At 60.1% G+C, this 42,058-nt stretch carries 40 protein-coding genes and 2 pseudogenes; 22 read left to right on the top strand and 20 right to left on the bottom strand.

The features are described 5' to 3' along the window. Positions 1-377 precede the first annotated feature (377 nt). Positions 378-647, top strand: a pseudogene (locus EH240_RS31470) (transposase); the annotation flags it as partial. A 47-nt stretch (positions 648-694) separates the two neighbouring features. Here EH240_RS31470 and EH240_RS31465 read toward each other — a convergent pair. From EH240_RS31465 to EH240_RS31430, 8 genes are all read right to left on the bottom strand, one after another. Next, positions 695-1,033 (bottom strand): slr1659 superfamily regulator, encoded by a 339-nt coding sequence (locus EH240_RS31465; protein ID WP_125005859.1) that lies wholly within the window; start codon positions 1,031-1,033, stop codon positions 695-697. A gap of 18 nt (positions 1,034-1,051) precedes the next feature. Continuing rightward, positions 1,052-1,612 (bottom strand): slr1658 superfamily regulator, encoded by a 561-nt coding sequence (locus EH240_RS31460; RefSeq protein ID WP_167484243.1) that lies wholly within the window; start codon positions 1,610-1,612, stop codon positions 1,052-1,054. A 2-nt stretch (positions 1,613-1,614) separates the two neighbouring features. Beyond that, the gene (locus EH240_RS31455; RefSeq protein ID WP_125005857.1) at positions 1,615-3,981 is read right to left on the bottom strand and encodes a SpoIIE family protein phosphatase; all 2,367 of its coding nucleotides are present in this window, start codon (positions 3,979-3,981) and stop codon (positions 1,615-1,617) included. Then, positions 3,978-5,156 carry a class I SAM-dependent methyltransferase gene (locus tag EH240_RS31450; RefSeq protein ID WP_125005855.1) on the bottom strand — a complete coding sequence of 393 codons (1,179 nt, stop codon included), beginning with the start codon at positions 5,154-5,156 and terminating at the stop codon, positions 3,978-3,980. The genes EH240_RS31455 and EH240_RS31450 overlap by 4 nt, the downstream gene beginning before the upstream one ends. Beyond that, positions 5,153-5,674: a ubiquinone biosynthesis methyltransferase UbiE gene (locus tag EH240_RS31445; protein WP_125005853.1), complete on the bottom strand. Its 522-nt coding sequence runs from the start codon at positions 5,672-5,674 to the stop codon at positions 5,153-5,155. Before EH240_RS31445 ends, EH240_RS31450 begins: the two co-directional genes overlap by 4 nt. Before the next feature lie 161 nt (positions 5,675-5,835). Continuing rightward, complete coding sequence (locus EH240_RS31440) at positions 5,836-7,485, bottom strand: putative bifunctional diguanylate cyclase/phosphodiesterase (RefSeq protein ID WP_125005865.1); 1,650 nt, start codon at positions 7,483-7,485, stop codon at positions 5,836-5,838. A gap of 369 nt (positions 7,486-7,854) precedes the next feature. Continuing rightward, a complete protein-coding gene (locus tag EH240_RS31435) occupies positions 7,855-8,469 on the bottom strand; it encodes an ATP-dependent DNA ligase (protein ID WP_125005851.1) in 615 nt (204 codons plus the stop codon). 511 nt (positions 8,470-8,980) lie between these two features. Continuing rightward, positions 8,981-10,138, bottom strand: coding sequence for a helix-turn-helix domain-containing protein (locus EH240_RS31430; protein WP_245436555.1), 1,158 nt, complete (start codon positions 10,136-10,138; stop codon positions 8,981-8,983). A gap of 205 nt (positions 10,139-10,343) precedes the next feature. Here EH240_RS31430 and EH240_RS31425 point away from each other — a divergent pair, with 205 nt between their 5' ends. Both EH240_RS31425 and EH240_RS31420 read left to right on the top strand, forming a co-directional pair. Next, positions 10,344-10,634 carry a hypothetical protein gene (locus EH240_RS31425; protein ID WP_125005850.1) on the top strand — a complete coding sequence of 97 codons (291 nt, stop codon included), beginning with the start codon at positions 10,344-10,346 and terminating at the stop codon, positions 10,632-10,634. Between the two features lie 588 nt (positions 10,635-11,222). After that, positions 11,223-11,528: an Hpt domain-containing protein gene (locus tag EH240_RS31420; protein ID WP_125005848.1), complete on the top strand. Its 306-nt coding sequence runs from the start codon at positions 11,223-11,225 to the stop codon at positions 11,526-11,528. A gap of 16 nt (positions 11,529-11,544) precedes the next feature. Here the strand turns inward: EH240_RS31420 and EH240_RS39770 are convergent, their stop codons facing one another. The 10 genes and pseudogenes from EH240_RS39770 to EH240_RS31380 form a co-directional block, all read right to left on the bottom strand. Beyond that, a complete protein-coding gene (locus EH240_RS39770) occupies positions 11,545-11,670 on the bottom strand; it encodes a hypothetical protein (RefSeq protein WP_281035187.1) in 126 nt (41 codons plus the stop codon). A gap of 11 nt (positions 11,671-11,681) precedes the next feature. Further along, positions 11,682-12,818, bottom strand: coding sequence for a HEAT repeat domain-containing protein (locus EH240_RS31415; RefSeq protein WP_245436553.1), 1,137 nt, complete (start codon positions 12,816-12,818; stop codon positions 11,682-11,684). Continuing rightward, a complete protein-coding gene (locus tag EH240_RS31410; protein ID WP_245436551.1) occupies positions 12,819-13,823 on the bottom strand; it encodes a YaiO family outer membrane beta-barrel protein in 1,005 nt (334 codons plus the stop codon). Positions 13,824-13,926: 103 nt separating this feature from the next. Next, positions 13,927-14,115 (bottom strand): annotated as a pseudogene (locus tag EH240_RS39395) (PAS domain-containing protein); the annotation flags it as partial. A 278-nt stretch (positions 14,116-14,393) separates the two neighbouring features. After that, complete coding sequence (locus EH240_RS39390) at positions 14,394-14,714, bottom strand: LytS/YhcK type 5TM receptor domain-containing protein (protein WP_245436549.1); 321 nt, start codon at positions 14,712-14,714, stop codon at positions 14,394-14,396. Positions 14,715-15,231: 517 nt separating this feature from the next. Next, positions 15,232-15,648, bottom strand: coding sequence for a DoxX family protein (locus EH240_RS31400; RefSeq protein ID WP_425374853.1), 417 nt, complete (start codon positions 15,646-15,648; stop codon positions 15,232-15,234). Positions 15,649-15,722: 74 nt separating this feature from the next. Beyond that, positions 15,723-16,478 carry an HvfC/BufC N-terminal domain-containing protein gene (locus tag EH240_RS31395; RefSeq protein ID WP_245436547.1) on the bottom strand — a complete coding sequence of 252 codons (756 nt, stop codon included), beginning with the start codon at positions 16,476-16,478 and terminating at the stop codon, positions 15,723-15,725. Between the two features lie 16 nt (positions 16,479-16,494). Continuing rightward, positions 16,495-17,523 (bottom strand): MNIO family bufferin maturase, encoded by a 1,029-nt coding sequence (gene bufB, locus EH240_RS31390; protein ID WP_125005840.1) that lies wholly within the window; start codon positions 17,521-17,523, stop codon positions 16,495-16,497. Positions 17,524-17,566: 43 nt separating this feature from the next. Further along, positions 17,567-17,836, bottom strand: a complete 270-nt coding sequence (locus EH240_RS31385; protein WP_125005838.1) for a BufA1 family periplasmic bufferin-type metallophore — start codon at positions 17,834-17,836, stop codon at positions 17,567-17,569. A 233-nt stretch (positions 17,837-18,069) separates the two neighbouring features. Continuing rightward, positions 18,070-18,927: a patatin-like phospholipase family protein gene (locus EH240_RS31380; protein ID WP_125005836.1), complete on the bottom strand. Its 858-nt coding sequence runs from the start codon at positions 18,925-18,927 to the stop codon at positions 18,070-18,072. Between the two features lie 220 nt (positions 18,928-19,147). Here EH240_RS31380 and EH240_RS31375 point away from each other — a divergent pair, with 220 nt between their 5' ends. The 6 genes from EH240_RS31375 to EH240_RS31350 all read left to right on the top strand — a co-directional run bounded on the left by EH240_RS31375 (position 19,148) and on the right by EH240_RS31350 (position 23,540). Further along, positions 19,148-19,423 carry a hypothetical protein gene (locus tag EH240_RS31375; protein WP_125005834.1) on the top strand — a complete coding sequence of 92 codons (276 nt, stop codon included), beginning with the start codon at positions 19,148-19,150 and terminating at the stop codon, positions 19,421-19,423. A gap of 192 nt (positions 19,424-19,615) precedes the next feature. Next, positions 19,616-19,891, top strand: a complete 276-nt coding sequence (locus tag EH240_RS31370; protein WP_125005832.1) for a hypothetical protein — start codon at positions 19,616-19,618, stop codon at positions 19,889-19,891. Positions 19,892-20,126: 235 nt separating this feature from the next. Then, positions 20,127-21,041: a LysR family transcriptional regulator gene (locus tag EH240_RS31365; RefSeq protein WP_125005830.1), complete on the top strand. Its 915-nt coding sequence runs from the start codon at positions 20,127-20,129 to the stop codon at positions 21,039-21,041. A gap of 192 nt (positions 21,042-21,233) precedes the next feature. After that, the gene (locus EH240_RS31360; RefSeq protein ID WP_125005828.1) at positions 21,234-21,734 is read left to right on the top strand and encodes a cupin; all 501 of its coding nucleotides are present in this window, start codon (positions 21,234-21,236) and stop codon (positions 21,732-21,734) included. 94 nt (positions 21,735-21,828) lie between these two features. After that, positions 21,829-23,031, top strand: a complete 1,203-nt coding sequence (locus EH240_RS31355; RefSeq protein WP_125005826.1) for an MFS transporter — start codon at positions 21,829-21,831, stop codon at positions 23,029-23,031. 44 nt (positions 23,032-23,075) lie between these two features. Further along, positions 23,076-23,540: a DUF302 domain-containing protein gene (locus EH240_RS31350; protein ID WP_125005824.1), complete on the top strand. Its 465-nt coding sequence runs from the start codon at positions 23,076-23,078 to the stop codon at positions 23,538-23,540. A gap of 62 nt (positions 23,541-23,602) precedes the next feature. On the opposite strand, the gene EH240_RS31345 is transcribed toward EH240_RS31350, so the two are convergent. Next, on the bottom strand, positions 23,603-24,514 hold the full coding sequence (locus tag EH240_RS31345; protein WP_125005822.1) for a LysR family transcriptional regulator: 912 nt from the start codon (positions 24,512-24,514) through the stop codon (positions 23,603-23,605). Between the two features lie 270 nt (positions 24,515-24,784). Between EH240_RS31345 and EH240_RS31340 the strand changes: the two genes are divergently transcribed. The 5 genes from EH240_RS31340 (at position 24,785) to EH240_RS31320 (ending at position 30,395) form a co-directional block, all read left to right on the top strand. After that, positions 24,785-25,567, top strand: coding sequence for a 3-hydroxybutyrate dehydrogenase (locus EH240_RS31340; protein ID WP_125005820.1), 783 nt, complete (start codon positions 24,785-24,787; stop codon positions 25,565-25,567). 27 nt (positions 25,568-25,594) lie between these two features. Further along, positions 25,595-26,752 (top strand): patatin-like phospholipase family protein, encoded by a 1,158-nt coding sequence (locus EH240_RS31335; protein ID WP_125005818.1) that lies wholly within the window; start codon positions 25,595-25,597, stop codon positions 26,750-26,752. A 37-nt stretch (positions 26,753-26,789) separates the two neighbouring features. Beyond that, positions 26,790-28,184, top strand: a complete 1,395-nt coding sequence (locus EH240_RS31330) for an NAD(P)/FAD-dependent oxidoreductase (protein ID WP_245436545.1) — start codon at positions 26,790-26,792, stop codon at positions 28,182-28,184. Positions 28,185-28,202: 18 nt separating this feature from the next. Continuing rightward, complete coding sequence (locus EH240_RS31325) at positions 28,203-29,549, top strand: dihydrolipoyl dehydrogenase family protein (RefSeq protein ID WP_125005816.1); 1,347 nt, start codon at positions 28,203-28,205, stop codon at positions 29,547-29,549. A gap of 141 nt (positions 29,550-29,690) precedes the next feature. Next, positions 29,691-30,395: a peroxiredoxin-like family protein gene (locus EH240_RS31320; RefSeq protein WP_125005814.1), complete on the top strand. Its 705-nt coding sequence runs from the start codon at positions 29,691-29,693 to the stop codon at positions 30,393-30,395. On the opposite strand, the gene EH240_RS31315 is transcribed toward EH240_RS31320, so the two are convergent. Beyond that, positions 30,379-31,284 carry a LysR family transcriptional regulator gene (locus EH240_RS31315; RefSeq protein ID WP_125005812.1) on the bottom strand — a complete coding sequence of 302 codons (906 nt, stop codon included), beginning with the start codon at positions 31,282-31,284 and terminating at the stop codon, positions 30,379-30,381. The genes EH240_RS31320 and EH240_RS31315 overlap by 17 nt on opposite strands. A gap of 680 nt (positions 31,285-31,964) precedes the next feature. Here EH240_RS31315 and EH240_RS31310 point away from each other — a divergent pair. From EH240_RS31310 to EH240_RS31275, 8 genes are all read left to right on the top strand, one after another. After that, positions 31,965-33,836, top strand: coding sequence for an adenylate/guanylate cyclase domain-containing protein (locus EH240_RS31310; RefSeq protein ID WP_125005810.1), 1,872 nt, complete (start codon positions 31,965-31,967; stop codon positions 33,834-33,836). A 1,232-nt stretch (positions 33,837-35,068) separates the two neighbouring features. Continuing rightward, on the top strand, positions 35,069-35,851 hold the full coding sequence (locus EH240_RS31305; RefSeq protein ID WP_125005808.1) for a hypothetical protein: 783 nt from the start codon (positions 35,069-35,071) through the stop codon (positions 35,849-35,851). A 97-nt stretch (positions 35,852-35,948) separates the two neighbouring features. Next, positions 35,949-36,341 carry a hypothetical protein gene (locus tag EH240_RS31300; protein WP_125005806.1) on the top strand — a complete coding sequence of 131 codons (393 nt, stop codon included), beginning with the start codon at positions 35,949-35,951 and terminating at the stop codon, positions 36,339-36,341. 601 nt (positions 36,342-36,942) lie between these two features. Further along, positions 36,943-38,316, top strand: coding sequence for a site-specific DNA-methyltransferase (locus EH240_RS31295; RefSeq protein ID WP_125005804.1), 1,374 nt, complete (start codon positions 36,943-36,945; stop codon positions 38,314-38,316). Beyond that, positions 38,313-38,765: a DUF5681 domain-containing protein gene (locus tag EH240_RS31290; protein WP_125005802.1), complete on the top strand. Its 453-nt coding sequence runs from the start codon at positions 38,313-38,315 to the stop codon at positions 38,763-38,765. Before EH240_RS31295 ends, EH240_RS31290 begins: the two co-directional genes overlap by 4 nt. Before the next feature lie 2 nt (positions 38,766-38,767). After that, positions 38,768-40,222 (top strand): phage terminase large subunit, encoded by a 1,455-nt coding sequence (gene terL / locus EH240_RS31285; RefSeq protein WP_167484242.1) that lies wholly within the window; start codon positions 38,768-38,770, stop codon positions 40,220-40,222. A gap of 510 nt (positions 40,223-40,732) precedes the next feature. Then, positions 40,733-41,455 (top strand): haloacid dehalogenase type II, encoded by a 723-nt coding sequence (locus tag EH240_RS31280; protein WP_125005799.1) that lies wholly within the window; start codon positions 40,733-40,735, stop codon positions 41,453-41,455. Positions 41,456-41,475: 20 nt separating this feature from the next. Beyond that, positions 41,476-41,967, top strand: coding sequence for an Lrp/AsnC family transcriptional regulator (locus EH240_RS31275; protein WP_125005797.1), 492 nt, complete (start codon positions 41,476-41,478; stop codon positions 41,965-41,967). Positions 41,968-42,058: the final 91 nt, after the last annotated feature.

The raw sequence follows: 42,058 nt of genomic DNA, 5'->3' as shown, positions 1-42,058 counted from the left end.
AAAACCTGCAGATCAGGATTTCCAGGCATCCAGGCATAAAGAAGCCATCGGCGCAACCGCGACCGATCATATCTCGGATCTCAGCCTCGGATCGAACTTCTGTTCACTAACGCTTCAGATTGGGCCTGATTGTCTCGACCTCTTCTCGCGTGCTCGTATCGGGTAATTCGCTGGGGCCATCTGGGTTCGGCGCCGGGTTTTCACGCGTGTCCCTTGGCGGCTTGTCTTGTGGACTGGGATTATGCGGTGTTGGTTTGCGTGCTTTTTCCCGTTTCGGCGATTTCGGCATCGCACAGATTCCTTTTCCTGCACAACTTCGGAGAAAGTTTGCGGTTCCACGCCAAAGCCAGCAACTGGTTGGCCGTTCCCCTGCTTTGGAAGCCGGCGTCGTGATGAGCCAGGTGGTGCTGATCGCGGTCGGCGTCGACTGGGATGGCAGGCGCCAGATCCTGGCTGTCGAGATGGCCAATCGCGAGAGCCGCTCGGCCTGGAAGGACTTCCTCGTCGGCTTGAAGGCGCGCGGCCTCAGAGGAGTCGAACTGGTCGTGTCCGACGACCATGCCGGCCTTGTCGCGGCGATCGGCGAGGTCATCCCCGAAGCCGCCTGGCAGCGCTGCTACCTGCACTTCCTCAGGAACGCGCTCGATCGATCAACTGACGATTGAAGGGGCACATTGACTTCCGGACAAACCTGTCAGTCCATCAATAGCACCAAGGCGGGATGCAGCTTCTTCAGATTCGGCAATGATTTCGATTGCCAGGGTATGTCGGGCGTTCCGCGCACGACGAGGCGAACATCGGGATGCTTGCGCACCTCGATGGTGAATTTCGCCAGCAGATTGATGCCGGAAGAGTTGAGAAAGTGTAGGTCCTTCAAATTGAGCGTAATGGAAGCCGGATTTGAGGCAAGAACGCTAGTCGCCAAAGCCGTGATCGGCGCACCGGCCTCGGAACTGGCAAGCCGCATTGCACCGTCGAAAAATATGTCGCTTCCTTCAGTCCACACGCGGTAGTCGTCGGTCTTGATTTCCATAGCCTGGCTTCGTTTCATCTAGTTTTGGGTCTGGGAAATCGGAATGGAGGCATATGTCTCCAGGCAGATCCGATCGTTTTCGTCGGCGGAACTGAATATCCAGGCCAGGCGCGCGCCATAGTCGCTCATCAACGTCAGCAATCCGAGCCCGGAGTGCCCCACGTCGGGGTTCGCGGCATTCGCCTCAATCCGCTGTATCAGCAGGTCCTTGGGGTCGCCAACCGTGATGTCCGCCAGGAGGCTTTGGAACTCGGACGCGTTTTCACCATCGACGTCATTCGACACCTTGAGCTTGAAGCACTCCGAATCCATCGACGCCTCGATCACGATCTCGCCCGGTGCGCGAAACTTGACGGCATTTTCGATGAGTTCGTTGGCCAGATATCCGATACTATGCCGCACTTCCATGTAGTCATTGCGGGACGACTGAAAGCGCAACGCGAAAAGATCGGCGATGAAGTCCGAGGTCGTAGCACAATGACGCCAACTCAAGTCGAGAGGTCCGTCGAACAGCCGCACGCGACTGACACTCTCCTTCATCCCGATTGCAATGTCAGGGGTACCGAACAGCGCTGTCATTTCTATGTGTGCCTTATGATCACGAGGGTGATGTCATCGTGGATCTTCTGGATTCCGATATGGGCCATCAGATCCTCGATGATCCCGGTCTTGATTTCCTCGGCGCTGCTGCCGTGACGCTTTTGCACGCTCCGGCAGAGGCGATCGAACCCGAACAGTCTTCTGTCCTCGTCCTCCGCCTCGGTCACACCGTCGGTGTGCAACACGATCACGTCGCCGCTCCCGAACACGATGTCACGCGTGTCAATGAACTGCGAGATGTCATTTTCCAGGCCAACCGGCAGACCCAGATCAAGCGTATCGATTCGTTCGACATCCCCATCCGCGCGCACGACGAGAACGTCCTCATGCTGGCCGGATAGCGTTACCCGCCCATCCTCAAAGTCAAGAAAGGCCAGCGAGAGATGCTTATTGGTGTTCGTCCGCTCGATGTTCTTGTAGATCGCCCTGTTCAGCCGAACCAGAAACTGGTGCGGATCACCTTCGTTGGCCTCCTGCAGCGCGCGTGCAACGGATTGGACCATCAGCATCAGCACGCCGCTCTCGAGACCATGACCGGTCACGTCGCCGATGCCGATCTTGACCCGTGATCCGTTCTGCAGGACGTCGTAGTAGTCCCCGCCGACCTCGTCGGCCGGCCGCATGTAGGCTGCGATCTCCAGCCCCGGAATCGCTTCGAGTTCGAATGGTTTCGGCAGGACCATCATCTGGATCTGCCGGGCAACCGCGAGCTCGGCGCCGAGGCGGACGTTCTCGTCCCGCAGCTTTTCGTTGAGTGCGGAAATCTCCTGATTTGCGTCCCCGAGCTCCCTGGTCCGTTCGTCCACGAGTTGCTCGAGGTTTTCCGTATGAAAGCTGATCTGCTCAGCCATGCGGTTGAAGGCGATCCCTGCCGCTCCAACCTCGTCGCGTGTTGGAATGCTCACACGCACTGAATAGTCTTTGGACTGGAGCCTCTGAGCGGCGCTGGCGAGCGCCCTGAGGCCCGCGGTGATCCGCTTCGAAATTCCGAGCACGGCCGCAAAGACAATCAGAAGCGAAACAACGATCGCACCGATCTGAAAGAGCAGGATACGGTTGGTTGCGCGCGAAATACTCTGCTGCGCGGCGAACAGGGACGCATAGATCTCCCGTTCGGGAACGACGATCCCGACCGACATCGTCTCGGACTTGATAGGCCCCGAACTCCACAGATTGGTCGGCTTCAACCTCTTGAGGACGACAATGTAGGGTACGTGTTCGCCCTTGCTGTCGAGCATGATGTGCTGGATGACGCCGTCATTGTTCCGGTCGAGAGGCAGCGATGCGATAGCCGGCTGCGTGCTTGCCCGCAGGGACCTCTCCAGGCCGGTAACCCCCTGCGTACTCGCATCGCTTGATGACGTCAGGCCGATGATCGCCTGGCCCGACGGATTGATCGCCACCACGTTGCCAGTCGACATCGTGAGGAAGCCGAACCCGGTTTCCGCGATCTTCACGCGTTCGACGACTTCCGCGAGCTGATCGAGGGTGATGTCTGCCCCCGCCGTACCGGCGATACCGGTGCGATCGCGAGTCCACAACGGGTGGAAAAAGCTGACGATCAGCTTTCCCGTGATTGCATCGGTGTATGGCGCCGTCTGCGTAATGTCGTCGGGGACCGGACGTGAGGCTGGATCGCTGGCCCATTGCTGCCATGACCCATAGATTCCCGGAAAGAAGAACTCCCAAAACTCCGCCTTGTTGTGGCCTGGATAGAGCCGGTCGAAGGTCTGTGCCTGATCCGTATATGGTACCGTCCTGAAGATCGGCCGTTCCTTTGGACCAATATAGTACATCTGCAGCTTGGACGACCCGCTGGCCATGAGAGTCGGCGCGACGAGATCGATCACGGTACTGTCTTCAATTTCCTGCTGAACGCTCGGCAGCGGATTGTGGTCGGCGCCCAGCAGGTAGCCCCAGACGCTTACCACGGAGGGCGCGCCCGGCAGGTTCTGCGCCCAATCGCCGTGCGCGTCGTAGACGACCTTCACGGAGTCGGGTGCCTCACGCGAAAGGGTCGCTCCGACCTGTTGCCGTCTCCTCGGATCGTCGATCTGGGCCTGCAGCACGCCGGCCAGCGCCTTGACGTCCCCATGGACTCGATCGAGCAACAGGTCGACACTTGACGCTGTCGACTCGGCATAGGAACGAATATATTCCTGGTTTGCGTTCGTCAGGCCCTCACCGACTTCCGATGTGGCGTCGCGCGACAGCTTTTGAACGTTCCAAAGCGCCAGGCCACCGCTCAGCAGGAGGTCGAACAGGACGGCGCCGCCGACGACCAATACGAATTTCGCTCGAAAGGAGCGCAGGCCGAAACGCGGTGTAGGCTCATTGTCGGCTTTCATTGCGGCCGTCGCCCCGATGCGACCCAGATCGGCCAACCCGCATAACCCTTGGGGTGGAGCGCGGCGAAAATGTGGTCCTGAAAGCCCTGCCGGAACCGTGCAACGAACTCCGGTCCGTCGCCGCGTCTGGCAGCCATTTCGCCCGCATAGACATTTGCCCAGGCTTCAATGACATCGGCGAAGTCCTGCGGATCGCCGTCCAGGTTAGTGACCATGAAGGTCTCGACACGGATGTCTTCGAATCCGGCCTCGATCAGATATCGCCGACTCTTCGGCCCAAGCTCGACGTCCATCTCGAAATACCCGAACAGCTTCGCCACCTCGTTGTAGGTCCATCCAATGCTTTCGGCGCGCGGCTCGCCGAGGCAATGCGAATTCTTCTCGTTGGTGATGTAGACCCGGCCGCCTGGCTTGCATATGCGGTAGAGTTCCTTGAGGATCAGTTCAGGTCGATTGAAGATTTGTAAGGAATGCCGGCAGGTGACCAGGTCAAACTGTGCTTCGTCAAGCAGCATTTCCGACGCATCGCCATAGGTATATTCGATGCCCCGGATATCGAACTCCCGCATCACTCGTCGAGCATAGTTCAGGCTTGATATCGAGTGGTCGAGGGCGACGATCCGCGATGGCTGGAACTCCTTTTGCACCAGCACGGCGAAATCACCGATCCCGCAACAGATGTCGGCCATGACGATCCCGGGCCTCATGCCGTGTCGCCGCAAGATTGCGCGCTCGTGGCGCCATGTCATCTTTGTCTGCGTGCGCAGGATTGGGACGAACCCGCCTTCCTCGAGAAAGCCCTGCCCCGGATAGAATTGGCTGTCATACTCCTCGACCGTGATGTTCGGTTCGATTCCGCTCAAGCGACCGAATTTTCGCGAGGTCCATCCGACGACGCTTGACGTGATGACGACAAATTTGAGCTCGGGTCGAGCGCGGCAGGCGTCGATGATGATCCTCGAAAAGACGTGAAATGCAGCGTTGTTCATCTGCGTCAGGCGTCTGACATTGACGTAGAGAACGCCGCGCACACGACCAATGGCATCGCGAAGCAACGTAAGGCTGGGCCCGAGCTCATCGATCGCCTGGGGCCGGACCACCCCGGATATGGAGAACTCCTGGTTGTTCGCGTCGTATTGCGCCTTGAAGCGTGGAAGGAGGTTGTAAGGGCTCAATGTTCAAGGCCCTCAAGCGGTAGATCCACGACAAGCTTGACCGCATCGCCGTCGGCTTCCTCGACCCTGAGTGTTGCGTTGTAGTCGACAGCCAGTTCCAGGAGCACGACCTCCCGGCTGGGGGCGAGATCCCCGGACACGGAGTTAAGGTATCGTTCCCTGGCTTCAAATCCGGCGACTTGCGACACGGCTTCTTGATAGAATTGTCGCTCCTCCGGCAGGCAAGGAAATGTCAGCTCGATCCTATCAGTCGCGCCATGGCGAGAGACCCTGCATGCCAATTCGCCATCGGCATGGCGCGTACGAAACGCGACTTCCAGCAATTCGTTGAACGCAGAGGAGAAGAGATTTGAATGGCGGACCGAGTCTGATCGATTTTGACTGATCATCCGGGCCATATATGTCGAGACATAGTCGCAGTGTCTCCAGGCGGAGACAAAAGTTCTGACTTCCATGTCGATCTGTATCATCGGCTCAAAAGTCGGCTCGCCAGCCAGGTCATGATGAACGGGTCCCATCGGCATCCTCCCTTATTCCATCCGTATTGAGCTCTGGTGGCGCAATGACCTCCGAGACGGAAATTTGATCGCCTCGTGATGCGCCAGTCCCGCATAACCAGAACTGCGCGGTATCTGCTTCGATCGTCTCTACAACTCTCCGCTTTACAAGGGTGCAAGCGCTAGAGCGCCCGATTTGATTCCTCCATCGCTCGTCCCCCCTTCGGCGCGGACCGCCTGACGAAATCGCTCGTTGCGTCGGCATCGAGTGGCCGCCCCAGAAGATTGCCCTGCAGGCAATCGCAATTTTCCTTGATCAGCCACCGTGCTTGTGCCGACGTCTCGACGCCCTCGGCGGTGACGCTTATTCCCAAGCCGTGCGCCAGATTGATGATCGATCGCACGATCGTTTGGCCTTTGAGATCGGTCTCCAGGTCCGTGATGAAGTATTGATCGATCTTCAAAGTGTCGAATGGAAAATTCTTGAGATAGCTCAACGATGAATAGTATGTTCCAAAATCGTCTAGCGAAATGCGTATTCCCAAGACATTCAAAGTATTTAGCGTATCGATATTGTCGATCGTCTTCTCAAGAAGAACCGTTTCGGTTATCTCAAGTTCAAGTCGGTCGGCTCGGATTCCAACTGCGTCGATGACCTGAGCGACCGTGTCTGTCAGCGAACCACTCAGGAACTGAGCCGGCGACAGGTTGACTGCGACTGTCAGCGAGGAAGGCCATGTCAATGCCTGGCGACAAGCTTGCTCGAGCACCCATCGTCCGATCTGGTCCATAAGACCGTCGGCCTCGGCGATGGGTATGAACACGCTGGGCGGAATGATCCCGACATCGGGGTGCCGCCACCGCAGCAGCGCTTCGAAACCGATCACCGACGACGGTGGCCGAATGAGCGGCTGATACTCAAGATAGAGCTCGCCCCGCTCCAGCGCGGTTCGAAGGCTGCGCCTCAGATTCTCGCGTTGCTCGAGCAAGAGCAGCATCGAACGGTTGAACGTTCGAGCGCAACCGCGTCCATCCGTCTTGGCTGCGTAAAGAGCAATGTCGGCAGCTTTCATCAACTGCTCGCCGTCGGTCCCATGCTCCGGGCCGAATGCAATTCCGATACTCGAGCCAACGAAGACGGGAATGCCGTTGATGACGAACGGCTCCTTGAACGCGTCGACCAGCGATCCGGCAAGACGTTCGGCTTCCGCGGGCTGCTCCTTGCCCAATTGGATGACAGCGAACTCATCGCCGGCGTACCGGTAGGCAGATTCGCCGTCCTGCAGCGCGTCGCGGATTCGACCTGCCGCGAGCTGAAGAAGCGTGTCGCCTGCTCCATGGCCGAGCGTGTCGTTGACCGCTTTGAAATCGTCAAGGTCGATTTGCAGTAGGGCGGCTTTCGGCTTTGGTCCGCCGATGGCCGCCAGTGCTTGCTGCAGCCGCTCGCCGAATCGCCGCCGATTCTGCAGTCCGGTCAGCACGTCGTGCGTCGCCTGATGGAGCAGAATTACGTGCTCCTGCTCCTCCGCTGCGCTCCGCCCACCGTGCTCCCTCGTTTCTCTGATTCCAACACCATTAGCAGTGCCAAAGACGAAAACGGACCGAGGCGCTTCGCCTGATTGTCGCGGCAAGTCGATGCTTGTCGGAGAGCCGCCCTGGAACACCCGAAGAAATTCGTCGCGACAGCTCGAATCGAGGAAGCTCGGATAGATCTCCCAAATGGCGGCACCCTGCGCCACCGCGCCTCCATACATGCCTTTGAGCCTGGCTGCGTAGTGCGTCAGCCGGAAGTTGCGATTATAGAACGACAAAAGTTCGGTCGTGTTCGCCAAAAGGTCTGCGAGAAGCGCTTCGTCGGTATAGGCAGCGTTAGAAGGCCCCTCACTCTCCTTGCCGGCGCCTGATGCCTTTGGATGCAAGTGCCACCTCCATAGGCGGTGCCAATGTGCGTCCCCCAGTTCAAAAATAGCATACCCGCCAAGCTTGGCAAACTTTCGGCTCGCATTCTTAACAAGCCCCGTGTGCAGCATAGTTGCGATGCATGCTCCGCTGTGACCGGCGGTCGTTTATCCACACGATGAGCAGCCATTAATTGTTAATAAATTGATAATTTGCAGATAATTGCCGCAGGCGCCGGGGTGATTCGAAATATTACGGCAAACGGGGCCGAGCGGCGTTCGCCGCCCGCGCGGGATTATCACCTAGCAATTCGAAATCGGCTTTCTCGAATATCTGGCCTTCAGCCATGTTTTAGACGGTCCGCTCCTGTAGCGGCTGTCGGCGCGTTTCGAAATGACGCCATTAAGCCCGGTTTTCTCGATGGCGCGAAAGATCGCCAGCGCGTCGCCCTCAAAATGCTCACTGTATTGGATCTTGCCGAGGCCAGGCTCAATCAGTTGCCGCAGCGCTTGCTTGCGCTGCAGCAAAGGCAAGGGGACAAGATTGCGACCGTCGAGATGGAGGATGTCGAACGCGACGAACACCAGACGGCTCGGCTCATTCCAGATCGCGGCTTCCAGTTCAGGAGTATCGGGCGTACCCCGATCGCCTGACACAATCACCTCGCCGTCCAGAATGGCCGCCCGGCATGGCAGTTCGACTGCCAGGGCGATGGGCCAGTATTTTGTCGTCCAGTCCCTGCCGTTCTTGCTGTAGAGACGCACGCCGCCATTGTCGATGATGATCTGCGTCCGGTAGCCGTCGAGCTTGGCCTCATGAACCCACCCCTCATCTTCGGGCGGCTGCTCGACAAGAGTTGGCATCTGCGGCGGAATGAACTCCAGCCGGTCGCCGTCGACCTTGGCACGCTTACCCAACTACGCCACCATCTTTGACGGATAGCGGTGACGCGAGCGGCACAGGCGGTCCGATATCCCCAATTTGGATACCTGCCCCGCCTGTGCCGAGCCCCCACTAGGCCATCGAGCCCCCACTAAGCCATTCTGCGACGGAATGAACACCAGGCGGCCGCCCCCGGCCTTGGCACGCTAACTCAATTACGCCACCACCTTAGTGGCGCGATCGGCACAGGCGGTGCGATATTCCCCCCAACTTGGAAACCTGCCGCCTGTGCCGAGCCCCCGCTAAGTCATCGCGAACATCTACGAATAGGGTCGCATTGTCGTTAGCTGCGCATCCAAATACTTATCCGGGCGTACATATCTCGATATCGGCGCGGCATCTCTCTCCCAGGGATTGTGCTATTTGGGGCGGCGTCAGCCCACGCAGTCGCCTTGCTCAGTAGCGGGATTGCCGCCCGGCACCCGGCAGAACTCCGGACGGCAATCTAATGAGACGTCGCCGATCTCGATCGAGGCCGACGCCCACTCAGCTTCCAAGCGCTTTGAGCCAACCTTCAAAGGAAGAGGCCCTCTCGTGCTCGCCAGGGGAAACAGAGCGGGCGGGGCGCGGCAATATCATCGTCCTGCGGCCCTCGCGGGGGCTGTAACCGAATTCCTTGCTGAACGCTCGGCTGAAGTTTGCCGCTGAACTGAACCCGAAGGCTTCCGCAATTTCAACAATGCGTCGGCTGTCCGCCGGATCGCTAAGCGCAAGATGGGCTGCCAAAAGCCGGCGACTTTGAATGTAATGGAGAACACCACCGCTTGGTTCGAACAACTGATAGAGGCGAGATCGTGAAACGCCGAGCGCCCGGCACATTGAATCCGGTGTCAGACGAGCCGCGTCCAGATTGTTTTGGACGTATCGACGCGCTCGCTCCATTAGCGCGACACTCGCCAGTTGTTCGGCCGCCGCGGCATGTTCGGCCGGAGGCGCAAGGCAGGCAATGATCATGCTGCGTGTTGCGTGTACGATGCGGGGCAGATCTTCAGCCGTGAGACTGCGCAGTCTTGTTACGATGCTATTGATGTAGTCGATCAAAAGGTTAGCAAAGTTGCCGGACAGAATTGAGTTGTTGTTCGCGTCGAGGGTCAGCGCCGCATCGGCGAACAAATCACGCGGCAAATAGAGAAAGAGGCTTTCGGATTCCGTTACCCTTCCGCGAAACGGGTAGCCAAGCGATCTGATCTCCAATTTGCCCGGCTGGCCCTCCGCGACGCGGCGATCAACCTCGGTCCATGACCGACCAGTGTGTGGTAAGACGATATACCAGTGATCGATCGAGCTGGACCGTAGCTTCGCTGCAGAACGCAAATAACTGTGCGCGGGCGCGCGCTGTTCAACGATCAGCATGCCACCAAGATTCCAAGCCGTGTGATCGGCAGGAAAGCCGTCGTCCAGCGATTTGTTATCCGGCAGCTTGACGTCAACAAGCGGTGCCACATGCGCTTGCCAAGCTGTGAATTGATCCTCTGGTGCTAGTTTGATGGTTGAAAAGGACAACGGTTCTAGCACCGGCGCGAGTGGCGGAGCGGCCTCATTGTCAGGTTGAACGTCGCGCGGCCAACGACGTCGCTCACGCTCCGGCGCTTGCTTAGCATGCGCCTCGTCTTGCCTCTTAGCGTCCACCGCACGTGGTGCCATATCCGATTCCGGTATGCCCATGCCCTCGCAATCATGTGGTGTATCCGGGGTATCTGGCAAGCCTGTCGACTGCATCGTCGATCACGCTGGGTTACAGTAAGAAATGCATCCCGAGATAAGTTTCTGGATGCGAAGATAACGACACTCTTCAAACTGGTGCGTATAGAATCCGGCATCGTGAAAGCGCTGTCGAGGAGGACACGAAATGAAGGAGAAGCTCAAAGGAGAAGCTCGCCGCAAGATAATTCTTGATGGGTACGCTAATAACGAACCATTGAAAGATATTGCAGCAAAGCTCGGATGCTCACTAGCGAGTCTGAAAGTCAGTGCCAGCAAACTTGGCTGCACCAGAACTCCAAAAGAGGCAGCGGATTTTCGGCGCGGTTTTCGCATACCGGACAATAAGCGGCGAGACTATTACCAGCTGATGATCGCCGGACAATACAGATCTCGCGAGTGCGCGCAGATGTTGGGACTATTGACGGCGAATTTATAAGATACCGAGCAATCTTACTACAGTACTATTGACCATATTATCGCTCAAGCCTCAGTGATAAAGGCCCGCCGCAGCACACGGGCGGCGGGCCTGAAAGGGTCGCTAAAATGCTACGTCGGCGTTTCAATCGCACCTGTCTTAGTCCTCTCGATCTGGCTGTATGCGAACGCGTGTTCAATCAGGTTTGCGCGGATGAACAGCTCGATCCTTTGGACCAGACCGCCGAAATTTTAGCAGTGATGGTTGTAGCCGTTTTTCGAAATGTTCACACCAGCGAACGCGAACTACTGGAGGCGGTCAGATCTCGCCGGCAAAAGATCACGGGAAACGGCCAATAGCAGTGGAGAACGCCCCACGGATGCTGGCGCGGGCCCCGTGCCGGATAAGCGGGTACATCCCTCAAGGATCGACTGCTAGCTTGGCAACCGCAGGCTGCGGAATAGGACGGCACCAGAGGGTGTTTGCTTCGCGGCTAATCAGCGGGAAGACCGGCCAGCGCAAACCGGCGTTGCAAGGCTGGCGGTCATGCGTGAAAGCAGCCCGTTTCAACCCAAGCCGCTTTCTGCTTGAATACCTCAAACATCGGCCATGGAGCATCGCCCCATCCCAATCGATCCCTTCGCCTCCCTGCGGCTACGTTTCCTTGCCCGGTGCGCCGATCAGCTGGCAGAACTGAAGGTCATCGCGCATCAAGACGGCCCCCTGCCCGGCTTCGACGACACGCTGATCCGGATCGCCCACTCGCTGGCGGGGGCGGCGGGGACGTTCGGGTTTGCGGAGATCAGCGCGCGGGCGTCTGCGCTGGAGGCACTGCTGGTCGAGCAGGCGGATGGCGCGACTGTCCGCGCGGCGCTCGATGCACTCATCGCGGAGATCGAGCGCACGCTGAAATAGCCGGGCCAGCCGGGGCTCATTTCTTTGCGCCGAGGCCGGTCCGGGTCATCTCGCCCCAGCTCTGGTCGGCGCGCAGGAACTGCCACCAGCCCTTCACGCGCCAGAAATTGTTGAGCTGGCGGTAGCCGAAATTCTCGATCACGGCGACCGCCGTCAGCGCACGGTCCAGACCTCGTCGTCCATCAGCCTGGACAGCGGCGCGGCGAGTTCTGGCAGGCCGAGGCGTCCCGCGGACTCGGCGGCGGCGGCGCGCACGTCCCAGTCGTCGTTTTCCATCGCGCTCGCCAGGATGGCCGGCGCGCCGGCGTAACCCGTCAGGCCCAGCGCGCGCAGCGCCGCGGCGGCAACCTCGGGCGAGGCATCGCCGGTCAGTCCGGCGAAGAAGGCGGCAAAGCCGAAGCCGCCGGCGCGGGCGAGCGCTTCGATCGCGGCCGCCCTGATGAAGGGCACCGCGTCGGCACGCGACGCATGGATCGCAAGCTCGTTGAAGCGCGACCGCGGAAAGCGCTTGAACAGTTCGATCAGGCGCCGCGAGCGCTGCCCCGCCACGCCGATCTTGTCCAGGGCGACGCCGAGCAGCGGCAGGCTGCCGAGATCGCAGAGCGCGATGGCGGCGGCGATCCTGACTTCGCGCGAGCGGTCCTGGTCCAGCGCCGAAAGCAGCCTTGCCGTCGCATCCTCCGAGCCCAACGCCGCCAGCATCTCGGCCGCGTGGATGCGTTCGGCCACATCGCCCCGTTCCAGCTGCCTGCATACGAGGGCCGGCAGGCCGCATTCGTCGAAGGCGACAAGCACGTCGTCACGCTCCTCGCCGCGTAGCAGCGAGATGAACTCGAAGCCGGCATCGATCGCCACGCCGGGCGGCACCGCAAGGATCGCCGCCTTCAACGTCTCGCGGTCGCGGCTTTCGGTGAAGGCGATGAGCGCCGTCAGAAGCTGGCGCCGCTGGTCGGCCTCGGCCTTGCTCCGGCGCTCCTGCAGCACGCGCCGCGCGATCAGGAACAGCATGATCACCAGGGAAAGAGTGCTGAGCAATATGGAGAGATCCCAGATGTACCACATGGTCAGAACCGCGCGGTCAGCCCGAGACCGAATATCTCTCGGTCGAATGTCGGGTCGTTGTTCATGCGCGACGCTGGCGCGCAACGTCAGCGGGTCGCTGACGTCCCAGGAGATGCCGCCGAAGACGGTGCGGGTCGGCGCCAGCGTGCCGTCGGAGATTTCGGGGGCGTCAGCGTAGCCGCCGAAGACATTGAAGCGCGGCGTCACCGCGAGATCGGCGCGGAGCACTTAGCCGTCCGCGCGCGTGCCGATATCGTCCTGCGCATGCACCCAGCGGGCGGAAAGCCCCAGGCGGCCGTCGAGAATATAGGCCTGCACCCAGGGCGCGATGCTGGTGACATTTGTGTTGGCGAAATCGTCGTAGCGGGCGTCGATGTTGAGCGAAAGCGAGCCGAACGCCTTTGCCGGCGCCACGACCTGCCAGGAAGCGCCGGCGCCGATCGAATAGCGCGCCAGGAAATCGGCGTCCGGCGTCGCCGCGGCCAGCGCATAGGCGGAGAAACCCGGCGAGAAGGCCTGGTCGATGCGGCCCTCGATCTGGACGTCGGTGTGGCCAAAGCGGGTGGCCACACGGGTGCGACCGGAAATCGTCGTGCGCGGCGTGAGCCGATAGGCAACGCCGGCCGAACTGTCGGTCCAGTCGCCGAGCCCGTCGGTGAGATCGCTCACCTCGCTGCCGAGGTCGAGCCGCCATCTGCGCGGCGGCGGCACGGCCAGCCTTTGCGCGATATCGGCAGAGCCCGGCTCGATGGCGAGCGCTTGGCTGTAGGCTTCCCGCGCGGCGTCGTCGTTACCCTCGGCACGGCGCACATCGCCGAGCCCGACCAGCGCCTCGGTATTGCGCGGATCGAGCGCAAGCACGCGCCGGAACGACTGCCCGGCCCGCGTGTAGTCGGCCTCGAGCAAGGCAACTCTTGCATCGAGGTCGAGCGCCTCGATATTGTTGGGCGCCGAGACCAGCACGCCGTCGACCAGGACGCGGGCGCGCGGCGCATCGCCCTGCCAGATCGCCAGGCGAACCTTGCCCAGCCGCGCGTCGAGAAGGCCGGGCTTGACGGCAAGCGACCGGTCGAAGAAATGCCCGGCCTCGTCGAAGCGCTGGCCGGAGCCGACGACAAGGCCAAGGGCGACCAGGACGTCGGTGTTCTTCGGCGCCAGCCTTAGCGCCCGGCGATAGACCTTCTCCGCCTCGGGCAGCTTCCCCGCCGCCCGCAGGCGCCTGCCCTGCTCCATCAGGCCGGCGACGGGATCGGGCCGCCGCTGGGGCCGCTCCTTGCCAGCCCTGCCTGCCGTCCGGGAGGAGCGCGGGCTGGTCGATGCGCAATGTATGCCCGGCCTCCAGCGCGCCCATTTCATCCTGTCTGAAGCGCTCGGCCACGTCCTTGGGATAGAAATCGAAATCCGTCTTGCCGATAAGGTCCTCAACCGAGGCGGCGCGCACCAGTTCGGCGGTGGCTGGATTGGCGGCGATGAAGCGCCCCTCGGCATCCTTTATATTCAGGCAATCCGGCAGCTCGCGAACCATGGCGCGATAGATCATGTTGGACATGGCGAGCTCGCGCCGCCGCTGCTGCCGGTCGAGCAGCACACCGATGATGAAGGCGCTGAGGAAGCGGAACACCAGCGACGGCAACGTGCTCTGCTGCACAAAGCCGGCGACGACTTGCGGGGGCATGATCAGAAGGGTGATCAGCCCGGCAAGCGCGACCGACACGCCGAGGCCGAGTATGTCGAACATGGTGCGTGACCGGGCCGCGACGATGTGGTGCCATGCCAGACCGACGACGGCGGCGATCAGGATGCTCACGACGCCGACGCTGGCACCCTGCCCGCCAAGATAGAGCCGATAGGCAATGGAACCGGCGGTGGCGATGAACACGCCGGCCACCCGCCGAAGAACGCGGCGGCGCCGACGAAAGCAGCGCGCAGATCGACGACGAAGCCGGAGACGGACAGAGCGGTCGCCATGGAAATGATCGAGCCCGCGCACATGACCAGGCCGAGAAGGAGCGACTGTACCCGCTGCCGGAGACGCCCCGTGAAATCCGCCACAAGGTCCCAGGCGACGACCAGGATGGAGACGAGGGCAAGATTGGCGAGGAGTGAGTGCCAGATCTCGGTCATGACTTTCCGCCTCCTTTTTCCGATAAATATCGGCAAAACCTATCCGAGGTCTAAACAGCCTGCTCCCCAGCCATCGGTGTCGGACCGATGGCGCCCCGAGGCGACGATGGCAGACGTCGTAGCCGCTAAATCATTGATAAATAACGACAATGGTAGGCCCGGAGGGTCAACGTTTTCTACGCAAAATCAATATGTTAGCGGCTGGTTCGCCAACCCATATGTCTCGTATCATCTCGTATGGTCCGGCGAACCCGAGATTCAAAAAGAGGAATGACGTCAGATCGCCACCCAATTGGCTCTAATCAATTCTGCTGTTTCAACATTTTCAAGATGCCCTACACGAATTTCTGACCCAAGAGCGACGTCCAGACATTCAACGCCGGACGACCGGTTTGCACCGCATCTCGGCCGTTAAGGTCAACTTTGCCACCACCTGAAGCGGATATTACCGGCGGCCGCACTGCAGGTCACGGGTTGCGGAGGCGATGATGGCGATCTAGCCGCGGTTAGTCGCGAGCTAGCTCTGGCGTCTCGCTGCAAAGAGGCTGTCAGCAATACGATCAAGCGAAATCACGCCGGCCCCGCGTGTCAGCACGAGGAGAAGCAATGACGCCCACAGCAGGTGTTCGGCCCAGTTCTCGGGGAAAACGAAAATCTGGATAACCGATACGACACCGAGCAGCATCAGCGCGCCCAAGCGCGAGAACAGCCCCAGGAAGAGCAACACCGAGCCGGTGATTTCGGCGGTCGTCGCCAGTGGTGCCGCGATCGACGGATCGATGAACGGCAGATTATATTCGCTGGCGAACAGCTGCAGGGTCACCGGCCAGGATGCCAGCTTCGTCTGCGCGGACTGCCAGAAGACATGCGCGACCGCCACACGTGCCCCGAGTTGGACCAGCGAGAATGGGATGAGTTCGGGCAGTTTGATCATACGCCTATAGAAACCGAATAGACCGGCCTGGCTCGTCGAGGAACGCTCTGAAATTGCGGTCATGACTGTCTCCATCAGTTTGAGAGGGGAGGCACGGTGATGCGCACGTTTGTGACGAGCCCGTCGGCGAACAGGCGCACGAGCGCGGAAACGAGGTCGAAGTTAGGTTCGAGCGCATGCGCGCGGCTTGCAGCATGTTCGAGGCCGAGGCCGTGCTTGAGAGAATGGCGGAAGGCGAAGTCTGCGCGGTCGAGAAGAACCAGGCGAACGCTGTTCCCGGCCCGCCACAACGCCACGCGTTCGGGGCGTCTCGTCCAGGTGCAATGCCGGTCGACAGCTGTGCCCTGCTGGTGCGCTGTCCACACCGACAGGATCGACCAGTGTGAAACGATCAGCCTGAGCGATGGCTGTAGCAGGATATCGGGTGAAGGCCCCAGGTCGGTTTTGTCATAGTCCGAAAGGCTGCGGGGTGGCAGCGAAGCAGTATCGAGTGCCTCCGCGATGGCCCATTCGAGCCGAGCCGTTTCGGCGACGATCGGCATGTCGGACAGCGTGTCGATCGTCTTGAGGAAGCGCGGAAAGCCGGCGCCATAGCGCGCAAGGCGCGATTCAACCGGCGGATGGCGTCGAATGAACTCGCTCGCCACATAGCGGAAGAAGCGTTCATCTACCAGCCGAACCGTGACCGGAAAGACCGCCACCAGCACCGCAGTTAAGGAGCTGCGCGTGTTGTTCTGGTAGATGCGCAGGCGGGCCAATGGATCGGCCTTGCCGGCGGTCAGCATTTTTACACTGACCATTGGTTCCATGGCGAGCACCGAGCGCGCCATGGTGGTCTGCAGGTGCTCAAGCGGCAGCATGGTATCCCCCCTCCATTGGCGGCAACGCCACGGGCATGACCGGTCTGGCCTTGGCGGCGGCAAATGCCGCGAGCACTGGCATGCTGGTCCTCGCGCTTTCGAAAGAAAGCAGGGTGGGCATCGGCCGGGGCTTGGCTGCCGCCGCTTGTCTCGCAGCCTGCTTGCGGTTGAACATGATCGAAGCGGTCAGCATGTCGGCCCACATGGCCTCGCCGAGCAGCACGTCGAGAACCGGGACATCGGTGTCCCATTCGATCAACGTCGGGCGCGGTCCGAGCCGGTCTATGGCATGCCGGTAGAGTGACCAGACGACTGGCGGCACGCGTGAGCCATGATCGTCGATGAGCACGGTGTCGGCGCCGACCTGATTGGTCGCATGGCCGGCAAGATGTATCTCGCCGATTGCATCGGCTGGCAGCGCATCGATGAAAGCCGTCGCATCATATTGCAAATTGTGCGCCGAGACCTGGACATTGTTGACGTCCAGCAGCAGGCCACAGCCAGTCCGCGCGACGAGCTCGGCTAGGAATTCGGCCTCGTTCATGGAGGAATCCGCAAAGGCGACATAAGCGGACAGATTTTCGATCAGCACCTGCCGCTTTAGTGTGCTCTGGACAGTCTCGACGTTGCGCGTCACGATCGCCAGCGCCTCTTCGTCATAGCGCAGCGGCAGCAGATCGTTGAGGTAGGCGCCGTCGGCGACGCTCCAGGCAAGATGCTCGGAGACCAGATCGGGCTGGAAGCGCTCGCAGACCCTGCGCAGTCGCTCCAGATGGTCGCGATCCAAGCCTCGCGCGCCGCCCAGCGACAGGCCGACACCATGCACCGACAATGGATAGATCTGGCGCAGCCGTTCAAGCGCCTCGACGCCGGCGCCGTCTCCCATGTAGTTCTCGGCATGAATCTCTAGCCAGCCGGCAGAAGGCCGTCGCGTCAGCATTTCGCTGATGTGGGGAGAGCGTAGACCGATGCCCGCTGATGCGGGGATCGCGAGGGGCTGAAACGCACGGGACATCGGTCTGCTCCATTCTAGAGGGTTGGCTCGAAGTCTGGATCGTTCAGGCTTTCGCCTTGTCGCTGCCGCCTGTGATCTTGGCGCAGCTGCCGGCGGGCACGTAGAGCCAGGAATCCGGCTGATTGTCGGCGGTGGCGGTGCCGGCGCAAGAATGCGTCGCGGTCTGGCAGTCGTTCTGGCCTGCCTTGACGACGCCGTAGCACTTCTCGAAGGCGAAGCCGGGCTTGGCGGCGGGGCCGCTGTAGGCCGCCGTCGCAGCGAGGGAAGTGGCGGCAGCGAGGGCCGATCCGATGAGGGTCTTGATGTTGATCACAGGCTTGTCTCCTGGTTGGTGTTTCGAGAGAAAGACCGGCCCTTGGGCCCGTCTGCAAATCAGTCTCTCCGATCGTGGTGGCGAGCTGAAATGCTGTCTCGGCATGGAATTGATACGTGGTCACTATGTCCCGGAAGGCGACGCGAAAAAGCCCTCCGGCGGGGGCGCCGGAGGGCTTGGCACCTGCATTCGGGAGTATGCGAAGCAGGCGCGGCTAGGCGGGAAGGAGGCGCCTAGATGTATCGTCTTTCGCAGTTTGCGGCCGGGGTTTCATCCGTGCGGAGAGGATCAGCGGCAAGCCAGTCTGCTGCACGCTGCCGCCCCCTGTTGCGCATGTCGGTCAGCTCGCCCCAGTCGATCCAGGGCCGCAGGAGCAGCGGAACTCCGGCACGGTATCGATTGTCGAATATAGTATGAACCGGCGCGCATTTGGTCACGCAGTGACTGGCTGCGAAGCTGCGATCCGGACACGGTGTCGTGAACACGGAAGGTCTCCCGGTGACAATCAGACGATGGCGAGCTTCAGTTGATAGGACAGGCGGCGACTGCAAGACGTCGCCGTCACCCCAATAGACATCACCGTCGATCTCAACCGGCACAGAGAGGAAGGGGATCGTGGCCGCCGCCACGATCGCGTTGATGGACAACTGGTCGCTTGTGAATATCTTCACCGCGTCCGTGCGCGCGTTGACGGCCAGGACGCCCAGTTTCACCGGGCAGCCTTCGTCACGGATTTGCTCGAGCTCGATTGACTGTTCCAGGATAGATCGAAGCAGACTGGCTCTGTCATCGGCGAAAGCCGAGGCGTGGCTGACGCGCCGCCAGAAATTGGCGAGTGCCGTCCGCGCGCCGCGCCTGCCGCCGACGCTTAGCCCATAGACAAAGACCGCCGCTTCCATCGCTGCAAAGCCCGACGCGGTGACGCCGCTGAAGCTGCAGCTCGGTTCGTCCAGCAGGCGATCGAGCACGCCCCAGACGAAAGCGCCATGTGCATCGTTTGCCAGCACGATGTCGATCGTCCGGTCTTCCACATTAAGATCAGCCACTGACATGACGGCTTGGTCTGTTCTCATTGCGGGCTGGGCAAGCATGGTTTGGTCTCCATCCCAAGGTCGTAAACAAGGCGAATGAAGAGAGATTGCCCCATCTTCTTGTTCAGCCGAAATGCCAAGGTGGCATGAAGTCCATAGGCAGATTGCATTGGCTGCCGGTCTTGGCGCGTCGCACTCTTCATCCGAACAGGCCAGTCGATGAGGATCGCTTGCTTTGGAAGCGCTGCCGGAACCGTGGCCTGGAAGGAGGAGATACATGATGAGAAGACAACTCACCTGTGTGGCTGCGCTTGCAATCAGTCTTGGTGCGAGCCCGACGTCAGCCGATCCGTTCAGTGACCTCGCCGCATTGCCGACGTTCTATACGGACGCGGCAATGAAAACGATGAAACCGATGGCGCGATTCAAGAAGGCCTGGTTCGCCATGCCGAAGCACGACCGGGTCACAATGACCAAGGCATGCAACGATCCGGCGATGAGCAAGCCCCATGCCGCATTTTGCGCCGACGTACTCGCTTTGGGCGGTGCCAACTAGCGGCTGTGCCGCCAAAGCATCAGCGGGATACAGAACCGGCATAAACTCCATACGCAGATGGCATTGGGAAGTTGGCAGGCGATTGCAGCAAAGTCCATATCAGCAAGGAGGAACCCAGTAATTCTGAATTGCTGTCAAATCATTCAAACGGTTGTCGATAGGACGATTACCTAACCTAGATAAGGACTTAAAATGAATCTCAAAGCTATCTGCCTCGGCGCTTTTGCACTTTCCGTTCCGAGCGGCGTTGCGTTCGCCGGCGCGCTCGACGAACCGTCCAACATGCAGCCGTTCTTCACCGACGCCAGCATGAAGACGATGAAGCCCAAGGCCGAATTCAAGGCCGCCTGGGACGCGATGTCGAAGGACAAGCAGGGCACGATGATGAAGGAATGTCAGGATGCCGCGATGAGTAAGCCGCACGCAGAATTCTGCGCCAACCTGCAGGCGCTCGGCGGCGCCAACTGAGCTGTCCGGCGGTCCCAGGCAATACAGAAACCGACATGACGGCGAGCGGCTTGCTCGCCATCATTTTTCGCGAGGATCCAGCTCGCCATGCCGCATGCGATGCTTGCAAGGGCGATCATAACGCCATGTCGGGCGGCTATCGACTTTATAGCCGCAGTGCATTGGCGCCGACACAAGCGTTCGGGCAGTCTCCGAAGCCACGAAAAGCCTCGTTTGCAATTCGGGACAAATCGGCATGGACATTCATCACATCCGTTACTTCCTTGCCGTGTGCGAGACACGGAACTTCACGCGCGCAGGCGAAAAGTGCAACGTCACCCAGCCGGCGCTGTCGCGCGCCATCCAGCAACTCGAGGACGAGGTCGGCGGGCTGCTGTTTCGCCGTGAGCGAAACCTGACTCACCTGACCGATCTGGGCGCGCTGCTGCGCCCCCGGTTCCAGCAGATCCTCGACGAGCTGACGGGAGTGCGGCAGGAGGCGTCGAGGTTCCTGTGCCTGGAAAACGCCAACCTCAAGGTTGGCGTCATGTGCACCATCGGTCCGCGCCGCTTCACCGGCCTTCTCGCCGACTTCAACAGGCGCCAGCAAGGCATCCAGCTGCAACTGGTGGAGGGCGTGCCGGCATCGCTCTCCCAGCTGCTTGAATCAGGCGAGATCGACGTCGCCATCATGGCGTCCAGCAACAGCTTTCCGGAACGGTTCGATGTTACGCCGCTCTATCGCGAACGGTTCGTCCTCGCGTTTCCCAACGGCCACCGGCTGGCCCGCAACGACAATGTCGCTATCGCCGAACTCGACGGTGAGAACTATCTCAGGCGCCTCAACTGCGAGTATCGCGATCACCTCGCCGGGCTGTGCAACGACCGCGGCGTGAAGCTCAGAATCTCCTATGCCAGCGAGCGCGAGGACTGGATCCAGAACATGGTCTCCGGAGGCCTGGGGATCTGCTTCATCCCAGAGTTCAGCGCGGTGATACCGGGCTTGCAAGTCCGCCCCGTCATCGACCCTGAGGTCTGGCGGGAGGTATCCCTGGTCGTTGTGGCGGGACGCAGGTTCTCGCCGGCGGCATCGGCCTTCGTCAACAGCGTCAAGGCGCATGGCTGGCCGGAGAGTGCCCTCACTCAAGCGATCCGCAAGACAGCAGCCTGAAGCAATACCAAAGAAACTCCGGCGGCGTGCGACAAGTCCTGTCGTGCGCCTTTTGTGCAGCCGCGATTGTCTACGATAGTTTTCAGGTATCGATTTGAGAGCCAGTCAGCATTTCTCTTTCATTGAGGCTCCGGTCACTCTCCTCTCATGCCCCCGCGTCCGCGATTGGGCACCGACAACGGAGAAATAGACATGGCTTCCAAGACTATTGCATTGCAGGTGCCGCTGAAGCTGGCGCTGACACTCGGACTGCTGTCCGCGACCGCTGCATTTTCCGCTGCTCCGGCCTTCGCCGGCGGCTGCCCTGCCGGCCAGGCTGCCACGACCGACATCCAGGAACATCCGAGCAAACCGGTCGGCGTTACCGACACGGTTCTCTCGGCGATCGATCTGAGCAGCAAGGGTGAGGCCTGGAAAGGCAACATGCTGCGCCTGCGCAAGCTCGTCGTTCAGCCCGGCGGCGTCGTGCCGTGGCATGAGCACAATGTTCGCCCGGCCAACATCATCGTCGTCGAGGGATCTATCACCGAATACGCCAGCACCTGCAAGGTGGGCATCGAGCATCCTGCCGGCGATGTGACGGCCGAGTTCGGCCAGCTCGCCCACTGGTGGAAGAACAACGGCAAAGTCCCCGCCGTGCTCTATTCGGCCGACGTCCTGCCGCCTGCGATGCACGAAGACCACACGATGTGAGCCGCTCGCCGCGGTGAGCGGATTCCAAGCATCAGCAAACTCAAAGCGCGTCCTCGGGCGATCGCCTGGGGACGTGTGGCCACGGAGCCCCGTCATGACGACCAGTGAACACACCGAACCGACGCGACTGCGCATAGTGGCCGCGGACAGCTGGCGCTTCGGCCTGATCGCCGTGATCGCGTTCCTCACGCTCGTCGATCTGTTCGCCACCCAGGCCATCCTGCCTTCGCTGGTGATAAAATTCGGCGTCAGCCGCGCCACCATGGGCTTCGCCGTCAATGCCAGCACGTTCGGCATGGCGGTGGCCGGCATCGCCGTCGCTCTCTTCGGGCGCAGCATCGATCGCCGCAATGGCATCTGGATCAGCCTGGCCATCCTGGCCATCCCGACGACGCTGCTTTCGCAGACGGACAATATCGTGGTTTTCGCCCTGCTGCGCGTGGCGCAAGGCCTGTGCATGTCCACCGCGTTCACGCTGACTATGGCCTACCTGGCCGAGCATTTTTCCGCGCGGCAGACCACGAGCGCGCTTGCGGCCTATGTGACCGGCAATGTCGCCAGCAATTTTTTCGGACGGCTGATGTCGGCCGCTGTCGCCGACACGTTCGGCATCTCCACCAACTTCCTGACCTTCGCTGGCCTCAATCTGCTCGGCGCCGCTCTTGTCTGGTTCACGCTGCAGAAGACCTCAGCAATGATGCGCTTCGATGCGACGGGCGGACCTGCCCGCGCAGCCTGGAAAGCCCCGCTGCAAAACACCGAGCTGCGCGCCTGTTTCGCGATCGGCTTCCTGATCCTCTTCGTCTTCATCGGCACGTTCACCTATGTGAATTTCCAGCTCGTCGCCGCGCCGCTGTCGCTGTCGCCTATGGCGCTGGGGCTGGTGTATTTCGTCTTCCTGCCCTCCATGCTGACCACCCCGCTCGCCGGGCGTGTCGCTGCGGGCCTCGGCCCACGGATCGGCATTGGCGCAACGCTTGCGCTGGCGATCCTCGGTCTGCTGCTGATGCTCACGACCAGCCTGCCGATCGTTCTTGCCGGAATGGCGCTTGTCGCCATCGGCACTTTCCTGGCGCAGGCAATCGCAACTGGACATGTCAGCCGCACGGCATCGCGCGACCGCGCCGCCGCAAGCGGCATCTATCTCGCCTCCTATTACGCGGGCGGGCTCGCCGGCAGCTTCGTCATCGGACAGGTCTACGACCGGATCGGCTGGACCGCATGCGTAGCCGGGCTCGTCGTGGTCCTTGTGGCCGCCATCGCGGTGGCGCGCGTGCTGCAAACGCCAAAGACCTGAGATCTAAAGACCGAAAACTTGGCTATCCAACTGAGGAGACAGACATGACCAACTACCTGAAAACCATGATTACCGGCGCCGCCATTCTGAAGGCGATCGTCGTCCCGGCAGCCGCCTCCGACGGCGTCGTCACCGTGAAGAGCGACTATTCCGTCGCCGAGACCGTCGCCCGCATCAAGAAGGACGTCCTCAAGAAGGGCATCACGTTCTTTGGCGTGATCGATCAGGCAAAGCTCGGCAACAAAGCCGGCAACGAGGTCAGGCCTTCGCGGCTCGTCATGTTCGGCAATCCTGCGCTCGGCACGACCTTCATCACCTCAAATCCCGAGGCCGGCCTGGACTGGCCGGTGCGCGTGCTGGTCTACCAGACTCCCGACGGTGCAGTTTACGCCGCCTACAGCGACTTCGACTGGATCGCCAAGCGGCACGGCATTACCGATCGGCAAGCGCAGTTCAAGATGGCAACCGAGGTCATCCAGTCCGTGACCTCGACGGTCAGGAAAAACTGATCAGGGGCGATGTGCCGAAGATCCGCCAGGGCCTGCGAGGCTGCCTGGATCGCGCAGGGAGGTCACTCGGCGGCGGACAACGCCTTTGCCCGCTCGCCGAACCACTTCTTCTGCGTGGCCTCGCGGACCAGCGCGCCAACCGCAGGCGAATGCTTGCGGCCGCGCACCGTGACGAGATTCACATCGCGCCAGAATTCCGGCTCGGTGATCGGCAGGGCCACAACACCCGGGTGCTTGGCAGTGTGCTCCGGCATGAAACCGAAACCGAGCCCGGCCGCGATCATGGCCAGTGTCCAATCGTCGCGATCGCTCCAGTAGACGGGACTGACGGTGACGCCCTGTTCGGCGAGAATGGCATCCGCATAGCCTGCAAATTCACAGTTGTTGCGGTGAATGTAGGTTTCATTGCTCATGTCCCTCACGCGCACGACCCGCTGATTGGCCAGGCGATGAGCCAGGTGGACGGCCATCACCATCTGCTCGCGAAACAGCGGCAGGGAGTGCACCTCCTCGTCGGGAACGTCCGACGGCAGCGCATAGATGGCAGCCTCGAGATCGCCCTCAAGCAACCTCTTTCGAAGATTCACGGCGTCTGAATCGCAAAGGTGAAGCTCCACGCCGGGGTGATGCCCACGGACGGCTGCGATCAGTTCGATGATCTCGTCCGGCGCGATTGTGCTCATGATGCCGACCCTCAGCGGCATCTTTTTCAGGTTCACATACTGCTCGGCGATCTGCTTTGCCTGGCGGGAGTTCTCGAAGACACCTTCGAGATAGGTCTCGACCATGCGACCGAGCTCGGTGAGGTGAGTGAACCGGCGCTCACGGTGGAAGAGCGCCCCGCCGAATTCGTCCTCCAGCAGCTTGATCGCACGCGAGAGCGCCGGCTGCGTGACGTTGCACTGCTCGGCCGCTCTGGTGAAATTCAGCTCCTTGGCGACGGCCAAGAAATATCTGACCTGGCTGATCTCCACTGCACGCTTCCCCTGGGCCTGCATACCGCACGACCCGCGTTGCAGGTCGATCTTACAAGCTGCCCTCGCGTCAAACAACCCAGCCTGCAGGTCTACATCGTGGCCGTCCGGGTCAGACTGTCGGCTATCGAATCCATGTCTCAACGGCATTTCCGGAGGCTTGGATGGCTCGCCATACTAATCGGGAGATGGAGAGCCAGGGCTGTCCAGCCCGTTGCCCGCAGCCGCTTGCCGGCAATTCGGCAGCGGCTCAAACCGAAGGAAACAACGATGCTCAGAGGAAAGACTGCGCTCATAACAGGCTCGACCAGCGGCATCGGCCAAGGCATTGCGGAGGCTTTCGCGGCCAAGGGCTGCAACGTCGTTCTGAATGGCTTCGGTGACCCTGCCGAGATTGAGCTGCTGCGGTCGAGGCTTGCTGCCGATCACGGGGTGACTGTCCGCTACGACAATGCCGACATGAGCAAGGGCGACTCGATCACCGCGATGATGGACAAGGCCATCGCTGAATTCGGGTGCGTCGACATCCTGGTCAACAACGCCGGTATTCAACACGTGGCGCCGATCGACGACTTCCCGATCGAGAAATGGGAGGCGGTCGTGGCCATCGATCTGATGTCATCGTTCTATACGATCAGGCGCGCCCTGCAGGCGATGAAGGCGAACAAATGGGGCCGCATCATCAACGTCGCCTCGGCCCACGCCCTTGTCGCCTCGCCCTACAAATCCGCCTATGTCGCCGCCAAGCACGGTGTCGCCGGCCTGACCAAGACGGTCGCGCTGGAAGTTGCCGAACAGGGCATTACGGTCAACGCCGTTTGCCCCGGCTACGTGCTCACTCCGCTGGTCGAAAAGCAGATACCGGACACGGCCAAGGCCCGCGGCATTACCGAAGAGCAGGTGATCAAGGACGTGCTCCTGGCAGCCCAGCCGACCAAGCAGTTCGTGACGGTGGAGCAGGTTGCATCGCTCTGCCTGTTCCTGGCCTCGGACGACGCGGCCTCGATCACTGGCGCCATCATGCCGATCGAAGGCGGCTGGACCGCCCACTAGACGCCGGAAACCAGGAGCGACAACGCCATGAACAACGTCATCCGAAATCCTGCGATATCGGCGCCAGTGGCGTATACCGCCGCGGAGGTCAACGCTTCTTCAAAGCGCCAGACCGTGTTGGTCCTGCAAGGCGGAGGAGCCTTGGGTGCCTATCAAGCTGGCGTCTACCAAGCGCTTGTCGAAGGCGGCATCGAACCGGATTGGGTGATCGGCACATCGATTGGCGCCATCAATGCCGCGCTGATTGCCGGAAACGAGCCTAAGGATCGGCTGCCTAGGCTCCAGGAGTTCTGGGATGGCGTCACCCGGAGCAGCCCTCTGGACGAGTTTTTCCGGATGATGGTTCCAAGCAACATCTTTGCCAACATGGGCACGGTGATGCGCGGCATACCCGGCTTCTTTGAACCGAACCCGAGCGCCATGTTTGGCGTCAACCGCGAAGTGGGGGTGGAGAATGCCTCCTACTATACCACCGATCCGCTGAAGCGGACCCTCGGCAACCTGATCGACTTCGATTACCTCAACCGCCGCCACACGCGATTGACGGTCGGCGCGGTCAACGTCAACACCAGCGAGCTCAAGTATTTCGACAGCACTCTGATGCCGCTGTCGACCGCCCATATCATGGCGTCGGGCGCCTTGCCGCCGGCTTTTCCAGCGGTGTGCATCGACGGGGAGCCCTACTGGGACGGCGGCATCTACTCGAACACTCCGATCGAGGTGGTGCTCGACGCGCGACCGCGACGCGACGCACTGATCTTCGCGGTGAACATGTGGCAGCCCCGCGGCACGGAGCCGAAATCGATCTGGCAGGTCATGGGGCGCCAGAAGGATCTTCAGTACGCCAGCCGCGGCAAGAGCCATGTCGCCCGCCAGGAGCAATTGCATCGGCTGCGCCACGTGGTGCGCGAATTGTCGAAGCTCGTTCCCGAAGACCGGCGCGACGATCCGATGTTCAAGGAGCTTTCATCCTATGGCTGCCCGTCGGTCATGCACCTCGTTCGGCTGCTTTCGCCGCGCCTCGACGGCGAGGATCACACCAAGGACATCGACTTCACGCGCGCCGGCATCCGCGCCCGCTGGCAGGCGGGATACGAACATGGGCAGCGCGTGCTCGCGGAGAAGCCGTGGGAATGCGAAGTCGACATGCTGCAGGGCATCGTGATCCACGAATCGCAAGAGTGACTGAGGTCAGGCGCCTCGGAGACGACGGAGAATTTCTATGCAGATCATCACCCCCGGCATGCGATTGATCCCCGAGGCGGTGCTTGCCAACAACGCTGCGCTCTTCCGCACCATTCCGGAGACTCCTTCCAATGCTGACAAGTCGTTGCATCGCGTGGTCATCGTCGGTGGCGGCGCGGGCGGACTGGAGCTGGCGACGCGCCTGGGCCGCAAGTTCGGCAAGCGGCGGCTTTCCGTCACGCTTGTCGACCGCAACCGCACCCACATCTGGAAGCCGCTTTTGCATGAGGTGGCATCGGGCGCCCTGAGCGCGTCGCATGACGCCGTCGAATACATCGCCCATGCCAGCCGACACGGCTACCGATACCGCATTGGCGAGGTCGTCGGCATCGATCGTGCCAAACGCCAGGTCTTTGTCGCCCCTAGCTTCGACGAGGACGGCAGGCAGGTCATCCCGCCGCGTGTGCTGAGCTACGACACTCTGGTCATGGCCGTCGGCAGCGTCAGCAACGATTTCGGCACGCCGGGCGCTGGCCGTCATGCAATCTCGCTCGATACGGCGGAGCAGGCCGCCCGATTCAACAAGCGCATGATAGACGCGTGCCTGCGCGCCAACGCGCAGTACGAGCAGCTTTCACCGGACCAGCTCCATTGCGTCATTGTTGGCGCTGGCGCCACTGGTGTCGAGCTGGCCGCGGAGCTGCACAAATCGATGCGCGAGATTGCGTCGCACAATCTCGACAATATCGATTTCGAGAGGTTGATCCGCATCACCATCGTCGAGGCTGGGCCGCGGATCCTGCCGGCTCTGCCGGAGCATCTGGCGCGTGCTTCGGCACGCCTGCTCATCAAGCTGGGCGTGCAGATACGATGCGGGATCAAGGTCACCGAAGTGACGGAGGATGGCATCCGGCTCGGCGGGAAACTGTTCGTGCCGGCCGAGCTCGTGGTCTGGGCCGCCGGGATCAAGGCGCCGGATTTCCTGAAGAAGCTCGATGGCCTCGAGACGGACCGCATCAACCGCCTGGTCGTCGATGAGACATTGCAAGCCAGAGGCGACGAGAACGTGTTTGCTATCGGCGACTGCGCGAGCTGCTTCCTGCGGGGCGAAGACAACGCCTTGCCGCCGCGCGCCCAGACGGCCCACCAGCAGGCAGAGCACATGGCAAAGGTGATTGCGGCGCGTCTCGCGGGACGGCCTGCGCCGGCGTTCCGCTACCGCGATTACGGCTCCCTCGTCTCGCTCGCCGATTACGGCGCATTCGGCAGCCTGATCGGCGGGCTGAAGATCGAAGGCCTGATTGCGAGGCTTATGTATCGCTCGCTGCACAAGCTGCATCTCAAGGCGGTGCATGGCCTTGCGAGGACCGCGCTGGCTTCGATCGGCGAGATGATCGCCAGGCGCGCAAGGCCGCGGATCAAGCTTCATTAGCGCGGCGGAGGCGGTGCGATGGAAAAGTATGATGTTGTGATCCTGGGCGGCGGCAATGCCGGGATGGGAGTCACGGTCGCGACGCGCGCCGCCGGGCTCTCCGTCGCCATGATCGAGGCTCGCGATCTCGGCGGCACTTGCCCCAATCGCGGCTGCACACCGAAGAAGGTGCTGGTCGCGGCTGCCCACGCGCTCGACGAGATCGAAAGAGCCGGCAATCATGCAGTCAAGATCGATACTCCAAAGCTTGACTGGCGAGCCTTGATTGGCCGGGAAAAGGACATCATCAGGGACATCCCCTCCCGGCTGTCCGGATTGATGGCCGAGCGAGGCGTCGATGTCATCTACGGCGAGGCCGCATTCATCGGCAGCAACGCCGTCCGCGTCGGCACCCGAGAACTCGAGGCCAGGAACATCATCATCGCCACCGGCTCGAAGCCGCGTTCGTTGCCGATCCCGGGCGCTGAGCATCTAACGACTTCCGACGATGTCTTGAGCGATCCTGTACTGCCTCGCGCTGTGGTTTTCATTGGCGGCGGCGTTATCGCCTTCGAACTCGGTCACGTATACGCACGCGCCGGCGTCGACGTGACGATCCTCGAGGCCCTGCCGCAACTGCTCGCAGGCTTCGACGAGGATGCCGTTGCTCAAGTCCGTGGCGAGAGCGAGCGGCTAGGCATCAGCATCCATACCAGGGCTTGGGTCAAGAAGATCGAAGAGTCCGACGGACGACTGCGGGTGAGCTTCGCGAGGGACGGCGTCGAATGCCTGGTGGACGCGGATCGGGTGGTCAACTGCGCCGGACGCGTGGCCAATGTCGAAGGTCTCGATCTTGGCGCCGGTGTCATCGTGCATCGCGAAGGCCGCATCGAAATCGACGACCATCTGCGCTCACGCTCCAACCCCGATGTCTATGTCTGCGGCGATGCGGTATGGAACTCTCCGCAGCTTTCGCCGGTAGCCACTTATGAGGGCGGCATCGTTGGCCGCAACATCGTCGACGGACCGAAGCATCGGTCCGACTACGCTAACATCCCAGCCTCGCTCTACAGCATTCCGGCCATGGCAAGCGTCGGACTGACCGAAACCAAGGCGAGGGAACGCGGCCTCAGCGTCAGGGTCCACGTGAACGACATGCAGGGCTGGCTGTCCACGAGGACTTATGGCGAGACGGTCGCGTGGTCGAAGATCATTGTCGAGGAACCAACCGATCGGATCGTCGGAGCACACATGGTGGGCCATGCCGGCGAGGAACTGATCCACATCTTCGCGCTTGCCATGAGGCACGGCATCACGGCACGGGAGCTGTCCGAGACGGTCTACGGGTTTCCGACTTTTTCGGCGGATATCAGGAACATGATGTAACGCGTCGACCAGAGGCGGCGAACACAACATGAATCTGGCATTGTGTCGATGCACGCAGCACATCGAAACCATGCAGGAAAAGCATGGCAATTGCCGAGGGGCTTCGATGGTAGGCTGCGTGAGACTCGTGAAAGTGCAGAAATGGCCGCCGACGACCAGGCAATGACATTCGAGCAGTCCGTCCAGGCAGCCATCGAACTTGATGCGCCTCTCAATGAACGGATGGCGGTGATTGCCGCGGCCGTGCGTCGCCTGAATCCGGATTTTGCCGACGCGGTCGAACGCCTAGTGGTACGCCTGGAAATACAAGGCGCTGGAGGCTTGGCGCCTGCTCCCGGCGATACAATGCCTGCATTCCTGTTGCCTGACGACGAGGGCAGGCTGGTCAGCCTGGCCGAAGTTCTTCTGCGGGGTCCCGCGGTCATCACCTTTCAACGCGGTCACTGGTGCCCCTATTGCCGCTTGAATGCCATTGGCATCGTCGAGGCGCAGCAGGAAATTGCCTCGCTGGGCGGACAGGTCGTGGCGATCATGCCGGAGCGGCGCAGGTTTGCGAAGGCGATGAAGGCCGCGGTCGGGGCGCAGTTCCCATTTCTGACCGACATGGACAATGGCTATGCGCTCTCGCTCAACCTTGCGATCTGGATCGGCACCGAGATGGAGCGGTTGATGGGCGTTGCGTATGATCTCCCGCACTATCAAGGCAACGCCAGCTGGTTCCTGCCGATCCCCGCGACTTTCGTCGTCGGCATGGATGGGGTGATCACCGATCGCTTCGTCGATCCCGACTACCGCCAGCGTATGGACATTGACGACCTGATCACGGCGCTCAGGCGGGCTCGCTGACGCCGAAGGGCGACCAGTCGGTCGACCTCAGCAGGTTGAGCAGGGTCGTGGCGACCGGGGATCGATGCCGGCCGGCAACCGCGTAGACGGAGACGACCCGCGAAACGTCCAGGTCGCGAAGCTTGAGCCGGCGCGTGCTCGGAGACCGAGGCGCGGTCAGCGAGACGAAGCCGACTCCGGCGTTGGCCTCGAGCAGTGCGAGGAGATCCTGGTCGGTCTCGACTTCATGTGCGGTTCGCGGCGTAAGGCCTTTCTCGGAAAGGCAACGCGACAGTTCCTCGCTGGTTTCCCAGTCGATCCTGCTGAGCACAGGTTCCGTTGCGAGCTGGGCCAGAGCGACATCGGCCTCGTTGCGGCGGGCAAGCGGATGATCCGAGTTGACGACCAGCTCGATTCCTTCCTTGAAGAGCGCCCATGTATCGAGCCGATCCCAGGCCTGTCCCAGTGGACCGGCCACTGCCAATTCGACCTCGCCATTTTTGAGAGCGTCGACCACGGCACCCGGTGAGCCGCGGTTGATCTTGAGGTGGACGCCGGGATAGGCGCGGAAAAGCTCCGTGAACGGCGAAACCAGCAGTGCGATATTGACGCTGTTCGAAATGGTGACGTTGAGGCGAGCCACCTCGCTGCTTTGCACTGCCTTTGCGAGCGACTTGGCGGAAGTAGCGGCATCGTAACACTGCTGCAGCAAAGGCAGCATGCGCCGGCCGAGTTCAGTCAGATGAGAATGCTGGCGCTCGCGCCGCAGTAGCTCTCCGCCCAGCTCATCTTCAAGAGTCTTGATCGCGCGCGTCAACGCAGGTTGCGTGACGTTGCACTCTTCAGCTGCCCTGGTGAAGTTCAAGGTGCTGGACAGGGCCAGGAAATAGCGGACCTGCTGCATTTCCATGAACTTTCGCCCCCTCAGCGAAACGATCGGTCAGTAACTACGACATGTCCGCAGACTAAAGCAATGGAAGGCTTGCGGCAAACCGGTGATAGCGCCCAGCCAATAGAAGGATCTAAGGCACAATTGATAGAAGCGCTGACTCGCGAAGATCCGCTGCGCCTGCTTGGGACGATCTACCAACGAGGTTTGAGAACTATCCGCGGAGAACGAGGGCCGACCTTGGCGCGCGCCTCGCGGGATGTCCTTTGGCTACACCGGTCGCGTTGGGCGGCTTCCATTCAAAAGGGAGAGTAATGCGATCCATTTGCCGCCGCTCGTTTGTGCAATCCATTGACAGTCCTCAGAAGCCCACCATAAATCAACAATATCAATGTGATACACGGAGGTTCGCCAGTTTTGATTTGGCGAACCTAGCTTGAGATTACGTCTAAACCATTGATTAATAACGACGATGGCGGGCCCGGAGGATGTACTCAAGTTGTTGATTTCATTGATTATTTCGTGGGCTTGAATCAGAAATCTTCCCGCATCGTTCCGTATGGTTCTGCACCTGCCGCGCAGTCGAATTTCGCTACGATATGCTTCCTTAACGCCAATTTCGGATTCCAGGCATCCGAACAAGGGCTCGCTCACGCCGTTTCTTAGGCTAAGATTGTTCCAACTGGCGGGAGGTCCGTCCCTTGCGAGAAGAGCAACGCAGGCTTGCGGCGATCTTGGCTGCCGACGTGGCAGGTTACTCGCGGCTGATGGCGGCCGACGAGTCGGGAACGCTGGGACGGCTGAGGCGGCTCCGAGCTGAGGTGTTCGAGCCCAAAATCGCCCGGTTCCACGGACGCATCGTCGGCTCGGCCGGGGACAGCCTGCTGATCGAGTTTGGCAGCGCGGTTAACGCCGTGCAGTGTGCGATCGAGCTGCAGCGCGAGCTGGGCGGCGAGAACGCCAGGCTCCCCGAAAACCGGCGTATGGCGTTCCGTATGGGCGTAAACCTCGGCGATGTGATCGTCGAAGACGACACGATATACGGAGACGGTGTGAACATCGCGGCACGGCTTGAAAAGCTCGCGGAGCCTGGCGGCGTTTGCATCGGGCACGCCATTTACGATCAAGTAAAAGGCAAACTCGAATACGTCTATACGGATATCGGCGAGCAACGGGTTCACAACATTGCGGAGCCGGTACGCGCTTACCGTGTCATGTCCATTGAGCAATCCCCCACCAGCTCGTCCGTGCCGTCGGCCAAGGATGCCCTTCCGTTCCGCAACCGACCATCGATCGCCGTGCTGCCTTTCACCAACATGAGCGGCGACCCAGAGCAGGAATACTTCTCTGACGGGATCACCGAGGACATCATTACGGACCTCAGCAAGGTCGGGGCGCTGGCAGTCACCGCGCGCAACACGACCTTTGCCCTCAAAGGCAAGTCGATGGACGTCAGCGAAGTGGCGCGGCAATTGCGCGTTTCGCATGTGCTGGAAGGCAGCGTACGCAAGGCGGGTAGTCGCGTTCGCATCACCGCGCAGCTGATCGACGGGATGAGTGGGCATCATGTGTGGGCCGAGCGCTACGACCGTGATCTCAACGACATATTTGCGCTCCAAGACGAGATCGCGCGGGCCATCGTCGATGCCCTGAAGATCCGGCTGATGCCGGCCGAGTATGCTGCCATCGGCAAGCGCACGACCGAGAACGTCGAAGCCTATCAATATTACCTCATGGGACGGCAGCATTTCTTGCGCCTGGGCCGTCGCAATCACCTTTCCGCCCGACGCCTCTACCAGCGGGCGCTCGAGATCGATCCCGAATACGGGCTGGCGCGGGCCGGGCTGGCGCTAGCTGAAGGCATGTTGCTGAGATCCGGAGATCCCAGCGCAAACCTTGTCACCTTGAGCGCCGAGGCGCAGCGCGCGCTGGCCTTGGACTCGACGCTGGCGGAAGCTCACGTGGCCCACGCGATGGCGCATTTCCAGAAGGAGCAAATCGAGCTCGCAGGCGCCGCCTGCCGACGAGCAATCGCGCTCGATCCCGATCTCTACGAGGCGCACAGGACCTTGGGCGACGTGCTGCGCATGGAGCGCAAGTTTGCAGAGGCCGCGGCCGCCTATGAGAAGGCGGCGAAGGTTGATCGCAACAGCTATGGTGCGATGTGCATGCTCTGGGATTGCCGCAAGACACTGGGCGACGAGGAGGAAGCCGACAGGCTTTCAGGGGAGTTGCTTACCCGCATCGAGAAAGCCATGCGGCTCTATCCGGACGATGGGGCAGCCTATGCCTATGGTTGTTACATCCTCCACAATCTCGGCCTGGACGAACGTGCCCTCCAGTGGGCCGAGCGCGCGATCACCATCGACCCGGAGGACTATAACAGCCACTACAATGTCGCGTGTTTCCTGGCGGCGATCGGCGCCGTCGAAAAGGCGATCGACACTCTGGAGCACTGCGTGCCGCAGCTTGGATTGCAGCAAGTTCACTGGATGGCGCAGGACGTGGATATGAATCCTCTGCGCGATCATCCGCGCTATCGGGCGCTGATCGAGCGCCTGGAGGTCAGTTAGGCGAAGGCAGAAGGCCAATCAGGAAGCGGAACCGAAGGACGGCCTTCCGGAGCTTAGAGCCATTTCCGGCTCGGGACTGCGAGACCGCTTGGGTCATGACTTCCGATTCCGAAAGGCCGCGTCGCGTCGGTCGGTGACGCTGCGCCGCCGAGCGACGCAAGCCGCATGCTGCCCGGCTTCGGGGCAATCTTCACCGACTGATTACGCCCGACACCTTTTGACCCGCTGCGATGTCTCCCCGCGCCTTCCTGGGAGATTCGGCTCCCGTCACGTCAAAGGGCCTGTTGAGCCATTCAGGCTCTCGAGGCGGGTATAGAAGAAGCCTTACCACCAGCGCCCCGTGGGGCTTTCTACAAAGACCCCAAGGGGTTCGAGTCCAAAGTGGCTAGAAAATACAATAAAATCAAATGCTTTAAATTGTTGGTGGTGGTGGCAGTCAGCAGCGAACCAGTCTCTGTCTGAGTTTCCCTGTTAGGCACCGAAAAACAGCGAATTCTCGGCGATTCTTGGCGCCCGAGCCAAATTCGACCTCAACTCCCGTAGCAATTTCATACTCTTGGGAGGAAATTCCCTATTCGGCCTAACAGGGAAACGAAAGCGCACTAACAGGGAAGCGACTCGGATCTCGAGGGCTGTTAATGCGCACCCCTTGCTTGACTTTGAGCTGCGTTGCGCCTGGGTTGCGTCACCCCCGCCAAATCGCCCAAAACCCAGATGCAGCACACCTTCACCCGCCAAGAATTGTATGACCTCGTTTGGTCGACGCCCATCGTCACGCTCGCTGAGCGGTTCGACATTTCGGACCGAGGACTAGCGAAGATTTGTGCTCGCTATCAGATACCCGTCCCCGGCCGCGGGTATTGGGCAAAGATCGAAGCCGGCCAGTCTGTGTCGAAGACGCCGCTTTGGAAAATCGACAATCCGACTTTAGAGACCGTCCACATCGGTGCCTACAAACCACCGGTGAACCCATACGTTGCTTTTGCGATCGAGGCGGCGGCCGGCACAGTGAGAAAATCAAAGGAGAAGAGACAAGCGAGGGCTGTTCCTGACCAAACGAGGAATGTTTCCGAAAAAAGAGTGTCACCTCGTGCGCCAAAGGCACAGGTCGTCTTCGAACCGGTAAGACATCCCACAGTTCGGTCTCTAGCCTTGTCGCATCGCTGAGATCTGCGAACCCTGACCAGTACGGCGAGGTCTCGGTGCCTGGTGTGAGGGTTCACAAAAGCTCCTTGTCCCGGCTGATATCGATTCTGCATCACCTGGCACTTGCTCTCGACCAACGGGAAATCAAGCTCAGCCATAGCGAGAAGGGGATAAGGACTGAAATCAGTCCTGACGATGTGCGGCTTGAGATCGGCGAAGAGCGCAGGCGAGAAGAACATATTCCAACCCTTGCAGAACAGAAAAGGCACGATGAGCACGAGAGGCGCCGTGAGATAGCTCGCCGCCGCGGTCAATGGCTGTCATACGAGCGATTCTGGCCAGAGCATGATTACATCTACTCAGGGAAGCTCAGTCTCGAAATTCAGAACTGGGCGGATGGTGCCCGTAAGCGCTGGAAAGACGGCAAGCATCAGAGCCTGGAATCCATGCTCGATCCGATTGCAGATGGCATTCTTTTCCACCTGGCCTTCGAAAAAGCACGCCGCGAGGAGCGCGAAGCGGAGGAACGTCGCCGCAAACACATGGCCCACAGGCGAGAGTTGCACAAGAAGCGCCAAGATCGCGAAGCGAACAGATTGGGTTTTCTGCGTCAACTGGCTGAGTATCAAAAGGAAGCGGCCGACCTTCGGAGCACGATCACCAAGGCGGCTGAATTTCTCCCGCAAGTCAGTTCCGAGTACCTTCGCATGATCGAATGGGCCAAACAGCGGCTGGCCCACATCGAAGCGAAGAACCAACTTGATGTGCTGACGTCGAACCTGCGCGAGCAAAATCTCTTTCCCGACCCAGACGACTTGCATGATCCAGAGGGCGATCCGGCGCCACCAAAGAACCCCTGGAGTTACTAAATCGTCTGGCTCTGAACGTCGCTGTTGCGGAGGATGGCGCGTTCGTCTCCGGTATTCCGAGTTGACTGCCAAGCTTGTTCGAGCGTTGGTCGGTGTCATGAAACACAGTTCGATGACGCGGCTCTTGGTGTGGGAACGGCTCGCCGCAGAGGGTGACTTTTCGGCCATGCCGAAGCCCTTTACCTGGGATCAATCGGACCGTTTTGCTCATTTCCTCAACGGATATGACGTTGCCGGGGGACTGGATCGTCTCGCGGGTCTCTCCAACGCCATGTCGGCGCAATTCCGCAAGACCGGCCAATGGCAAGGAACAGTGCTCGATCTTTGGCTTTGTCTCTACTTCCAACACCGAGCACGTCGTCACATGGGTTTGGAAGATAGCGACCCGAGGCTAGACGATCTTTGCGAGGCGCTACGCGCGGCGCTCAGCCAGTTAAGCCTCAAGGAAGCGAAACTGCTGGTGTCTGGCCTGGGCCAGAACGTTATCTAATCAGGGTTCGGTTGCCCGCTGAGACGCTTGATCTCGGTATCCGCGTGATCGATGTACTCCTGGATATCGGCCGTTCGCTGTTCGATCCTTTCCATACTCGCGCGAAACTCGACCCACTCCTCAATAGGAGCGAAAGGGCTTGGAGGGTCGATAAATCCCTGGAACACCGGCTTTCTCCTTATATTTCAACCTAAGATAGCATCATACACCATATAGTTGAATAGCTCACAGAAGGCCACGGCTAAAATCGGCTACATGGCAGGCTTAGCCGCCGCGCTTTGCTCCGCCACTCCGCTGGTCCCAAGACTACAATCATTGCTCCGAGCAGTTACGGAAGTGACCGCCAAAAAATTTTGGCGTGGAAAAGCTCCACCAAACCGGGCCGCCAAAATATTTTGTCAATGGTAAGAAGCAGTTCACGGTGCCGCCAAAAAATTTTGTTGGCCTAGATCTGGGCCACCGTGCGTGAAATGCTGTCGCAAAACCGCTTTCCGAATAAATTTCGGTGAACGGTGCGCTTTTTCTCTATTCGTGAATCACAGGTTTTGAAATTCTTGGCATGTCGCGCTGGCTGTCCGGCGCCCAATGCCCAGAGGATTTCATGCCCACCAACATCAACACCGTTTCGATCGACACCCTCATCCCCTATTCCAAGAACGCACGCACCCATTCCAAGAAGCAGATCAAACAGATTGCCGACAGCATCGTGGAGTTCGGCTTCACGAATCCGATCCTGATCGATGAGAGCAACAACGTGCTCGCCGGTCATGGCCGTCTTGCTGCGGCACGCCTTCTTGAATGGAAGGAGGTCCCTACCCTTTCCATCACCCATCTCAGTGAGAAGCAGAAGCGCGCCTACATCGTCGCGGACAATCGCATCGCTGAGAAGGCCGGCTGGGATAAGGAAATCCTGGCAATCGAGCTTCAAGCACTTGTCGATCTGGATTTCGACGTCAGCCTTACCGGTTTCGAGATTCCTGAGGTCGATCTGATCATCGGCGAATTCTCACCGGACAACCAGGACGATGCTGATGGGGAGAACGACACTGAGCTGCCTGAAAGGGCAACTGGCCCAGCAGTCACTCAGCCCGGCGATTTATACCTGCTTGGGGATCATCGGCTGATCTGCGGCAACGCCCTCTCGACCGAGGTCTTTGCTACGCTCATGCAGAATGAAAAGGCGTCTGTGTGTTTCACTGATCCGCCTTACAACGTTCCTATCGGCGGACATGTCACCGGTTTGGGAAAGACCCAGCATCGCGAATTCGCGATGGCCTCCGGCGAGATGTCCGATGACGAGTTCGCTGGCTTTCTCGAACAGTCATTCGCGCAAATCGCCGCCTTTTCCAGACAGGGCGCGATCGCCTTCGTGTGTATGGACTGGCGCCACATCGCGGAGACCGTCGTCGGGGGCAAGCGAACGTTCGGCGACCTTCTCAACCTGTGCGTCTGGAACAAGACCAATGCCGGCATGGGGAGCCTCTATCGGTCGCAGCACGAACTGGTGCTGGTGTTCAAGAATGGCAAGGAACCTCACCGCAACAACATCGAGCTCGGCAAGCACGGTCGTCACCGCAGCAACGTCTGGACTTATCGCGGCATCAACAGCTTCGGCACTGACCGGATGAGCGATTTGGAATCACACCCAACTGTCAAACCGATCAATCTAGTTGCCGATGCGCTGCTCGACGTCAGCAGGCGCGGCGACGTCGTGCTCGATCCGTTCGGAGGTTCGGGAACCACACTGCTTGCCGCACAAAAGACCGGGCGGCGGGCGCGCCTGGTCGAGATCGATCCTCACTACTGCGATCTTATCATCCGTCGTTTCGAGAAGCACACCGGAAAGCAAGCCACTCTCGCGGCTACAGGCGAGACGTTCGAGGAACTGAGTGAGCAGCGCACTCAGGCCGACATCGCTGCTTCCTCGAACCCGTCGGCGGCCCTGGAAACTGAAACCGCGGGAGGCGTGCTGTGAGAAACCGCGAACGAGGAAAGCGCAAAGAGCTCGACGGTTACGAAGTCGGGTACGGCAAGCCGCCGTCTGAGCATCGCTTCGCAAAAGGTCAGTCAGGCAACCCGAAAGGCCGGCCAAAGGCGAAGAAGAACATGAAAACCATGGTAAGCGATACGCTCTTCGCTCCGATCACGATCCAGCAGAATGGAAAGACAACGACAGTCACTGCTCTAGAAGCCATCCTGCTGAAGATGCGTAACAATGCGCTTGCTGGCGACTACAGGTCGGCGGTGCAGGCCCTTCAACTTGGCATGAGGGCGATCGAGCCCGACGAAGCCGGCCAACCTGGCGCTGAAGCCAGTCCGCTCGATCCGCAAACTATGATCGGGTTGATGCGTGACTATCTCGATCACCAGCCAACTGACGGCGGCGACAGCAGCAGCGACTTGGCCGCCGACGAGGAAGAATGACGATGAACACACACTTCCTCGAGCCGCGGCGGCAAGCATCGCGGTCTCTGGAGCGTCCAGACCCGTTCCACGTTCTCGTAGATGCAGCCCGCAATGATCTGGCGACGTTTGTCGGGCTGGCTTTCTCGGCCATCGATCGTTCGCAATATTTGCCTAACTGGCATATTCGCGCGATCGCGTACCAACTCGAGAGGGTGCTGCTCGGCCAGTGCAAGCGCCTGATTATCACTATGCCGCCGAGATCGCTGAAGTCGGTCACCACCTCGGTGGCATTCCCAGCATGGGTTCTCGGGCGCGATCCCTCGAAGAAATTGATCTGCGTTTCCTACTCGCAGCCGCTGGCGGTCAAGCATGCCAACGATTTTCGAAACGTCGTCGATTCCGCCTGGTATCGATCGATGTTCCCCACCTTCAAGATCAGCCCTCGCAAGAACACCGAGAACGAACTGCAGACGACGCTTGGAGGCGGCCGATTGACGACCTCAACCGGTGGTCAGCTGACCGGCCGCGGCGGCGATATCATCATTATCGATGATCCCTTGAAAGCTGAGGATGCCCATTCAGAGACGGCACGCACCAAGTGTGCGGAGTGGGTTCGCACAACGTTGATGTCGCGCTTTGACAATCCGGCCACAGGGGCCGTGATTCTGGTAATGCAACGGCTCCACGTCGATGATCTTGCGGGTGTTCTGCTCGAGGCCGGTGGCTGGGAGCACCTCAACCTCTCAGCGACCGCCGAAGAAGACGAGCGCATTCCGATAAGCGCAAATCGCCGGCACGAGCGCAAAATTGGAGACCTTCTCCACCCGGCGCGTCTTGGAGTGCCTGAACTCGATAGGCTGAAGCGGGATCTAGGATCGCTCACTTTCTCTGCCCAATACCAGCAAGCCCCTGCCCCACCGGACGGCAATATCGTCAAGCGCACTTGGTTTCGCGACTACGATCCAGGGCAGCTCGATCGTCGCTCAATGACCATAGTTCAGAGCTGGGACACAGCGCTGAAAGGCGATCCGAGTTGCGACTATTCCGTCGGGACGACCTGGGCAAAAGATGACAACAACTACTACCTGCTCGATCTCATTCGCATCCGAGCTGCCTACCCGGAACTGATCCAGAGGGTGAAAAGATCGATCGACGATCACGATCCGGATATCGTCCTAATCGAAGATGTCGGATCGGGGACAAGCTTGATTGCCGACTTGGACTATCAGGGTGTTTCCACTACACCCGTCAAGGCGCGAATGGACAAGGAAAGCCGTCTGTCGCGTGTCTCCGCAATGATCGAGAACGGCAACGTCCATCTGCCGAAAGATGCACATTGGAAGGACGATTTCTTGCTGGAAGTCTTGGCGTTCCCGCACGGCAAGCACGACGACCAAGTCGACTCCATGACCCAGGCGCTTATTTGGATTAAGGACGACAAGCCGACGGGCAGATTCTATGTCGGGACGTTCTGATTACTCGTTCCGCGCTTTCAGGCAATCGATCAGCCCGCTCACCGATGCCGCGTCATCAACAGCACGAAATGCCGGCCAGCGGGTCTGTTTCGATTGCCTGAAATGCTGGCCGTCCGAATGGGAAATGGCGAAACTCCTTATTTCTGTGGAGAAATATCCCATCCACAGCGGGATTTCCCTCTCACTCTCGGCAGCATATCATGCCAAAGAGAAGGCCGTGTTCGGTAGAGCCTGCGGTTTGATAGCCTCGGTCTTACGGCAGTTGCCTCGCATTTCAGGGCAAGATGACAGCGTTCGGAGGATATAAGCCGGCAGGATAGGTCGAGGCTTTAAATCTGCGGAGCAGACGAATGCCCGATTCGAATTCGGCTTGAACGCGTGCCACACTTCTCTCGATCGGAATGCCGTCAACTGGGCGCATCGCCGAGCAGTGCGTCTTGTCGATGCTCGTGACGGTCAACGCCTTCGTTCAACGCAAGCTTGTCGCATCGACACTAAGGACCTATGCCAATGAAATTGACAGACTTCAAAGCCCTGACCTTCGACTGCTACGGCACCTTGATCGATTGGGAATCTGGAATGTTCGAGGGGCTCAAGCCCTTGACCAGCCGGCTGCCGACTCCGCTGTCGCGGAACCAAGTACTCGAGGCGCATGCTCGTCACGAGTCGTCCCAGCAATTACAGACACCGGCCAAGAACTATCGCGAACTTCTGCCGATCGTCTATAGACGTTTGGCGGAGGAATGGGGCTTATCAGCCACTTGGGCCGAGTGCATAGCTTACGGCAAATTTGTAAAAAATTGGCCGGCATTCACAGACTCCGCTGGAGCCCTGCAATACCTCAAGCGTCATTACAAACTGGTCATTTTGTCGAACGTCGACAACGAGAGCTTCGCAGCGAGCAACGAGAAGCTCCAGGTGGAGTTCGATGCGATCTACACCGCGGAGGACTGCGGCTCGTATAAACCCTCGGACCGCAACTTCGAATACATGATCAAGAAACTTGAGACCCTCGGCATCCAGAAGCATGAGATTCTACATACTGCGGAGAGCATGTTCCATGATCATGGCCCGGCGAACCGCCATGGCCTAGCTTCGTGCTGGATCTACCGGCGTTATGATCAGGAAGGCTTCGGTGCCACTATGCACCCCGGTGATATGCCGAAGTACGATTTCCAGTTCAATAGCATGGCGGATCTCGCCAAGGCTCACCAGGAAGCTCTCAGGGGCTAATTTTTCAAGGTTGCGCGAGAATGACTGGATTACCAAAACTGGACCGCATCGATATCAACATTCTCGCGCAGCTGCAGCAAAACGGTCGCCTTACAAACGTGGACCTGGCAGATGCGGTGGGACTTTCCCCAAGCCCATGCCTTGCTCGCGTGAGGCGCCTTGAGGAAGCTGGGTACATTGTCAGCTACAATGCCCGCCTTCAACTATCAAAACTCGTGGAGCATATAACAGTTTTCACGGAAGTTACGTTGAATGACCATCGGCGAGAGGATTTCATCAAGTTCGAGGCAGATATTCGCAGATATGAAACGCTCCAGGAGTGCCATCTGGTTAGTGGCGGCTACGACTATCTGCTTAAGTTTGTCTGCAAGAACGTGGCCCGCTATCAAGAACTTATGGAATCTATCCTCGATCGGAACATCGGTGTTGAAAAGTACTTCAGCTACATCGTTATCAAAACGGTCTTTGACCGTGGCGCCATCCCGTTGAAATCACTAGTCAATGACAGTTAGCGACGCTGTGTAAGGCACAAACGATGCGCTGGGCGGATTTGCAGAGGCAGCAACTGGACCGTCGCTCTGCGCAAAAGGTCGATTAATCCGT

The sequence above is a fragment of the Mesorhizobium tamadayense genome, from assembly GCF_003863365.1.
GTDB lineage: Bacteria > Pseudomonadota > Alphaproteobacteria > Rhizobiales > Rhizobiaceae > Mesorhizobium > Mesorhizobium tamadayense.
This window is presented reverse-complemented; position numbering and strand designations above follow the sequence as displayed.

Excerpts from the sequence above, each read along its gene's own strand:
- EH240_RS31465 (WP_125005859.1), bottom strand. The coding sequence starts at position 1,033 with ATGGAAATCAAGACCGACGACTACCGCGTGTGGACTGAAGGAAGCGAC.
- EH240_RS31460 (WP_167484243.1), bottom strand. The coding sequence starts at position 1,612 with ATGACAGCGCTGTTCGGTACCCCTGACATTGCAATCGGGATGAAGGAG.
- EH240_RS31455 (WP_125005857.1), bottom strand. The coding sequence starts at position 3,981 with ATGAAAGCCGACAATGAGCCTACACCGCGTTTCGGCCTGCGCTCCTTT.
- EH240_RS31445 (WP_125005853.1), bottom strand. The coding sequence starts at position 5,674 with ATGGGACCCGTTCATCATGACCTGGCTGGCGAGCCGACTTTTGAGCCG.
- EH240_RS31430 (WP_245436555.1), bottom strand. The coding sequence starts at position 10,138 with ATGGCACCACGTGCGGTGGACGCTAAGAGGCAAGACGAGGCGCATGCT.
- EH240_RS31425 (WP_125005850.1), top strand. The coding sequence starts at position 10,344 with ATGAAGGAGAAGCTCAAAGGAGAAGCTCGCCGCAAGATAATTCTTGAT.
- EH240_RS31420 (WP_125005848.1), top strand. The coding sequence starts at position 11,223 with ATGGAGCATCGCCCCATCCCAATCGATCCCTTCGCCTCCCTGCGGCTA.
- EH240_RS31410 (WP_245436551.1), bottom strand. The coding sequence starts at position 13,823 with ATGGAGCAGGGCAGGCGCCTGCGGGCGGCGGGGAAGCTGCCCGAGGCG.
- EH240_RS39390 (WP_245436549.1), bottom strand. The coding sequence starts at position 14,714 with ATGACCGAGATCTGGCACTCACTCCTCGCCAATCTTGCCCTCGTCTCC.
- EH240_RS31400 (WP_425374853.1), bottom strand. The coding sequence starts at position 15,648 with ATGATCAAACTGCCCGAACTCATCCCATTCTCGCTGGTCCAACTCGGG.
- EH240_RS31395 (WP_245436547.1), bottom strand. The coding sequence starts at position 16,478 with ATGGCGCGCTCGGTGCTCGCCATGGAACCAATGGTCAGTGTAAAAATG.
- bufB (WP_125005840.1), bottom strand. The coding sequence starts at position 17,523 with ATGTCCCGTGCGTTTCAGCCCCTCGCGATCCCCGCATCAGCGGGCATC.
- EH240_RS31380 (WP_125005836.1), bottom strand. The coding sequence starts at position 18,927 with ATGCTTGCCCAGCCCGCAATGAGAACAGACCAAGCCGTCATGTCAGTG.
- EH240_RS31375 (WP_125005834.1), top strand. The coding sequence starts at position 19,148 with ATGAGAAGACAACTCACCTGTGTGGCTGCGCTTGCAATCAGTCTTGGT.
- EH240_RS31370 (WP_125005832.1), top strand. The coding sequence starts at position 19,616 with ATGAATCTCAAAGCTATCTGCCTCGGCGCTTTTGCACTTTCCGTTCCG.
- EH240_RS31365 (WP_125005830.1), top strand. The coding sequence starts at position 20,127 with ATGGACATTCATCACATCCGTTACTTCCTTGCCGTGTGCGAGACACGG.
- EH240_RS31360 (WP_125005828.1), top strand. The coding sequence starts at position 21,234 with ATGGCTTCCAAGACTATTGCATTGCAGGTGCCGCTGAAGCTGGCGCTG.
- EH240_RS31355 (WP_125005826.1), top strand. The coding sequence starts at position 21,829 with ATGACGACCAGTGAACACACCGAACCGACGCGACTGCGCATAGTGGCC.
- EH240_RS31350 (WP_125005824.1), top strand. The coding sequence starts at position 23,076 with ATGACCAACTACCTGAAAACCATGATTACCGGCGCCGCCATTCTGAAG.
- EH240_RS31340 (WP_125005820.1), top strand. The coding sequence starts at position 24,785 with ATGCTCAGAGGAAAGACTGCGCTCATAACAGGCTCGACCAGCGGCATC.
- EH240_RS31335 (WP_125005818.1), top strand. The coding sequence starts at position 25,595 with ATGAACAACGTCATCCGAAATCCTGCGATATCGGCGCCAGTGGCGTAT.
- EH240_RS31330 (WP_245436545.1), top strand. The coding sequence starts at position 26,790 with ATGCAGATCATCACCCCCGGCATGCGATTGATCCCCGAGGCGGTGCTT.
- EH240_RS31325 (WP_125005816.1), top strand. The coding sequence starts at position 28,203 with ATGGAAAAGTATGATGTTGTGATCCTGGGCGGCGGCAATGCCGGGATG.
- EH240_RS31320 (WP_125005814.1), top strand. The coding sequence starts at position 29,691 with ATGGCCGCCGACGACCAGGCAATGACATTCGAGCAGTCCGTCCAGGCA.
- EH240_RS31315 (WP_125005812.1), bottom strand. The coding sequence starts at position 31,284 with ATGGAAATGCAGCAGGTCCGCTATTTCCTGGCCCTGTCCAGCACCTTG.
- EH240_RS31300 (WP_125005806.1), top strand. The coding sequence starts at position 35,949 with ATGAAACACAGTTCGATGACGCGGCTCTTGGTGTGGGAACGGCTCGCC.
- EH240_RS31295 (WP_125005804.1), top strand. The coding sequence starts at position 36,943 with ATGCCCACCAACATCAACACCGTTTCGATCGACACCCTCATCCCCTAT.
- terL (WP_167484242.1), top strand. The coding sequence starts at position 38,768 with ATGAACACACACTTCCTCGAGCCGCGGCGGCAAGCATCGCGGTCTCTG.
- EH240_RS31280 (WP_125005799.1), top strand. The coding sequence starts at position 40,733 with ATGAAATTGACAGACTTCAAAGCCCTGACCTTCGACTGCTACGGCACC.
- EH240_RS31275 (WP_125005797.1), top strand. The coding sequence starts at position 41,476 with ATGACTGGATTACCAAAACTGGACCGCATCGATATCAACATTCTCGCG.